The organism is Subtercola boreus (genome assembly GCF_003399645.1).
GTDB lineage: Bacteria > Actinomycetota > Actinomycetes > Actinomycetales > Microbacteriaceae > Subtercola > Subtercola boreus_A.
This window is the reverse complement of sequence record NZ_NBXD01000021.1, coordinates 1-56,668: the sequence shown is the minus strand read 5'-3', so window position 1 is coordinate 56,668 and position 56,668 is coordinate 1. Positions and strand designations below refer to the sequence as shown.

Below are 56,668 nucleotides of genomic sequence, written 5' to 3'. Positions count from 1 at the left end.
GCATCCGTGTCGGCGTCGAACCGCAGCTCGAAGCTCATCATCGGTGCATCCCCGAGCTAGCCCCGCGCGCGGTACCGCGGAGCGCGGGTGGGGTGCCTCCGCTCAGGCCCCCACGCGGAGCGCGCAGTGCCACGTCCGCCGGCGCGACCGGCGCGACCGGCGCGACCGGCGCGACCGGCGCGACCGGCGCGACCGGCGCGACCGGTGCTCGGCAGGCCGTGCTCACCCGTCGAGCTCGATCAGCGCGTGCACGGGATATCCGGCCACCGCCTCGCGACCACCGAGGCCGCGCAGCTCGATCGCGACGCCGAGGCCCACCACGACGTAACCCGCCCGCTCCAGCAAGCGGATCGCCGCAGCCATGGTGCCGCCGGTGGCGAGCACATCGTCGAGCACGTAGACCCGGGAACCCTGCGCGAGAGATTCCGGTTGCAGCTGGATGGTCGCTGTGCCGTACTCCAGCGAGTAGGTCTCGCTCAGCAGCGGCCCCGGCAGCTTGCCCTCCTTACGGATGGGGTACACCCCGATGCCGCGCGAGACAGCTGCCGCGGCGGCGAACAGAAACCCTCGGGCCTCGACCCCCACCAGGGCATCGACATCGGTGGGAATCTGCGCCAGCAGAGCATCCGTGACCTGCCGGAGCGCATCCCCGTCGGCCATCAGCGCCGTGAGGTCGCGGAACAGGATGCCCGGCTTCGGAAAATCTGGAGTGGTGGTCATTTTGGCCGCGATCAGCGCAGCCACGCTCGAGGTTGTCACCCCCCGAGGCTAGCCGAGCATCCGGACACGCCCGGCGCAGCCGAGGCCGGGCCCGGCCCCAGCCTCGGCCTCAGACGACGTCGTCGCGGCGCTCGCTGCGGGTGATGCGCTCGCCGCTGACCGGGTCGACGGCGCTGCGGGTCTCGGCCGTCGTCGAACGCTTGCGGGCGATCAGCGCGATGCCGATGATGACGATCACGAATCCCGCCGCCATCAGGATGTAGCCGACCGTCTTGAGGTCGATCCAGCTGACCGTGACGTCGAGAGCGAAGGCGAGAATGGCGCCGACGGCGATGAGGAAGATTCCGAATCCGAGACTCATGATGGCCTTCTTTCTGTAGGTCGACTCAAACGCTACCCTGCGGGGCAGAAGCACACCACAGGGCACAGCCGGAAGCACGCACACCGTGGCACACCTGATTCTGTGGTGAACTTGAGGTAATGGCACATCTACTGGGGGCCGAGTCCCTCCATCTCGAATTTCCGACGCGCGTCATCTTCGACGACGTCACCATCGGCATCAATGAGGGCGACCGCATCGGCATCGTCGGGCGCAACGGCGACGGCAAGTCGACCCTGCTCCGGATGCTCGCCGGGCGCCTCGAGCCCGACTCCGGTAGGGTCACCCGCCGCAACGGGGTGACGCTCGCCGTACTCGACCAGAGTGACACACTCGACGACGCGCTGACGGTCGGGCAGACCATCGTCGGCGACATCGAGGAGCACGTCTGGGCCGGCGACCCCATCGTGCGTGACGTGATCGCGGGCCTGGCCAGCGACATCCCGTGGGACGCCGACGTGAAAGACCTCTCGGGCGGCCAGCGCCGGCGCATCGCGCTCGCAGCGCTGCTCATCGGCGACCACGACATCATCTTCCTCGACGAACCGACCAACCACCTCGACGTGGAGGGCATCGCCTGGCTCGCCGGTCATCTCAAGCGCCGCTGGTCGCCGAACGCCGGCGGGCTCGTGGTCGTCACACACGACCGGTGGTTCCTCGACGAGATCTGCACCGCGACGTGGGAGGTGCACGACCGCCTCATCGAGCCGTTCGAGGGCGGCTATGCCGCGTACATCCTGCAGCGCGTCGAGCGCGACACGATGGCGGCGACGATGGAGTCCAAGCGCCAGAACCTCATGAAGAAGGAGCTCGCGTGGCTTCGGCGCGGCGCCCCGGCCCGCACGGCGAAGCCGAAGTTCCGCATCGACGCCGCCAACGCGCTGATCGCCGACGAGCCGCCCGCCCGCAACTCGGTGTCGCTCGCGTCGATGGCGATGCAGCGCCTCGGCAAAGACGTGGTCGACCTCGAGAACGTCGGCGTCGTGTACGACGGCGCGACCGGTGAGAAGAGGGTGCTGCACGATGTGACGTGGCGAATCGCTCCGGGGGAGCGCACCGGTGTGCTCGGCATCAACGGGGCCGGCAAGTCCACCCTGCTGAGCCTGGTCTCCGGATCGCTCCAACCCACGACAGGGAAGGTGAAGCGCGGCAAGACCATCCGCGTCGCGACGCTGACCCAGCAGCTCTTCGAGCTCGACGACATCCTGAACGACCGCGTCAGCGACGTGATCGGCCGCCAGCGCAGTTCGTACGTCAGCGGCGGCAAGGAGATGACGCCCACCCAACTGCTGGAGCGTGTCGGCTTCACGAGCGCGCAGCTCTCGACCCCGGTGAAAGACCTCTCGGGCGGGCAGAAACGCCGCCTGCAGCTGCTGCTGATCCTGCTCAGCGAGCCGAACGTGCTGATTCTGGATGAGCCGACCAACGACCTCGACACCGACATGCTGGCGGCGATCGAAGACCTGCTCGACACCTACCCGGGCACGCTGCTGGTCGTCTCGCACGACCGGTACCTGCTGGAGCGCGTCACCGACAACCAGTACGCCGTGATCGAGGGTGGATTCATCCACCTGCCCCGGGGCGTCGACCAGTACCTCGAGGTGCGCGCGCTGCAGCAGAAGAACGGCACGAAGGGTTCGACCTCCAGCCCTTCGGAGTCGCCCTCGGCGGGTAAGGCCGCACCGTCGAAGCCCGCCCTCGGCGGCGCCGAGCTCCGCAACGCGCAGAAGGAGCTCGCCTCCGTGAACCGCCGCATGGAGAAGTACGGCACCCAGGTCGCCGGCATCCACGAGAAGATGGCGACCCACGACGCGAGCGACTACACCGGCCTCGGGGCGCTCTCGGCCGAGCTCGACACCGCCCAGGCCACCCTCGCAGACCTCGAGCTGAGGTGGCTCGAGCTCTCGGAGCTGCTCGCCTGAGAAGAGGGGCTCAGCCGAAGTCGCGGGAGAGCTTTCGGAGGAGTCCGGCCAAGCGCTCCTGGTCGGGCTTCGAAAGGCCCGAGAGCAACTGCGTCTCGCTGATCACGAGCTCGTCGATGGCCCGGTCGACCCGGGCGACCCCGTCGGCTGTCATCGTGACCAGGATGCCGCGACCATCGTGCGGGTCGGTGCGCCGTTCGACGAGCCCCCGTGCGACGAGGCGGTCGATGCGGTTCGTCATCGTGCCCGATGACACCAGGGTCTCCTCCAGCAGCGCTTTCGGGCTCAGCTGGTAGGGCCGGCCGGCGCGGCGGAGCGCCGAGAGAACGTCGAACTCCCAGGAGTCGAGTTCGCTCGTTCCGAAGGAGGTCCGGCGCGCCCGGTCGAGGTGCCGGGAGAGCCGCCAGACCCGCGACAGCACCTGCAGCGGTGAGAAGTCGAGGTCGGGGCGCTCGCGCTTCCACGCGTCGACGATGGAGTCGACGGAGTCTGTGGATTCCGGTTCGGGCATCCTGTCATTATCGCCGAAGTGCCGTGCGCATCTGCCGAGACGGCGACACGGTGAGCCGCTCGATCTGGCAGACTTGACCCTTGCACGCGGCGTGAGCCTCGGGCATTCCGCCTTGGTGTAACGGCAGCACGACAGCCTTTGGAGCTGTTAGGACTAGGTTCGAATCCTGGAGGCGGAGCGCTGATCACCAGAATGTGAGAGAAACATGACCGACTCCAGACTCGCGATCATCATCCTCGCCGCCGGGCAGGGTACGCGAATGAAATCCGAGACCCCGAAGCTCCTGCACCACCTGGCGGGTATCCCCATCGTCAGCCACGTTCTCGCCACCGCCCGCGAGCTCGATGCGGCCTACACGATCGCCGTCGTGCGCCACGAGCGCGACCGTCTCGTCGACGTGATCACCGACCAGTTGCCCGACGGTCTCGTGGTCGACCAGGACGACGTACCCGGAACCGGTCGCGCTGTAGAGCAGGCGATGGATGCCCTGCCGCTGGGCTTCGACGGCGACGTTCTGGTGATGAACGGCGACACACCCATGCTCGACGTGCAGACGCTGTCGGGTCTCGTCGCAGAGCACCGGCGCTCGAAGGCGTCTGCCACCCTCCTCTCGGCCTACCTCGACGACCCCTCGGGCTACGGCCGGATCATCCGTCACAGTGTCGATGAGCCGAGCGTCGACCGCATCGTCGAACACCGCGACGCGACGGAGAGCGAACGGGCGATCGCCGAGATCAACGCCGGCGTCTACATGTTCGGCGTCGCCGAGCTGCGCGACCTGCTGCCGCAGCTCACCCTTCACAATGCCCAGGGCGAGAAGTACCTCACCGATGTGGTGGAACTTCTGCGAAGGGCCGGCTCCGAGGTCAGCGTTCTGCCCGTCGCCGAATCGTGGCTCGTCGCCGGCATCAACGACCGCGCCCAGCTGAGCGAAGCCGCCGCCAAGATGAATGCCCTGATCATCCGGGGCTGGCAGCTGGCCGGCGTGACCGTGCACGACCCGGCGACGACCTGGATCGACCTCAAGGCGAGCATCGAGCCCGACGTGACGCTGCTGCCCGGTACGCAGATCCGCGGCGCGACCGTCATCGCCCGCGGCGCCGTGGTCGGCCCCGACACCACGCTCGTCGACTGCGAGGTGGGTGCGGGTGCGACGGTGAAGAGAACGGATGCCGAGCTCTCCGTCATCGGAGCAGGGGCGTCTGTCGGGCCCTTCGCCTACCTGCGGCCCAACACCGTGCTGGGCGCGAACGGCAAGATCGGCACCTTCGTCGAGACGAAGAACGCCCAGATCGGCGAGGGCAGCAAGGTTCCCCATCTGTCGTACGTCGGTGACGCGCACATCGGAGCTGGGTCGAACATCGGCGCGGCCACGATCTTCGCGAACTACAACGGGGTGGTGAAGAACCACACCGAGGTGGGCTCTGAGGTGCGCACCGGGTCGCACAACGTCTTCGTCGCCCCCGTTACTATTGGAGACGGAGCGTACAGCGCTGCCGGCACGGTCGTTCGCAAGAACGTTCCGCCGGGGTCGCTGGCCGTGAACATCGCGCCGCAGCGCAACCTCGAAGGATGGGTGGCTGCGCACCGCGAGGGATCGGCTGCCGACCGGGCGGCGAAGGCGGCGCTCACGAAGGCTGCGCTTGACGAGCAGGGCCCCGACAATTCCACACCAGCGGCATCCGGCGCTGAGAATCCAGGAGAATAAGTGTCTGAGATCACGGCCAACGGTGAAAAGCACCTCGTTCTCGCGACGGGCCGCGCGCATCCGGCCCTCGCAGAGGCCATAGCGGCCGAGCTCGACACGGGGCTGATCAGCAGCACCTCCCACACTTTCGCGAACGGCGAGCTGTATGTGCGTTTCAACGGCAGCGTTCGCGGCAGCGACGTGTTCGTCATCCAGTCGCACTCCACGCCCATCAACGAGTGGCTCATGGAGCAGCTCATCATGGTCGATGCGCTGAAGCGGGCCTCGGCGAAGCGCATCACCGTGGTGGCGCCGTTCTACCCGTACGCCCGGCAGGACAAGAAGCACCGCGGCCGCGAGCCCATCTCCGCGCGGCTCGTCGCCGACCTCTTCAAGGCAGCGGGCGCCGACCGCATCATGTCGGTCGACCTGCACGCCCCGCAGATCCAGGGCTTCTTCGACGGGCCCGTCGACCACCTGTTCGCGATGCCGGTGCTGATGGAGCACGTGCGCAAGACCTTCGACCTCGACCAGCTCACCGTCGTCTCGCCCGACATGGGCCGCGTGCGGGTCGCCGATGTGTGGAGCGACAAGCTCGGTACACCCCTGGCGATCATCCACAAGCGTCGGGACCCGCTCGTGCCGAACCAGGTGTCGGTGCACGAGATCGTCGGTGATGTGAAAGACCGCTGGTGCCTGCTGGTGGACGACCTGATCGACACCGGGCGAACGATCGTCGCAGCATCCGAAGCCCTGAAGAACGCGGGCGCCAAGGGCGTCATCGTGGCGGCGACGCACGCGGTGTTCTCCGACCCGGCCTACGAGATCCTGCAGTCGGACTTCATCGACTCGGTCGTGGTGACCGACACGCTGCCCATCCCCGAGGAGAAGCGCTTTCCGTCGCTCACCGTGCTGCCGATCGCTCCGCTGCTGGCGCGGGCGATCCACGAGGTGTTCGACGACGGGTCGGTCACGTCGATGTTCGACGGCGACGCCTGATACCGCGCTGCGGTCGGGAAATAAACCTGCCAGGCGCGAGGTTGATGCGACTATGACGACGACAACCGACTTCCTCCCCGCCGACTCCACCATCACCATGTTCTCGACGACCTGGTGCGGGTACTGTGCACGGCTGAAGAAGCAGCTCGACAAAGACGGCATCGGCTACACCGAGGTCAACATCGAGGAGGTCGAGGGCACCGCTGACCTCGTGGCGGCTCTGAACGGTGGCAACCAGACCGTGCCCACCGTGCTCTTCCCCGACGGATCGAGCGCCACGAACCCCTCGGCAATGGAAGTGAAGTCGCGCCTGGGCCTCTGAGCCGCGGCCCGTTCTCCCTTGCGTTTTGCGCACAAGTACCCAAGCCGAAGGCCATGGGTGCTTTTGTGCAAAACCCCGGCGGCGCTCGGCTGCCGCCTAGGGGTTGAGCGGGCCTAGGGGTTGAGCGGGCCTAGGGGTTGAGCGGGTCGCCGGGGGTGAGCTGCTGCAGTTCCGCGGGTGTGGGGTAGGTCGGGATGAGCCCGAGCGGCGCCACCGGTCTGCGGTCACCGCCGTAGGCCCCCACCGAGTAGCACACCCAGCCCACGCCGCTCGGCCCGAACAGCTCGAAGCGCGCTGACGACGACTTCGCGCTGGGCACCCGGTAGGCGACGTTCGCCGCACAGGCAGCGCCGGCCGTCGACTTGGCGAGGCTGTAGGTCGTCAGGATGCCCGGCAGCACCAGCGCGACAATGCCGAGAATCACGACGGCACGCATCATGCGCACCTTTCGCGCACTCCGCAGCGGACGGCCGGAGAGCGGCTCGTACCCCGCCAGCTCGGGTTCGTCGTCGTACTCGTTCATGCGATCCACGCGGTCGTCGCCCCCGTCACGACGCTGCCGTCGAGGTCGCCCAGCTTCATCCCGACGAACGCCGTTGCGCTCTGTGAACTCTGCACCCTGAACGGCGGCTGCGCATCCTGCAGCACCCCCACGATGACCTCGGCGACTCCCTGGGGCAGCTGGGCGTTCTCGAAGGCGCCGCTGCTTCTGGCGAGGTAGCTCTCGAGCGCCGGACGGTAGACCCCGGCATCGCCGGCGAACAAGCGGATGCTGTCGCCGACGTTGGCGACGAACGAGGTAGCGACGGCGCCGGGTTCGACGACCGTCACCCGCACACCGACCGCGGCGGCGACCGGGTGCAGGCTCTCCATCATGCCCTCGACGGCGAACTTCGCAGCGCAGTAGCTCTCGCTGAACGGCTGGCCGACGACGCCCCCCACGCTGGTGACCGTGACGAGGCGACCCGCGGACGCCCGGAGGTGGGGCATCGCCGCCTTGGTGACGTTGACGACACCGAAGTAGTTCGTCTCCATGACCTGCCGGATGGCGCCGAGGTCGTCCTGCTCGACGGTTCCGATGTGACCCTGGCCGGCGTTGTTCACGACGGCGTCGAGGTGCCCGTGCGCGGCGACGACGTCAGCGACGAGGGCGGTCACGGCTGCCGGATCGGTGATGTCGAGCATCCGTACCTCGACGTGTTCGCCCACCCCTGCATCGTTCACCGCAGCGCGGAGATCGACGTCGCTGCCCTCCCGGCGCACCGTGGCGACGACCTGCCAGCCCGCAAGCGCGGCGGCGACGGCGGTGTGCAGGCCGATGCCCGTGGAGGTGCCGGTGACGAGAACGACGGAAAGCGGAGAATCAGCCATGCGACAATTCTCCGCCCAATACTCGCCCCATTCGAAACGTCAGCCAACGGTCCTACAACGATTCGCTGCTCAGTGCGAGCTGCCCTCGGTCTCGATCTCGGTGCGGTCGCCCGACCAGAGCGTGTGGAACGTGCCCTCTTTGTCGACGCGCTTGTAGGTGTGCGCTCCGAAGAAGTCGCGCTGGGCCTGCACGAGCGACGCCGGAAGGCGCTTCGACGCGAGCGAGTCGTAGTAGCTGAGTGCCGACGAGAAGCCGGGAACAGGGATACCCGACAGCGCTGCGGTCGACACGATACGGCGCCAGGCGGCTTCGCCGTTGGCGACCGCCGAGGCGAAGTAGGGGTCGGCCAGCAGGGTCTTCAGCCCGGGGTTCTTCTCGTAGGCCTCGACGATGCGATTGAGGAACTGCGCACGGATGATGCAGCCACCCCGCCAGATCTTCGCGATGTTGCCCTTGTCGATCTCCCAGCCGTACTTCTCGGCACCGGCGATGATGGCGTCGAAGCCCTGCGCGTACGCCACGACCTTCGAGGCGTAGAGCGCGGCGTTCACGTCGTCTGAGAACGACTCGCCCACCGACACGGGCTCGGGGCGCGAGGAGATGACGGCCTGCGCCGCTTCGCGCTGCTCCGGATGCGACGACACGGCCCGCGCGAAAACGGCCTCGGCAATGCCCCCCACGGGTACGCCCAGGTCGAGCGCGTTCTGCACGGTCCAGACGCCTGTGCCCTTGGATCCGGCCTGGTCGAGCACCACGTCGACGAAGGCCTTGCCCGTTTCGGCGTCGACCTGCTTCAGAACCTCGGCCGTGATCTCGATGAGGTACGACTCGAGGTCGCCCGAGTTCCACTCGGTGAACACGTCGGCGGCGGCGCGGGGTGTGAGAGCGCCGACCTTCGTGAGCAGATCGTACGACTCGGCGATGAGCTGCATGTCGGCGTATTCGATGCCGTTGTGGATCATCTTGACGAAGTGGCCGGCCCCGCCGGTGCCCACATGCGTCACGCAGGGCTCGCCCTCGGCGATCGCGGCGATGGACTCGAGGATCGGGCCGAGCGTCTGCCACGACTCATCCGAACCACCGGGCATGATCGAGGGGCCCTTGAGGGCGCCCTCCTCGCCGCCCGAGATGCCGGTGCCGACGAAGTGGATGCCGGTCGGAGTGATGTCCTCCTCGCGGCGGATGGTGTCGGTGAAGAGGGAGTTTCCGCCGTCGACGATGATGTCGCCCGGTTCGAACAGCTCGGCGAGCTGGGAGATGACGGCGTCGGTGCCCTTGCCGGCCTGCACCATGATGATCGCCGTGCGCGGCTTGGTGAGGGAGGCGACGAAGTCCTCGATCTTCGTTGCGGCGACGAAGCCGGCTTCAGGATGTTCCTCGAGCAGCAGCGTCGTACGCTCGGTCGAGCGGTTGTACACCGCTACAGTGTTGCCCTCGCGGCTGGCGAGGTTGCGTGCCAGGTTCGAGCCCATCACGGCGAGCCCGACGACGCCGATGTTCGCGGTCGCTTCGCGTGTGTCAGCCATAGTTCATCCTCCAGATAAGTACTGGTTCTCCAGCGTACCGGTGTCTGCTTGAGAGGGCCTTTCACCCCCATTGGGGTGCATCAGGGTCGAGGTTCTCCTTTCGTGAAATGGAACGGTAGTAGTCTCGCGCTGAGAATCCAACGAGAGGCGACACAGCGTGAGTATCAGCGGGATCAGGGGCACCTTCTTCGACTTCATCGATGACCCGTGGAAGCACGTCGGTGACGAGGAGGCCTCCGCGCGATTCGTCGCTGATGGGCTGCTCGTCGTGGAAGACGGCATCATCATCGCCTTCGGTCCGTTCGAGGAGATCGTGAACGACTTCGCCGACATCGACATCACCCACGTCGAGCACCGCATCATCACGCCGGGGTTCATCGACGGGCACATCCATTTTCCGCAGACGCGTGTTCTCGGCGCGTTCGGTGAGCAGCTGCTGCCCTGGCTCCAGAAGTGGGTCTTTCCTGAAGAGGCACGGTACTCCGAACGCAGCTACGCCAAAGACGGGGCGGTACGTTTCTTCGACAACCTGCTGATGTCGGGAACGACGACTGTGCAGGCCTTCACCAGCAGCTCTCCGGTCTGCACCGAAGAGCTCTTCGAAGAGGCCACCCGCCGCAACATGCGCGTCATCACCGGCCTCACCGGAATCGACCAGAACGCCCCCGACTACTTCGTCGACACCGCAGACAACTTCTATGCCGACAGTAAGACTCTGATCGAGAAGTACCACAACGTCGGCCGCAACCTCTATGCCATCACGCCGCGTTTCGCGTTCGGCGCCAGCCCCGAGCTGCTGCAGAAGTGCGCGCAGCTGAAGCGCGAGCATCCGGATGCCTGGGTGCACACCCACATCTCAGAGAACCCCGCCGAGATCCGCGGAGTCGGCGCGGTGCATCCGGGCGCTGAGGACTACCTCTCTGTCTACGAGAAGTACGACCTCGTCGGTCCGAAGTTCACCGGGGGGCACGCAGTGTGGCTGTCGAACTCGGAGTACAAGCGCCTGCACGAGGCCGAGGCGTCAGTCACGTTCTGCCCCAACTCGAACCTCTTTCTCGGCAGTGGCATGTTCCGACTCGGCAAGGCGACCGACCCCGACCAGCGTGTGCGCATGACCTTCGGCACCGACATGGGCGGCGGCAACCGGTTCAGCATGCTCGCCGTGCTCGACGGGGCGTACAAGGTCGGCATGATCAACAACACGCTTCTCGACGGCAGCGTCGATCCCTCACTGAAGGATACGGCGGAGGCCGAACGCAACAAGCTCTCTGCGTACCGGGCATTCTGGTCGATCACCCTGGGTGGTGCCGAGGGCCTCTACATCGACGACAGGGTCGGCAGCTTCGAGGTGGGCAAGGAGGCGGACTTCGTCGTCCTCGACTGGACGCAGGGCCCGCCCGGAGCGGACTGGCACTCCTCCCTCATCGCCGACGGCGGCGACCCGGTGACCGTCGACGACGCTGCGAACATGCTCTTCGGCATCATGATCGTCGGCGACGAGCGTGCGGTCGACGAGACCTGGGTGATGGGCGAACGCGCCTACCGGAAGGCCTGACCGACATGACCAGGGTGGATCCGACGCCCGGGGCCGGGGGCGCGGGCTCGGCCGGGGCCACCGGGCCCGCCGTCTCGCTGGTCATCCAGCGCCGGGTACTGCCCGGCAGCGACGAGACCTACCGTACCTGGCAGCGCAAGCTCGGAACGGTGCTCTCGACGTGGCCGGGATTTCTCGGCCGGGATGTCATCGAGCCGTCTCCGCCGACCCAGACCGACTGGGTCCTGGTTCAACGGTTCGTCGACGTCGACGCGGCGCGCGGCTGGTTGCAGAGTTCCGAGCGTGCGGCCCTGTTCGAGGAGATCGCCGATCACTTCGTCGGGCAGGAGGAGATCCACCTGGTCACCGAGAACGAACGGGCGATTCCGGATGCGGCATCGATCATCGTGACCAGCCGCGTCGACCCGAAGAGCGAGACTGCATTCCTCGCCTGGCAGCGCAAGATCTCAGCCGCCGAGGCGGCCTTCCCCGGGTTTCAGGGCCACAAGATCGAACGCCCGACCCCGGGGGTGCAAGAGGACTGGACGGTCATCCTGAGCTTCGACACCGACGAGCATCTGGCGGCCTGGACCGAGTCGCCGCAGCGGCAGAGGCTGCTGGCGGAGGGGGAGGCCTACAACTCCGAGATGCGCGTGTCGAAGTCGCGGTACGGCTTCGGGTTCTGGGGGCAGGATCGCCCCAGCAGGCTGATGATCTTCAAAGACAACCTGCTCGTGCTGCTCGTGCTGTACCCCATCGTCTTTCTGTTCGGGTACCTCGTGGGTACACCCTTCCTCAGCGGGGTTCCGTTCTGGCTCAGCCTGTTCATCGGCAACGTGGTCAGCACCCAGCTGCTCGGCTGGCTGGTGGCGCCCTGGATCTTCCGGGTCTTCGCGTGGTGGCACACGCCCGGCATCGGCGCGCGGCGCGAGGTGCTCGGGTACGTCGTGCTGGTGGTGCTCTACGGGGCGTCGATGGCGCTCGACGCCTGGCTCATCGCGAGGGGGCCACTCGGCGGCAGCTAGGCTCGTCTGGTGCCGTCTTGCTCGCCGCTCCCGCCCGTTGTCGTGATGGGCGTCTCGGGGTCGGGCAAGTCGACGATCGGTATCGCGCTGGCCGCCGCCCTCGACGTGACGTTCATCGATGCCGACGATCTGCACTCGAAGGCGAACACGCAGAAGATGGCCCACGGCATCCCGCTCACCGACGACGACCGGCAGCCGTGGCTCGCCAGCGTCGGCCAGGCCCTCCACTCGCTGCCGGCCCACGGCCCGATCGTGGCGTGCTCGGCCCTGAGGAAGGTCTACCGGGATGCTCTGCGGAGTTCGGCACCCGATGCCGTGTTCGTGCACCTGGCCGGGGGTGCCGACCTCATCCGGGCCCGTATGGTGCATCGAACCGACCACTTCATGCCGCCCGAGCTGCTCGCCTCCCAGCTCGACACGCTCGAGCCGCTGACGCCCGATGAGAGAGGGGTCGTGCTCGACACAGGAGACGGCGTCGCTTCGATCGTCGACCGGGCGGTCGCGTGGCTCCGGGCGGGCGTGTAGACTCACACACTGAACTTCGGCGAGGGATGCCTGTGCATCCGTGATCGACGCGGTGGAAGAGGCTTACGGTCTTTCCTCACGCTGAGGCGTTCGAGTTGAACACACACCCCCTCTCATTAGAGACACCACTCATTCGAGATACTGACGGCGGGCCCCACAGGGTTCGCAAGGAGAACACCATGGCTGACGACAACAAGATTGCGGCCGAGACCCGCACCTCATTCGGCAAGGGTGCGGCGCGCAAGCTCCGCGCGGCCGGCAGAATCCCCGCTGTGATCTACGGCCACGGCGGTGCGCCGCAGCACGTGAGCCTGCCGGGCCACGAGGTCTTCCTGCTCATCCGTAAGTCGAACGCTCTGATCGAGCTCGACATCGACGGTGCGACCCAGCTCGCACTGGTCAAAGACGTGCAGAAAGACCCGGTGCGCCAGATCATCGAGCACCTCGACCTGATCACCGTGCGCCAGGGCGAGCGCGTCGAGGTCGAGGTCTCCGTGCTGGTCGAGGGCGAGCCGGCCTCCGGCACCGTCGCCGAGCTCGACACCTTCACGCTGCTGCTCGAGGTTCTCGCAACGAACATCCCGTCGCGCGTGACCGTCAACGTCGAGGGCGCCGAAGACGGCACCCAGATCCTCGCGAAGGACATTGAGCTGCCCGAGGGCGCCGTTCTCGTGGGTGACGAAGACCAGCTCATCGTCGCCGTGTCGATTCCCGAGGAGCAGGACCTGGGCGACAGCCTGTCGGCCGGTGACGCTTCGACGACGGACGCCCCTGCGGCCGAGTAGGTCACCTTCTTCACCTGACGTGCCGCGGCGGCCTTGTTCGCCGCGGCACGTTCTGTTTTCTCCTCCTCTTTTTCGAAAGGTGCGTGGCCCATGGCGGCTGACGACCAGTGGCTCGTGGTCGGGCTCGGCAACCCGGGGCCCGAGTATGCGGGCAACCGCCACAACGTCGGGCAGATGGTGCTCGATGAGCTGGCCTCGCAGTTCTCGGGTTCGTTCAAGGCGCACAAAACGAACGCGCGGGTGGCCGAGGGGCGCGTGACGCCCGGCGGAACCCGTTTCGTGCTCGCCAAACCGAACAGCTACATGAACAACTCGGGCGGGCCCACCGCCGGTCTGCTCTCCTACTACTCGATCGAGCCGTCGCACCTCATCGTGGTGCACGACGAACTCGACATTCCGTTCGATACCCTGCGCCTGAAGTTCGGCGGCGGGCACGGCGGACACAACGGCATCCGCGACATCATTGCCGCCTCGGGCACCCCCGAGTTCACCCGCGTGCGGGTCGGTATCGGCCGGCCACCGGGCCGACAGAGTGCCGCCGACTTCGTGCTGCGCGACTTCACGTCGACCGAGCGCAGCGCCCTGCCCAATCTGCTGGCGGATGCCGCCGATGCCGTCACGAAGACCGCCGCCGACGGCCTGACCGCAGCTCAGCAGCAGTTCCACGCCCCGCCCCCCGCCTAGCCCGTTGCCGGGCTCTGCTGTCAACCACCGGGGGGAGTGTCGGAGGGGGCCGGTAACATTGGGCGGGTGATACTTCAGGGCTTGATCTCGGCGCTTTCGCGCGCCTCGACGTTCGATGGCGCCCTGGCGGAGGCCGGTCGAGACGCTGACTTCTCGCTCACCGATGGGCTCCGCGCACCGCTGCTGGCGGGGCTGCTCGCGCAGCGGGCCGAGCGGGGACTGCCGCAGATGCTGTTCGTCGTGACCGCCACCGGGCGCGACTCCGAGAGCCTCCGTGCGAGCCTGGAGTGCCTGGCTCCGGGCGCCGACATCCTCGAGTTCCCCGCATGGGAGACGCTGCCGCACGAGAGGCTGAGTCCGAGCGCCGAGATCGTCGGCAAGCGCATCGCGGCGCTGCGGCGCCTCGCCGCGTGGAGTGCCGAGACGGCCGCCGCCGACGCGGCAGGGGTTCCCGCTCTGGCTGCCGACGTGACCGGCGGTGCAGGCACCGCCGCATCCGGAGCTGCGGGCAGGGGCTCGAAGGCGGCTGCGAAGAAGGCCGCCGCCATCGCCGAAGCAGAGGGGCCGAAGCGTCCGCGCCCGCTGGTCGTCGTCGCCTCGGTGCGGGCCGCACTGCAGCCGCTCGCCGACAACCTCGCCGACCGCGAGCCGGTTCGGCTCGTCAAGGGCGGCCGGGGGTACGACCTCGCAGCTCTCACGACCGACCTCGTCGAGCTGGCGTACTCGCGGGTGGACATGGTCACGAGGCGGGGCGAGTTCGCGGTGCGCGGCGGCATCCTCGACGTGTTTCCGGCGGTGTCGGAGCACCCGGTGCGGGTCGACTTCTTCGGCGACGAGATCGAGGAGATCCGCGGGTTCTCGGTCGCCGACCAGCGTTCGCTCGAGAACCAGTTCGACGACGTCGAGCTTCCGCCGAGCCGCGAGCTTCTGCTCAGTGAGTCGGTGAAGCAGCGGGCGCGGGAGATGCAGCACGAGTTCCCGAGCCTGTCGGGGCTGCTCGAGAAGATCGGGCAGGGCATTCCCGTCGAGGGGATGGAGTCGCTCGCTCCTGCGCTGCTCGACCGACTGGTCACCGTGACCCACTACCTGCCGAAGGGTTCGGCGATCGCGGTCATCTCGCCCGAACGTGTGGCGAGTCGTGCCGTCAGCCTGACAGAGACGAACCGCGAATTCCTGTCGGCCGCGTGGAACGCCGCGACAGCGGGAGCCGAGGCTCCGATAGACCTGGCATCGGGCGAGTTCATCACGCTGAACGACCTGCGCGACGCCGCCGGCATCCACCGTCCGTGGTGGACCCTGAGTACGTTCGACAGCGGTACGGCATCCGTCGACGAGCATCTTGAAGCCATCGTGAGCACTGACGTGCATTACGTGCGCATCCAGGCCGATGCGGTGCCGAGCTTCCAGGGAAACGTCGAGGGCGCCCTCGAGCACGTCGCGGCCCGCCTCCGCGAGGGCTGGAGCGTGGCCGTCGTGGCGGCGGGCAACGGGCTCGTCGAGCGGGCGGGCGACGTTCTCGCCGAGCGGGAGCTTGCGGCGCGGGTCGTCGAGCGGTACCCCGAGCATCCGGAACCCGGCATCGCCTATCTCGTGAAGGCGACCGTCGAGAGCGGCTTCGAGCTGCCCGAGATCAAACTGGCACTGATTAGCGAGAGCGAGTTCTACGGCCGGAGCGCCGGATACGACGGTCGACAGGTCAAGAAGCTGGCGACCCGCCGCAAGAACGTCGTCGACCCCTTGCAGTTGAAGGCCGGCGATATCGTGGTGCACCAGACGCACGGCATCGGCAAGTTTCTCGAACTCACGCAGCGCGAGGTGTCGAGCGGTGGTCGCAACCCAGTCAAGACGACGCGGGAGTACCTGCTCATCGAATACGCTCCGTCGAAGCGCGGGTACCCGGGCGACAAGCTGTACGTTCCGACCGATCAGCTCGACCTGCTGACGCGCTACGTCGGGGGAGAGGCGCCGGCCCTGTCGAAGATGGGCGGCAGCGACTGGTCTGCGGCCAAGACGAAGGCCCGCAAGGCCGTGCGTGACATCGCCGTCGAGCTCGTGAAGCTCTACTCGGCCCGCATGGCGTCGCGCGGCTACGCGTTCGGGCCCGACACTCCGTGGCAGCGCGAGCTCGAGGAGGCGTTCCCGTTCGCGGAGACGCCCGACCAGCTCACCACGATCGACGAGGTCAAGGCCGACATGGAGCGGCCCATCCCGATGGACCGCCTGCTCGCCGGCGACGTCGGCTTCGGCAAGACCGAGGTCGCCGTGCGCGCCGCGTTCAAGGCCATCCAGGAGGGCAAGCAGGTCGCAATGCTCGTGCCCACGACCCTGCTCGTTCGCCAGCATCTCGAGACCTTCAGCGAACGTTTCGCAGGTTTTCCAGTGCACACGCGTGCGCTGTCGCGGTTCCAGACCGACAAGGAGGCCCGCGAGACGGTGGCGGGCCTGGCCGACGGAACCATCGACATGGTCATCGGAACCCATCGCATCCTGACCGAGTCGATGGTCTTCAAAGACCTCGGCCTGGTGATCATCGACGAAGAGCAGCGTTTCGGCGTCGAACACAAAGACAAGCTGAAGAAGCTCAAGACGAACGTCGACATCCTCTCGATGAGTGCCACGCCCATCCCGCGCACGCTCGAGATGGCGGTGACGGGTATCCGCGAGATGTCGACGCTCGCGACCCCGCCCGAAGACCGGCACCCGATCCTCACCTACGTCGGCCCGAACTCCGATCGCCAGATCGCGGCCGCCATCCACCGCGAAATGCTCCGCGAGGGGCAGGTGTTCTTCGTACACAACCGCGTCTCGTCGATCAACCGGGTCGCGTCGCACATCGCCGAGCTGGTTCCGGATGCTCGGATAGCCGTCGCTCATGGGCAGCTGCCCGAGCACCTGCTCGAACAGGTCATCGTGGACTTCTGGGAGCGCAAGTTCGACGTTCTCGTGTCGACCACGATCATCGAGACCGGGCTCGACATCCCCAACGCCAACACGCTGATCATCGACCGTGCCGACAAGTACGGGCTGTCGCAGCTCCATCAGCTGCGTGGGCGGGTCGGCCGGGGACGAGAGCGGGCGTACGCGTACTTCCTCTACGACGAGCTGAAGCCACTGTCGGAGACCGCCCACGACCGCCTCTCGACGATCGCGGCCAACAACGAACTCGGCTCGGGGATGCAGGTCGCGCTCAAAGACCTCGAGATCCGCGGTGCCGGAAACCTGCTCGGTGGCGAACAGTCCGGCCACATCGCCGGAGTCGGTTTCGACCTCTATCTGCGGATGATCGGCGAGGCGGTCTCGACCTTCCGGGGTGATGTCGCCGAGGGCCAGACCGAGCTGCGGCTCGAGCTGCCCGTTGACGCACACATTCCCGAGGGGTACGTCGACAGCGAGCGGCTGCGCCTCGAGGCGTACCAGAAACTGTCGACGGCATCGTCGCCGACAGCGGCCGAAGGCCAGATCGACCAGGTGCTCGAGGAACTGACCGACCGGTACGGCGAGCCCCCGGAGCAGGTGACGAACCTCATCACGGTCTCGAAGCTGCGCCGGTTGGCCCAGCGCACCGGGCTCTCCGAGGTCGTCGCGATGGGGTCGAACCTGCGCGTGGCTCCGGCCGCGCTCGCGGACTCGGTGCAGGCACGCCTGCGGCGCATGTACCCGACGGCCAGGTACATGGGTGCGGCAGCGGCGCTGTCGGTTCCCATGCCGGTGGTGAACGGGCATCCGCTGCCCGACGCCGAGCTCATCGCTTGGGTGGAGGGGCTGCTCGCAGCGATCTTCCCGGCGCCGGCTGCGGTCGCTTCGGCGGCCGCCCCCGCGGAGTAGCGAGGCCGGGCGCAGCGCCCCATCGCCCCGATCGCCCCCCCATCGCCCCGCGGAGTAGCGCCTCTGCCCCGCCCCACCGACCCCCGGCCGCGGAGTGGGGTCCCCGGCCCTCTGCCAGCCGAGACGCGATGCCGTGTCGCGTCGAACCGGTGCCTGAAAGAGGATCAGAGCCGCAGCGGCGTCGGGCTCAGACGCTGCGCCGCGCACACCCTCTTTTACGCATCACGCGGTGCAGGTCAGGCCAGTGGCTCAGCGGGGGCCGGTGGGGCGGCGGGAGCAGCGCTGGGGGCCGGCGGCGCGGCGCGGCGCGCGCGGAGGGATGCGGCGCGTACGGCGCCGATGCTCGCCGCGATGACGAGGGCGATCGCCAGCGCCTCCACCCCGGTGAGTGCCTGGCCGAGGATGACGAGGCCGGCCAGGGCCGCGATGGCGGGCGCGAGGCTCATCAGAACAGAGAAGGTCGCCTCGGGGATGCGCCGGAGCGCCAGCAGTTCGAACGCGTACGGGATGGTCGAGGAGAGGAGGGCGACCGCGAGCCCGAGCAGCAGAACGTTCGGCTGCACGAGGATGACCCCCGAGGTGAGCAGCCCGAACGGCAGCGACATCACGCCGCCCACGACCATTGCGATCGCGATGCCGTCGAGTTTCGGGAAGCGCTGCCCGGTGCGGGCCGAGAGCAGGATGTAGGCCGCCCAGAACACTCCGGTTCCGGCGGCGAAAGCGACTCCGATGGGGTCGAGAGCGGATGCTCCACCCTGGCTGAGCAGAATCACCCCCGCGAATGCGAGCACCGCCCACAACCACGCGGATGCGCGTCGAGTGACGACGACCGACAGGATGAGCGGCCCCAGAACCTCGATGGTCACCGTGGTTCCGAGCGGAAGCCTGTCGAGTGCCGTGTAGAACAGCATGTTCATGCCGCCGACGACGAGGCCGAAGGCGATCACGATCATCCAGTCGCTGCGGCTGTACCCGGTGAGCCGCGGGCGGCAGACGAGCATCAGCACGATCGCTGAGAACACCAGCCGCAGGGTGACCATGCCGAGCGCACCGACGGTCGGGAAGAGCGCGACGGCGAACGACGCCCCGATCTCCTGGCAGGCCAGCCCCGCGACGACCAGCCCGACGGGCCACAGGGCCACCCCGGAGCGGCCGCCAGTGCCCCGGGCCGCACCAGTGCCCCGGCCCGCATCAGTGCCCCGGGCCGCACCAGTGCCCCGGCCCGCATCAGTGCCCCGGGCCGCACCAGTGCCCCGGCCCGCATCAGTGCCCCGGGCCGCACCAGGACCCCGGCCGGCCACGCCAGAGAGAGTGCCACCACCCTCGTCGCTGGCACCCGCAGACCTCACCGCCCCCACGTCAATTCCGCGCCTCTTCCAGCTTCTTGTACAGGTGGTTGCGCGGCCGCAACACCGCGATGGCGAGCAGCGCAGCCAGCACCGAGGCCACCAGGATGGCGACCTTGGCGTCATCGTCGTGCACACTGCCGAGCCCGAAACTGAGTTCGGCGACGAGGAGCGAGACGGTGAACCCGATCCCGCCGAGGAAGGCCACCCCGGTGAGATCGATCCACTTGATCGAGGGGTCGAGCTCCGCCCGCGTGGCCCGCGTTGTCAGCCACGTCGCCAGGAGGATGCCGACCGGCTTACCCAGCACGAGCGCGACGATGATGCCGATCGTCACCGGGCTCGCCAGTGCGGTCGTGAACCCTTCGGCGCCCCCGACGGCGACACCCGCCGCAAAGAACGCGAATACGGGAACCGCGAAGCCGGTGGAGATCGGGCGGAAGCGGTGCTCGAAGACCTCGGAGAGACCGGGCCCCGCATCCGGCCCGCCGCTCGCCTGGCTGCGGATGACAGGAATGGCGAAGCCGAGCAGCACACCGGCGACCGTGGCGTGGATACCCGAGGCGTGGATCAGCGCCCAGACCGTGACCGCGATCGGCAACAGGATCAGCCAGGGGGCCCACGTGTGGATGCCGAAGAACCGACGGAACCGCTGGGCGAGGATCGTGTAGGCCGCGAGCGGTACCAGCGCCAGCAGAAGCGGAAGGAGCTGGATCTCGGTGGTGTAGACAAAGGCGATGATCGCGATGGCGATGAGGTCGTCGACCACGGCGAGCGTGAGCAGGAAGATGCGGAGCGCACTCGGCAGCCGGGAGCCGACGATCGCGAGCACCGCCACGGCGAACGCGATGTCGGTCGCGGTCGGGATGGCCCAGCCGCGCACCGTCTCCGGGCTGGCGAGGTTGATGGCCGTGTAGACGAGCGCCGGAACGATGACTCCGCCGACGGCCGCAGAGACAGGCACGATCGCCTTGCTGACCTTGCGCAGTTCGCCCGCGACGAACTCCCGTTTCAGCTCGAGCCCGACCAGGAAGAAGAAGATCGCGAGCAACCCGTCGGACGCCCACTGGCCGAGGGTCAGATCGAGGTGCAGCGCCTCGGGCCCGATGCGAAAGTCGCGCAGGGCGAAGTAGCTGTCGGCGATCGGTGAATTGGCCCACACGACGGCGATCAGCGCAGCGATCACCAGGATGACGCCACCCACGGTCTCCTTGCGGAGAATCTCGCCGAGGCGGGAGGATTCCGCCGAACGGTCGTCGCTGAACAGCTGGGCAGTGAGCGGTTGCTCGGTCATGGTGCCTCCCGGAAGCGTCGTCGAAAACTCTGCCGACCAGACTTCCCGGCTCACCACTTACAGTGTATCGAAGCGCCCTCGCCGTGCGGGCGCACGTAGCGTGAGGCACCCGTGACCGAGAAGACACCCCCCTCGAAGCTCGACGAACTCATCGCCGTGACCGCGCGGCTGCGGGCGCCGGGTGGATGCCCGTGGGACGCCGAGCAGACGCACGAGTCCCTGGTGCAGTACCTCGTCGAGGAGTCGCACGAACTCATCGAGGCGATCGAGGTCGGCACCCGTGACGACCTGCTCGAGGAGCTCGGAGACGTTCTCTACCAGGTCGTCTTCCACGCCGACCTCGCGGCCCACACTCCGGGGGAGGCGTTCGACATCCAGGATGTCGCGGCTCACATGACGGCGAAGATGGTGGGGCGGCATCCGCACGTCTTCGGTGACGTCGAAGCGCACACGGCCGACGACGTCGTGGGCATGTGGGACGATCTGAAGCGCACGGAGAAGCCCGGACGAACGAGCGTCCTCGACGGGGTTCCCCAGGGCATGCCCTCGCTGGCGCTCGCCGACAAGCTGCTCGGCAAAGCGCAGAAGGTGGGGTTGCTCGAAGCCGATGCGCCGGCGAGCATCCCGGTCGGCGACGAAGACGAGCTCGGCTCGCTGCTGCTGGCGATCGTCGCCTCAGCGAAGGCCCAGGGCTTCGATGCCGAGCGGGCGCTGCGGGCGACCCTCCGAGGGTTGCAGTCCGAGATCCGTGAGGCGGAGCAGGCGCCGGTTCAGGATGCCCGGGGCGCCGTCCCGGCAGACGACACGTTCGACGGGGTCGACGGGTTCGACGGGCTTGACGGGTTCGACGCGGGAATCGTGGGCCTTCCCGCCGCCGACTGACGCGCGGCCCCACCGGGCCACCGGCCGAGAAGCAGAACCGCCGTGCCGTAGAACACCGCGCCGAGTACCGCGAACGGCAGGTCGAGGAAGAACTGCATCACGCAGAACGCCGGCACGAAGGTCAGCACGGCCGCCAGGGCCACGATGCGGCCCGGGGGAGTCGCTCCCACCTCTCGCGGCTTCTCCCAGCGCCCCACCAGGAACGACAGCCCGAACAGCGCCGCCATCACGAGCACGAAGACGATCGTGCGGCTCCACCACCACACGGGGCCCGCGGGCGTCGGTGACGCGCCGGGGATGAGCAGCGCCGCTCCCGACAGCAGGATGATCACCGGAAGGTGCCAGAGGTAGATCGTCATCAGCCGCGACCCGACCACGAACACGAAGGCGCGGGTGGCGTGCGTGTTCATGAGCGCCGCCAGAGCTGGCCGCAGCAGCCTCAGAATGCACGCCTGCCCGAGCGCGAGCGCGACCAGCGGCAGCGTGGGAGGGTTCAGGTTCGTCAGCATGTCGTCGCTGTACGGCCCGATCCCGGTGAGCGGGAACAGGGACGCGTACGCCACTGCCGCGATCGCCACGAGCTGCCACCACCGCCGCCGGTCGAACCAGCCGTCGGCGTACCAGAACCCGAGCTGCTGCACCAGCAGCCACACGAAAAAGAGGTTGGCGAGGCCCACGGCGTCGATTCCGCTGGAGTACCGCAGGGCATCCGCCACCACCGCTCCGACGAGCAGAACGGCCAGAGTGCCCCGGGGTGACCGGGCGTGCAAGCCGGCCATCGTCGGCACGAGGGCCTGGCAGAGACCGTAGGCGGCGAGGAACCAGAGCGGCGAACCCGCGCCGACCACGACGGTGTCGAGCAGCGCGGGATCGATGCCGATGAGCCGGGCGCCGCCGATGACGATCACGTAGAAGACGAACAGCGGCAGCACCGGCTGGGCGAGGCGCAGCACGCGGGTGCGCACGAAGTCTGCGGCCGTGCCGCCTCGGCGCCGGGTGCTCCGCCAGGCCGTGAGACTCGCGAACCCGCCCACCACGAAGAAGAGCGGCATGATCTGGCCGATCCACGTCACAGCGGCGAACCACGGCTGGTCGCCGAGAGGACGGGAGACGAGGAGCTGGCCGTCGGAGCCGAACCCGACGCCGACCATCAGCAGGTGGATGACGACGACGAGCAACACGCAGAACACCCGGGCGATGTCGAGCGTCAGGTCACGCTTGGAGAGGTCGATCGACGACGTCGTCAGACTGGCAGAACCCATGCAAACACCCTAGAGGGCAGCACGCCCCGACGACGTCGTCAGACTGGCAGAACCCATGCAAACACCCTAGAGGGCAGCACGCCCGGGCGGCCATGTCCCCACGCCACTGGCAGAATTGGGGCATGGCCCAAGCAATAACCCCGCCCCGCGGCATGCGCGACTTTCTGCCCGCCGAGAAGGCGACGCGCGAACGTGCGCTCGGCATCATCCGTCGTTCGTACACCGCCCACGGGTTCGACGAGATCGAGACACCCGTGATGGAGGACATCGAGCTCCTGCACTCCGGGCTCGGCGGCGACAACGAGAAGCTCAGCTTCAGTGTGCTCAAGCGCGCGCTGCCGCAGGCCGAGATCGAGGCGGCTGCCGCGGCGGACGACGCACAGCAGCTCGCCGACCTGGGCCTGCGCTTCGACCTCACCGTTCCGCTCGCCAGGTTCTACGCCAGCCACCGCGGTGAGCTGCCGAGCGTCTTCCGGGCCATCCAGATCGCGCCGGTCTGGCGCGCCGAGCGCCCGCAGAAGGGTCGTTACCGCCAGTTCGTGCAGTGCGACATCGACATCATCGGGGAGCCCAGCCAGCTCGCCGAGGCCGAGATCATCACCGCCACCCTCGCCACGCTCGACGAGCTGGGGCTCGAGGGGTGCACGATCCGCATCAACGACCGTCGACTGCTCACGGCGATGCTCGAGGTGTTCGGATTCACCTCAGCCGAGCATCCGCAGGTCTTGATCACCATCGACAAGCTCGACAAGGTGGGTGAGCAGGGCGTCGTCGCCGAGCTCCGCGAGCGTGATGCCACGCCGGACGCGGTCGATACGCTCGAGAAGTTCTTCCACCGCATCACGACGAAGGAGTTCAACCCGTTCGGCGTGCGCGCCATCACCAAGGCACTGCCCGCGGGCATCGACCCGGCCCTCATCGCGGACTTGGCCGCACTCGCCGAAGTCGTCGACCCGGCGCGCCTGCACTTCGACCCGTTCCTCGTGCGCGGTATGGGCTACTACACGGGCACGATCTTCGAGATCGCCCACCCCGACTTCACCTTCTCACTCGGGGGAGGCGGCCGCTACGACGGCATGATCGGCCGTTTTCTCGGCACCGACGTCGCCGCGTGCGGTTTCTCGATCGGCTTCGAGCGCATCGTCGACCTTCTGCAGGCGGATGTCACGGGGGCGACGGATGCCCTGCTCCTCCTGCACGAAGCATCCGCCACCCCGGCGCAGCTGGTCGCGCTGAAGACCGAGCTCATCGCCGCCGGCACCCGCGTGCGACTCGAGAAGCGCACGAAGAACACGAAGGCGCAGCTCGACCGTGCCGCGGCATCCGGATTCACCTCCTTCGCCTTCGTCGCCCCCGACACCGCCGCTGCCGCCGACCTCGACGTCAAGGCCATCTGACCCGCCCGTCTTGCGCAGAAGCACCCAACCCTGCGGGTTTGGGTGCTTCTGCGCAAAATCGACGCCAGGGCGGGCAGGGGCGGGGTTTGGTGGATAGATAGTTTGGCTATACAATTAGGCAAGTGAACAGCGAACTCTCCGAACTTCTCGGTGACCTTGTATCGGTCACCCACCGTCTCACCCGTCTCGCGGCCCAGGCCACGGGAGACTCCACCTCGCCGGCGGCCTGGCGCACGCTCAGCGTGCTGACCTCGTCGGGCCCGCTGCGCCTCGGCGAACTCGCCACGGCGAACCGTGTCAGCCAGCCCACGATGACCAAGATCGTCGCGAACCTGAACGAGCTGGAGTGGATCAAGCGCATCGCCGACACCTCCGACGCCCGCGCCTGGCAGATAGCGATCGCCCCGAAGGGCCAGAACGCACTGAACGACTGGCGCTACCGCCTCGGCATGGCGCTCGAACCCCTCTTCGCCGACCTCACCACACGCGAGCTCAGCGTTCTGAGCGAAGCCACCGACCTGATCGGCGACCGCATCGACGTTCAGGAGCTGGCGGCGTAATGACGGCGACACGGGAGACCAGTCACACGAACACGGGCCACGGCGCGGGTCCGCACGGCGGTGGGGCATCCATCCTCCATCAGCCGAAGGCCGTCTGGGCGGTCGCGTTCGCGAGCGTCATCGCCTTCATGGGCATCGGCCTGGTCGACCCCATCCTGCCGGCGATCGCCGAGGCGCTGCAGGCCTCCCCGACGCAGACCTCACTGCTCTTTACGAGCTACCTCATCATCACCGGTCTCGCGATGCTCATCACGAGCTTCGTCTCGAGCCGCATCGGCGCGAAGAAGACGCTCCTGATCGGGCTCGCCCTGATCGTGGTGTTCGCCGCCTTCGCGGGCGCGGCCGGTAGCGTCGAGGCCGTCATCGGCTTCCGCGGCGGCTGGGGCCTCGGCAACGCGTTCTTCATCTCGACGGCTCTCGCCACGATCGTGGGCGCCGCCAGCGGGGGAGCGTCCAGCGCGATCGTGCTCTACGAAGCCGCCCTCGGTCTCGGCATCGCCATCGGTCCACTGCTCGGCGGCCTGCTGGGTTCGATCAGCTGGCGTGGCCCGTTCTTCGGCACCGCGGTGCTCATGGCCATCGGGTTCATCGCGATCGCGGTGCTGCTTGCGAAAGACGAGAAGGCCGACCGCACACCGACCCGCCTCAGCGCTCCCCTTCGCGCACTGGCGAACCCGAGCATCCGGCTGCTCGCCTTCACCGCCCTGTTCTACAACATGGGTTTCTTCACCCTGCTCGCCTACACCCCGTTCCCGCTCGGCCTGAACGCGATCGGCCTCGGCTTCACGTTCTTCGGCTGGGGTATGGGTGTCGCGATCACGAGCGTCTTCGTCGCTCCCCTCCTGACGCGCCGCATGAGGCGCACCACCGCCCTGATCGGCGCACTGGTGCTGCTTGCGCTCGATCTGGTCGCGGGCGGGCTGCTCATCGAGTCGACCGTCGGGCTGATCGCCTGCATCGTGGTCGGCGGGCTCATGCTCGGAGTCGTGAACACCGTGCTCACCGAGTCGGTCATGATGGCGACGGATCTGCCGCGCACGGTCGCCTCCTCCGCCTACTCGGCCGTGCGCTTCCTCGGTGGGGCCATTGCGCCGCCCGCCGCCGCCGCGCTGGCCGTGGCCGTGTCGCCGGGCTTCCCGATGTACGCCGCGGCGGGCTCGGTCATCGTCGCAGCCCTGTTCGTGGTGATCGGTCGGAAGACCCTCCGCCGTGTCGACAACGGCGGCGAGGAGTCCGAACTCGATGAAGCACAGGCGCTGAGCGTCGGCGAAGAGTAGGTCTTCGTTAGACTCGGGGCTTGGATGATCGTTCCGAACGGCATCCGTCAATCCAACCTGAGGAGACAATCCAGTGGCACTGATCGAAGCCGTAGGCGCTCGCGAAATCCTTGACTCGCGAGGCAACCCGACCATCGAGGTCGAGGTACTGCTCGACGACGGCGTGGTCTCCCGCGCTGCCGTTCCGTCCGGAGCATCCACCGGCGCGTTCGAGGCGTACGAACTGCGCGACGGCGACAAGAGTCGCTACCTCGGCAAGGGCGTGCTGAAGGCCGTCGACGCGGTACTCGACGAGCTCGGCCCGGCACTCGAGGGTTTCGACGCGAGTGACCAGCGCCTCGTCGACGGTGCGATGATCGCCCTCGACGGCACCGAGAACAAGAGCCGCCTCGGCGCGAACTCGATCCTCGGCGTGTCGCTCGCCGTGGCCCGCGCCGCCGCCGACTCCGCCGACCTGCCGCTGTTCCGCTACGTCGGCGGCCCGAACGCCCATGTGCTGCCCGTTCCGATGATGAACATCATCAACGGCGGCTCCCACGCCGACTCGAACGTCGACATCCAGGAGTTCATGATCGCTCCGATCGGCGCCGACAGCTTCGCCGAGGCGCTCCGCTGGGGCGTCGAGACGTACCACGCCCTCAAGTCGCTGATGTCGAAGCAGGGCCTCTCGACCGGCCTCGGCGACGAGGGTGGGTTCGCGCCGAACCTGTCGTCGAACGCTGCCGCGCTCGACCTCATCCTCGAGGCCATCACCGCCGCAGGTTTCACGCCCGGTACCGACATCGCCCTGGCGATGGATGTCGCGGCCAGCGAGTTCTACCGCGACGGCGCCTACCAGTTCGAGGGCAAGGCGACCTCGTCGGTCGAGCTGAGCTCGTACTTCGAGAACCTGCTGGCGAACTACCCGCTGGTCTCGATCGAGGACCCGCTCGAAGAAGACGACTGGGAGGGCTACCAGCACCTCACCGCCGCCATCGGCAGCAAAGTGCAGATCGTCGGAGACGACCTGTTCGTCACCAACCCGGTGCGCCTTGCCAAAGGCATCTCGCTCGGCGCAGGAAACTCGATGCTGGTCAAGGTCAACCAGATCGGCACGCTCACCGAGACGCTCGACGCGGTCTCGCTGGCCCAGCGCTCCGGCTACACCACGATGATGTCGCACCGCTCGGGTGAGACCGAAGACACCACGATCGCCGACCTCGCGGTGGCGACGAACTCGGGTCAGATCAAGACCGGAGCGCCTGCCCGCAGCGAGCGCGTGGCTAAGTACAATCAACTCCTGAGGATCGAAGAGGAGCTCGCCGAGGCCGCCGTCTACGCAGGTCGCACGGCGTTCCCCCGTTTCTCCGCCCAGGCGTAGTCCCGGGCAGTCAGTTGAGAGGAACTCCATGAGGTCGACGGTCGGCAGAGCCCCCGGTTCTGGCAACCGTCGACCGCGTGGAGGCCGCCCGGTCGGCGTCACCGGCGCGGCGGGGGCGGTGCCCACGAACTGGCTCCGCAGCATCCGCTTCTCGGGGTTCACCGTGCTGATGCTCGTCGTGCTGCTGCTGTTCGTCGTCATCGTGGCCCCGGGTGCCCGCATCTTCATCGAGCAGCGCCAGCAGATCTCCGACCTGCAGCACAACCTCGCTGCAGCCCAGACGCAGAACTCCGCCCTGACGGCAGAGGTCGCCAGGTGGAGCGATCCTGCCTACGTGCGCGCCGAGGCGCGCGAGCGGCTGTACTACGTGATGCCCGGCGAGACCAGTTTTCTCGTGCTCAACGACGTGAACTCCGCCGACCCGTCGTCGACCACTCCGGTGAGCACCGACATCCAGGCCACCCAGAGCGACTGGATCGCGTCGCTCTTCGCTTCGGGAATGACCGCGGGGCTCAGCACCCAGACCCCAGAACAGCTCGGCATCCAGCCGGCAGACGGAACAGCACCATGACCCGGCCACCGTTCGACCCGCCGACCGAACTCGACATCCAGACGGTCTCCAACCAGCTGGGGCGACGGGCCCGGAACGTACTGGGCATCGCCGCGCGCTGCGTCTGCGGGGCACCCACCGTGGTCGCAACGGCGCCCCGGCTCGACGACGGCACGCCGTTCCCGACGCTGTACTACCTCAGCCACCCGGCTGCCACGGCGGCGATGTCCGACCTCGAAGCCGCGCGGATCATGCCCGAGCTGCAGAGCCTCGTGACCTGTGACGACGGGGTGGGGGATGCCTACCGCGCCGCCCATGAGCAGTACATCGGCGACCGGGAGAGCATCGCCGTGGTCGACGAGATCGCGGGGATCTCGGCTGGCGGGATGCCGGTGCGGGTCAAATGCCTGCATGCCCTGGCCGCCCACTCCCTTGCTGCCGGCCCCGGGGTCAACCCGATCGGCGATGAAGCTCTGGCGCGCGGCGATTGGTCGCCTCTGGTCTGCGAGTGCAAGGAGTATCCTGTACCTGCGGCCAGCGCCGGCCATTGAACAGCTCCGCAGCATCCTGATCGCACGACGTTCACCTGTCGTGCGTGTGGGCCCCGCTGCGGAGGTAGTAGCCTGATGGCTTGCACCTTCACCGAGGAGATCCTTTACTGTGCCCAGAATCCTGATCGTAGGCGGCGGATACGCTGGCTTCTACACCGCCTGGAAGCTCGAGAAGTGGTTGCGCTCCGGCGAGGCTGAGGTCACGGTCGTCGACCCGCTGCCGTACATGACCTACCAGCCGTTCCTGCCCGAGATCGCCGCGGGCTCCATCGAGCCCCGTCACGCGGTTGTGGCGCATCGCCGTCACCTCAAGAAGACCACGATCATCGCCGGCAAGGTCGAGAAGATCACCCACGCCGACAAGACGGTCACCGTCCACCCGAACGTCGGTGAAGACTACGAACTCGAGTACGACATCATCGTGGTGACCGCCGGTTCGGTCTCCCGCACCTTCCCCATCCCCGGTGTCGCCGACGAGGCGATCGGGCTCAAGACCATTGAAGAGGCCGTCGCCATCCGCGACCGCATCCTCACGAACTTCGATAAGGCATCCCAGCTGCCCGAGGGGGCGGAGCGTGACCGCCTGCTCACCTTCGTGGTCGTCGGTGGCGGTTTCGCCGGCATCGAGATCTTCGCCGAGATGCGCTCGTTCGCCAGTGCCCTCCTCGACAGCTATCCCGAACTCAGCTTCGAAGACACCCACTTCCACCTCATCGAGGCGATGGGCCGCATCATGCCCGAGGTCTCGGCGAAGACGGCCGACTGGGTCGTCAAGAACCTCGGCGAACGTGGTGCCCAGGTGCACCTCGAGACCCAGCTCAAGTCGGCCGTCGGCGGTGTCGTCGAGCTGTCGACCGGTGAGAGCTTCGAGTCGGCCACCATCGTGTGGACGGCCGGGGTCATGGCAAGCCCGATGCTGAAGAACACCGACCTCCCCATCGAGGAGCGTGGCCGCCTGAAGGTCCAGCCCGACCTGCGTGTCAAGAACGATGACGGTGTCGTCGTCGACGCGTGGGGTGCCGGTGACGTGACAGCCGTTCCCGACCTGACCGGTGGTGGTGTCGGCGGGTTCTGCGTGCCGAACGCCCAGCACGCGGTTCGCCAGGGCAAGCAGCTCGCCAAGAACATCGTCGCAGAGTTGCGCGGCGAAGACGTCAAGGACTACATCCACAAGAACGCGGGTGCCGTCGCCAGCCTCGGGCTCGGCATCGGTGCGTTCCAGTCGGGGAAGATCGGCATCACCGGCTTCCCGGCCTGGGTCATGCACCGTGGCTACCACGGTCTCGCGATGCCCAGCTGGGAACGAAAGATCCGCGTCATCGGCAACTGGGGGTTCAACCTCGTGCTCGGCCGCGACATCGCCTCGCTCGAGGCCCGCGTGCACCCGCGCGCCGCGTTCGAGGAGTTCGCGTCGCGTCCGCGCCCCGCAGCACCTGCCGGCGTCGGCGCCGGGGCTCCTGCAGCTGGCGGTGCTCCTGCAGCTGGCGGTGCTCCTGCTGCCTCAGCCGGCTCGAATGCGGGTAAGGGTTCAGAGTCGGGCGCTGCCCAGATCCCCGGCCCGGCGGGCCTCCCCGCCGTCGTCGGCGGAGCTGTCTCCAAGGAGTAGCCTCGGCTGGAGCCGGGCCCCCATAGCCCAATCGGCAGAGGCAGTCGACTTAAAATCGACACAGTGAGGGTTCGAGTCCCTCTGGGGGTACTCCCACATCGCCGACCCGGTGCCGGATGCTGGCTCAGAACGCCTCCGGTGCCGCCCCGTTCATCTCGGCCGACCGGATCACCTCAGTCGGGCTCCGTGATGACGCGCCCTCAGGGGCGGAGCATCTCAATAGCGGAGGCGCGCGCACCTCAAGGGCGGAGCGGTGTCGAGCCCATGACAAGGCGACTCACAGGCAAGGCACAGCGCAGACGCTGTCGTTCACCCTATGTCGTTGGGTATCGTTGGGTATCGTTCAAATGTTCGCGTTTCACTATTGGAGGTCATCATGGCTGGTTCATTCTCCCCGGGCGGTTTCGACATGAGCAAGGGTCTCGAGGGCGTGTGGCAGTCGATGGAGCAGCTGCGCTCGAGCTTCGAGAAGCGCACCGCGGGCACCCGCGTGGGCCGTGGTGACGTGCGCGCCGCAGTGCTCGCGCTGCTCGCCGAGCAGCCCATGCACGGCTACCAGATCATCCACGAGATCGAGGAGCGCAGCGGCGGCAGCTGGAAGCCCAGCGCCGGCTCGGTCTACCCGACCCTGCAGCTGCTCGCTGACGAGGGGCTCATCAGCGCCGAGGAGTCGAACGGTCGCAAGACGTTCTCGCTCACCGAGGCCGGTCGCGAGAGCATCGCCGGCGTCGATGCCTCCACCGCCTGGAAGAGCTCCGAGCAGCCGGAGGGTCCCAAGTTCGGCGCCCTGACGAAGGCTGGTGTCGAGCTCGCGCAGGCCGCCGCTCAGGTCGGCCGCACCGGTACTCCCGAGCAGATCCAGCAGGCAGTGACGGCTCTCGAGGAGACCCGCCGCCGTCTGTACTCGATCCTCGCCCAGGATTGAGCGGGGTGCCGCCAGCGGCCCAGAATCACGACCATTGGACGCCCGGGAAGGGCGCCGCGCGCGCCCGGTACCGTCGCATCCTTCGTTTCGCCGGGTGGAACCTTGCCGTCACGTGGTGGTTCGAGTTGCTACTGCCCCGCATCGGGCTCGCTCGGATCGCTGAACGCACCCGTTCGAGGCGGATGCAGCGTTTCGCCGAGAAGTTCCACGTTCTCGCCGTCGATCTCGGCGGGTTGATGATCAAGGTCGGCCAGTTTCTGTCGTCGCGCCTCGACGTTCTGCCGCCTGAGATCACGAAAGAGCTCGAAGGCCTCCAGGACGAGGTGCCACCGGTACCGTTCGACGCGATTCGTGCGCTCGCCGAGAAGGAGTTGGGTGTGCCGCTCGGCGGTGCCTTCTCGTCCGTCGACGAGGTTCCGGTGGCCGCGGCATCCCTCGGCCAGGCGCACCGTGCACGGCTCGCCCCGCTTCTGGCGGGCGACACCGGGCTCACCGCCGCCATTCTGAAGGTGCAGCGCCCGGGTATCGATGAGATCGTCGAGATCGACCTGGCGGCGCTTCGTCGGGTGGGCGGCTGGCTCAGCCACGTGCGGCTCGTCTCCGACCGGGTCGATGCGCCCGCGCTCGTCGAGGAGTTCGCGGCGACGAGCCTCGAGGAGATCGACTACCTGCACGAGGCGGCCAGCTCGGAACGCTTTGCCGCAGACTTCGCCGATGACGACCGGGTCAGCGTGCCAGCCGTGGTGTGGGAGCGTACGACCCGCCGCGTCTTGACGCTCGAAGACGTCACGGCCATCAAGATCTCCGACACGGCCGCGCTTCTCGCCGCCGGTATCGACCCGGTCGAGGTGGCGCCGGTCTTCGCCGCGGTCATGTTCGACCAGCTCTTCGCGAACGGCTTCTTCCACGCCGACCCGCATCCCGGCAACATCTTCGTCACACCGGTGGTGGCAGCCCCGGGCGAACGCGCCTGGAAGCTGACGTTCATCGACTTCGGCATGATGGGCGAGGTGCCCGCCAACACCAGCGCGGGCCTTCGCCGGATGCTGATCGCTGCGGCATCACGCGACGGCAAGGGCCTGGTCGACGCTACGCGTGACCTCGGCGTGCTGCTGCCGACCGCCGACACGACCGAGCTCGAGCGGGCCATGACCGAACTGTTCGCCCGGTTCGGCGGCATGGGTTTCGCCGAGCTGCAGAAGGTCGACCCGCGGGAGTTCCGCGCCTTCGCCACCCAGTTCAGCGAGGTCGTGCGAACGCTTCCGTTCCAGCTCCCCGAGAACTTCCTGCTGATCATCCGGGCCATCTCACTCACCTCGGGGGTGTGCAGCGCGCTCGACCCCGCGTTCAACCTCTGGGATTCTGTCGAGCCGTACGCTGCCCAGCTGATCCGCGACGAGCGTGGCAACCTGGTTCAGGATGTCGCACAGCAGGCACTCTCGGCAGCCGGCCTGCTCGTGCGACTGCCCCGCCGCCTCGACGAGCTGGCCACGCGGGTCGACGACGGTTCGCTTGCAACGCGGAGCCCGAATCTCGAACGCCGGGTGGCCCGGCTGGAGCGCACCGCGAGGCGCCTGGTCTCGATACTGCTGTTCGGCATCCTGCTGATCGCGGGCGCTGTTGTGCGGGCCGACGACACCGTGTTCGGCACGGTGCTCATCGTTGTGTCGGTTCTGCCGCTGCTGCACGCCCTCCTCGGAGGTCGGCGCGACCCGGGTTAGGGTGCGCGTTCTATGCCGTGATGACGACGTAGTGCGTGTTGCGGTCGACCGGCAGCGGCTTCGACGCGTTACCCGTGATCGGGTAGGGCTGCAGGCGTGTCCCTGAAGAAGTCCAGACGGCCACGTCGCTGATGCGCTGGGTGTTGGGGCGACCGTTGAACACCGCGGGGATGTGCAGCGTCAGGCAGCCCATGTTGTTCGGGTGCCCACCGCTGATCTCTGTGGGATCGACCGCGATCGCCACCTGTGCCGAGGGCAGCCAGCTGCCGAAGAACATGTGCGAGGCGTTCCACTCGGTCCAGTCGATGGCGATCTTCGGGAGGTAGTGCTTGATGGTGCCGATGACGTGCTCGTGGTTGATGCCGGTGAAGCGGTAGCCGTTGGCCATCTTCGTGTTCGCGTTGTGCTCGATCCGCACCCGACGGGTGATGGGGCTCGAGGTTGCATTGCTGGCACTCGGAGTGGGCCCGGCGGTGGAGTAGGTGAGCGACGACACCAGCGAGTGGTGCAGGTAGGAGTCCTGGATGACCGGCCGGGTGGAGGCATTGAACCCCATCGGTGACCCGCCGACGCGCGTGCCGTCGGCCGTGCGACCGTCGACCTCGACGTGGGCGATGAGCGTGTCGGTGTCGCGGTAGCCCATGATCTGGAACGTCTCGCCGGGCGGGGAGTTGGAGTCGCCCCACGCTGCCGCGATGAAGGTCGAGTTGAGCACCTGGGCACCGCGGCCCCAGTACACCACCAGGCCGTGGTAGTTGTGTCCCGACTTCGTCGGGTTGGCGGCCGCCTTCGGCTGCACGGTGCCGGTGAGGGTCAGGCCGTCAATCAGGACCGGCACGCCGGACTGGGAGTTGTTCGGGCCCAGGCGCATCAGGGAGAACGGGTTCGTCGAGCCGCCGCCCTGCATGGGTACCTGGGCGGCCTTCGTCGACGTCATCGGGTCGATGATGTACGACACGTTCCGGAGGACGGTGACGGCGGGCAGGTACCAGCAGTAGTTCGACTGGGTGAAGTCACGCCCGTGCACCACGATCGGAACGGTGCCGAGGGCGGCCGCAGCGGGCACGACCCGGGCCTTCGCGGGTGCGGCGAAGGCCGTTCCGGGCGTGGCCAGGGCAACAGCGACGGCCGAGACGGTGGCGGCCGCCGTCGCCAGGACGGTGCGCCGCGAGACGGGCCTGTGCGCTTCGGAGGATGGAGCGGGGAGAGAACTCTTCATGGTGTTACCCCTGTTCAGGTTACGCGTGAGAGAGAATCATCAATCCTCAAAGTGGGCGAGTGGCGGAGTGTCACCCTGATGAAGCAGTAACACTACCCCCAAACAGGGCACATTTAGCCACTAGGATGATTTCACCGGGTAACGGAGCCCTGAAGCGCTCGCAGGCGCACGACAGGGCACAGCCCGGTGAGGGGTCGGTTATGACGACGAAGCTCGTTCCCGGGCATGTTCCGGACACGACAAAGGGCGCCTTCTTCCGAAGCGAGGGCTGGGTGTTCCTGCAGATCGGGGCGTTGCTCGCTGCGACGATCGGCGCTCTCGCATTGGCATCGGCGCTGCTCTCTCGCTGAGCGTGCGAGCACGGGTTACCCTCACGGACCGAGTGGTTCAGTCGGCCTGCTCGATCTCCGGTTCGATGACGAGGAAGAGCCCGCCGTAGGGCGGGAGGCTCACCGAGAAGCTCTGCAGATCATCCACTCGGCCGATCTCCTCACGGGTGGTCGCGTCGACGACGGAGCGGCGGGCGACGAGCGCGGGGGAGCGCACGGTGCCGTCGACGGCCTCGCCCGTGAAGTTGAGCACGGTGATCTGCATGCGGGGGTCTTCGATGGTGGTGTCACCCTCATCGAGGCGATGCACCATGACCAGCATTCCCGGGTGGGCGACATCGGGGATGTCGACCTGGCTGGCGATGTCGAGGCCGAAACTGGAGCGCAGGTCGAGGATCTGCTTCACCGACAGCGCGAAGGAGCTCTCCGCGACCAGCTGCTCGGGCAGCGAGCCGTAGAGCGAGCGGCCCCGAGGCATACCCGAGCTCGACGAGGTGGCGTCGGGGAAGACGTTCATCAGGTCGTGGGCGCCTCGCTCGATCCAGCGGGTGTCTCCCTCGGCGATCAGATCGCGCACGTCGCTTGCCGGCACCGGCAGCATGCCGAGCAGATCCCAGGCGGAGAGAGCGAACACGCCGGGCTGCCAGGCGTTGAAGCGCACCAGGCAGAGATGGGCGAGGCGGATGTTCTCCACGTCGTCGTCGGTGATCGATGCGAGGGTGGTGTGGCCCTGGGTGGCGGCGATGACCGATGCCGTGGTGCAGGCGATGCCGTTCGTGGTGAACACCATGTTGTAGTCGGCCGCCTCGCCCGTCAGCTTCGACACCAGGTCGGCGCGCACGGTCTCGGCGAGCTGCCCGCCGGTGATCTCCTCGTCGCGGAACGGGTACAGGTCGGCGCGGTGCAGTGTCTCCCAGTGCAGCAGCTCGTAGGTGAGCTCGTCGTGGTTCTGCAGTGCGTGCACCAGCGTGACCGGCTCGACACCCGTCTCGAGGGAGGTGCGGAGCGTCAGGCGCAAGAACTCGGTGTCGCCCATCGCCAGCGCGTGCTGGTAGGCAGGCCGGTTGATGAAGTCGTACGAGAGGTCGGCGCCGACACGGCCGGTGTCGCGGATGTCCTCCATCGTGAGGTTGAGCTCCTGGAAGCTGAAGCCACCGACCTTGCGCACCATGCCGGCGATGAGGTGGTTGGCCGCCTCGGAGAGCGGGTGACCCTCCGACCAGGCCGGGCTCCCACCGGCGCTCTTCTCCACGCCGAGGAAGCCGTTGGCGTCGAGTCGCAGCGCACTCGAGCCGAGGTCGCCGAGGGAGTGCAGTGCATCGCCGATCACCAGGCGCATGCCGGCGAACGTCGGGTCGAGCCAGTTGATCGAGGGCTGGCCCTGCTTGAAGTAGTGCAGGTACACCCAGCGGCGGGTGATGCCGTCGACGCCCAGCACGGGGCCGGTGGCGCTCCAGTTGGTCTCCTTGAGGCCCGGGGCGTAGAAGATGACGCGCTGCAGCTCGCCGATGATGAAGCCCTGCTCGGCGAGCTGGTGCTCCGCCTCCTTGTTCAGGTTGACCGAGTCTCGCCCGGCGGGCACCTCGGGCAGCAGGCTCCAGTTCTCTTCGGGGATCTCGACCATGTGGTAGATACCCGGGTAGTCCTTGTAGGCCATTTCGGCGAGGCGGAAGTCGGCGCCCTTGCCCGTGTGCCCGGGCACGATGTCGTCGATGACGCTGCCGCCGTGGTGGTCGGCGACGTCGGAGAGCGCCCGGAACTCGTCTTCGGAACCGAAGGCGGGGTCGATCTGGGTGGAGATGCGGTCGAAGTGGCCGTCGACGCTCGCCGTCTGGCCCCAGCCCGTGATGCCGCCCGCGCGCTTGACCGGCCCGGTGTGCACGGCCGAGATGCCGATGGTCTCGAAGGCCTCCCAGAGCCCCTCGTCACCCAGGGCGGCGAGGTAAGACTTGCCCGGTTCGGTGATCAGCGAGATGGGGTAGGCCGTGAACCAGACGGAGGCGGTGCGGATGGCTCGCCGGGCATCCGGTTTCGCATAGGGATTGCGCCACATGCTCGGCTGACCGGAGAGCCCCCGCGAGAGCACCTGGGCATCGCGGAGCATCGACTGGCGGATCAGCCACTCGACGTAGGAGACGTTGGAAGCATCGGCCGAACGCGGGTCGGAGAACGACCGCTGGATGCGACTGGCCCGCAGATTGGCCCGGGGCCGCAGCCTCGGTGGCCGGGCGGGATAGAGCTCGCCGTCGAAGGTGATCTCGGCGGCAGGTTCGGTCGGTTCTTCTTCGGTCATGCATCTATCTTTGCCCCTCCCGGAGGGCGTTTTGTGCAATCCACGCAAATGCGTGAATACCCGTCGTGATGCCGGCGGAATCAGCCGGAGGTCTCGCGCGTCGCCCGGGCGTGACTGCGTGTCACACGTTCCGACACCGGCCGGAGACGAGATGATGCTGAGATGAACTCGAGCTCACCGATTCAGAGCATCCCGCCGTCGTCGAGCCTACGGGCCGAGGTCGAGCGGGCACTCTCCACGGCGATCATCTCCGGTGAGCTCGTTCCGGGCACCGTCGTCTCGGTTCCGGGCCTCGCGAGCCAGTTCGGGGTCTCTGCCACGCCGGTTCGCGAGGCGATGCTCGACCTCGAGAAGCGCGGGTTCGTCGAGTCCGTGCGCAACAAGGGTTTTCGTATCACCACCGTCGGTGAAGACGACCTGCGCGAGATCGTGCAGGTGCGCCGCTGGCTCGAGATTCCGGCGATCCGCATTGCGGCGGAGGTCTTCCCGGCCGACCGCCTGCCGGAGTTCCGCGGGATGGCCGAGCAGATCATCCGGTCGGCGGCCACCGCCGACTTCGCCGGCTACCTCGCCGCCGATTCGCGTTTTCATCTCGCGCTGATCGCCCTCACCGGCAATCCCCGCCTCGTCGAGCTGGTGGCCGAGCTGCGCAGCCAGACCCGCATGGTCGGGCTCGCCGAACTGAGGGACACCCGCGAGCTCGAGGAGTCGGCGAACGAACACCACATGCTGCTCGACCTGCTCGTCACCGGCAACGCCGACGCGGCCGGGGCGCTGATGCACGCCCACATCGGCCACGTGCTCGGCTGGTGGGCGGGCCGTGCCGAAGACCAGAACCCGACCCCCGACGAGATGAGCACCAGACCGTGAGCACCCTTCAGACATTCCCCGCGACCGCCCTGCTCGGTGCGGGTTCCATGGGCCAGGCCGTGTTGGCGGGCCTGCTGCGCCCCGACGTCGCGGTCGAGGGCGGCATCAGGGCCACCACGCGGTCGTTGTCGCGGGCCGGCACGGTCGCCGAGCATCCGAATCTCAGGGTGGACGCGACCGAGACCTCGCCCGGGGCGAACCTCGTCGCCGTGACGGATGCCCGCCTCGTCATCATCGGAGTGAAGCCGTCCATGGTGACCGAGCTGTTGCGCGAGATCGCACCGGCGCTCTCGGCCGATGCCGTCGTCGTGAGCCTCGCGGCCGGAGTGACGATCGACGCCTACGAGCGAGCCCTGCCGGCCTCGGTCGCCGTCGTGCGCGCCATGCCCAACACGCCGTCGTCGATCGGCAAGGGTGTGACCGGACTCTCGAAGGGAGAGCGCGCCAGCGATGAGCAGTTCGCGCTCGTCACGGCGCTCTTCGAGCTGGTCGGTGAGGTCGTCGCGGTGCCCGAGGCCGACATCGACGCGGTCAGTTCGATCTCCGGATCCGGCCCCGCGTACTTCTTCTACCTCGTCGAGCAGCTCACGGCGGCGGCGATCGACAAGGGCTTCACACCCGCGCAGGCGGCGACCCTCGTGAACGGCACATTCATCGGTGCCGCTGCGCTGCTGGAGCACACCGGCGAAGACCCGGCGGAACTCCGCCGCCTTGTGACCAGCCCGAAAGGGACCACCGAGCAAGCCATCCGCGTGCTCTCGGAGGGCGGCCTCGAGCAGTTGTTCATCGAGGCGACGGATGCCGCGGTGGCCCGCTCCCGGGAGCTGGCCTCCGGTAGCTGACGCCCCGGTCGATGTCGACGGCGGGATGGTCCGACCCGGATGACCGTGCGCGGGCCCGATCCGTCGGTGGTGTGTAATATATTACAGAACCACGGGACGGAGAGGGCGGCATGAAGGTCATCGTGATCGGCGGCGGAATCATCGGTGCCGCAACCGCGCGGAGCCTCGCCCGCCGGGGCATCGCCACGACCGTGCTCGAGCGCGGGCGGAACGTCGGAGGCACCTCCTCGGCCGGTGAGGGCAACCTGCTGCTCTCCGACAAGGGGCCGGGGGACGAACTGCGGCTGACGCAGTACTCCTCCACGCTCTGGCCGCGGGTCGACGCCGAACTGGCCGACGAGCTCGGCCCGGGCTTTCCGTCTGTCGAGTTCGAGCGAAAGGGGGGAGTGGTGGTGGCGACGACCGCAGAGGGTGCCCAGCCGCTGCTCGACTTCGCGGCGGCGCAGCGCTCTGCGGGGGTGATCGCCCATGCGGTGCAGCCGAACGACGCCCGGTGCCTCGAGCCTCATCTCAATCCCGACATCACCGCCGCCGTGCACTACCCTGAGGACGCCCAGGTGCAGCCGGTCATCATGACCGAAGCGCTGATCGCGTCGGCGATGCTCAGCGGGGCGCAGTTCTCCGAGAACGAGGCCGTGCTGGCCGGCATCCGCAATCCGCAGGGAGCGCTGGTCGGGGTCACCACGACGAAACGCGCGCTGTATGCCGATGCCGTCATCGTCGCCTCGGGACCCTGGTCGGGTGAGGTCGCTGCCCTCCTGGGAGTGAACCTGCCCGTCAGACCACGGCGCGGGATGGTGCTGGTCACGTCGCGCATGCCGCACCGCATCCTGCACAAGGTGTATGACGCCGACTACGTCGGGGCCGTCGGCTCGGGGGAGGCCGCCCTGCAGACCTCGAGCGTCGTCGAGACGACGGCCGCCGGAACAGTGCTCATCGGCTCGTCGCGCCAGCAGGTGGGGTTCGACTCCCGGCTCGACGTGGCTGTGCTTCGGGAGCTCGCGCAGAAGGCGCTTCGACTGTTCCCCTTTCTCGCCGGCATCCCGGTGATGCGCAGCTACGGCGGTTTCAGGCCGTTCATGCCCGACCATCTGCCGGTCATCGGCCCCGATCCGCGGCTGCCGGGGCTCTGGCACGCGACCGGTCACGAGGGTGCCGGCATCGGGCTCTCGGTCGCGACCGGCGCGCTACTCGCCGACCTCCTGACCGGAGTCGCCCCGGCGATCGATGTTCTGCCGTTCTCCCCGTCGCGGGCCTCGCTCGCCCCTCACCTCGAACAGCTGGTGGCCTAGAGCGATGACCTCCTTTCGACTTCCGCCGTGCGACGACCCGGTGCGGCCCGCGGAGGTGCCCGGCATCCGCATCGCCCTCGACGGCCGCACCGTCGAGGGCGTCGACGGGCAGAGCATCGCGGGGGTGATCCTCGGCTCGGGCATCCTGGCGTGGCGCACGACGTCGAAGAACGCGCGGCCCCGCGGGGTGTTCTGCGGCATCGGCGTCTGCTTCGACTGCCTCGTCGAGGTCAACGGTGCGCGCGACGTTCGTGCCTGCCAGCGCCGGGCGCGCGACGGCGACGTGGTGACGACGCAGTACGACGAGCTGCCCGTTCGGGTGCGCGCGGCGCCGTTCGAGGAGGTGCCGGATGACCGTGCCTGACGTTCTGGTCATCGGGGCGGGCCCGGCCGGGCTCGCGGCCGCCCGCGCCGCCCGCCGCCGGGGCGCCAGCGTGACCCTGCTCGACAGCTCCGACGAGCTCGGTGGACAGTACTGGCGGCACCTGCCCCCACAGCGCCCGAGCGAGCGCGAAGCGGTGCTGCACCATGGCTGGTCGGCGTTCACCGCGCTTCGCGAGTGGCTCGAACGAAGCGCCGGGGTCACCATCATCCGGCAGGCCTACGTCTGGGCGATCGAGACCCGCGAGGGCCGCCCCGGTGCGGTGTTCGTCGTCGTCGGCGAGGTCGACGGCGAAGACCGCCCGCAACTCGTCTTCGAGCCCGGTGCCCTCATTCTCGCGACCGGTGCCTACGACCGAACCCTGCCCTTTCCGGGGTGGGATCTGCCCGGGGTCTTCACCGCGGGCGCCGCACAGGCTCTGGCGAAAGGTGAGCGGGTGGCGATCGGGCGACGGGTGGTCGTCGCGGGCGCCGGGCCGTTCCTCCTGCCGGTCGCCGCCTCCCTCGCCGCCACGGGATCCACCGTGCTCGGCGTCTACGAGGCGAACCGCACGGCGTCGCTGATCGCGGGCTGGCTGCCCCGGCCGTGGCAGCTGTTGCGGGCCGCCAGGAAGGGTGGCGAGCTCGCCGGGTATGTGCGCGGCCACCTGCGGCACCGCATCCCCTACCGGGTGGGCAAGGCCGTCATCCGGGCCGACGGAACCGACCGCGTCGAGACCGTCACCATCGCCTCGGTCGATGCGGCCTGGTCTCCCCTTGCGGGCACGGAGCAGACGATCGCGGTCGACGCGGTCTGCGTCGGCCACGGTTTCACGCCCCGGCTGGAGCTCGCCATCGCCGCGGGCTGCGCGCTGAGTGATGACGACTTCGTCTGGGTCGACGAGCGACAGCAGACGAGCATCCCGCTCGTCTTCGCGGCCGGTGAGGTCACCGGCATCGGCGGAGTCGATCTGGCGCTCGCGGAGGGTGAGATCGCGGGTCATCTCGCCGCTGGCGGCTCGATTCAGGATGCCGCGCTCGCGCCCGCGCTGGCCCACCGCCGCACGTACCGGTCGTTCGCCTCGCGCATCGAGAACGCCCACGGCGTCGCTGGCGGCTGGTCGGAGTGGCTCACCCCCGACACCGTCGTCTGCCGCTGCGAGGAAGTCACCTACGGGGTGCTCTGCGACGCGGCCTCGGCGACCGGCGGGGCGAGCCTTCGTTCCCTGAAGCTCTCGAGCCGAGCAGGTCTCGGTATCTGCCAGGGGCGGGTATGCGGCCGTACCATCGAAGACCTCATCGCGAAACGCGCACCGGGGCTGGCCGGTGGCCCCGGGCACAGCGACGCGCCGGTTTCGAGTGCCGCCGACCGCGTTCGCACCGACCGGCGGCCGATCGCCGTGCCCATCCGCCTCGGCGAGCTCGCCGCCGAACCGACCCCGCTCTCGTCCCCCTCACTCAGCGATCGCCTTCGAGAAAGACACCCATGACCAATCAGGCCTTCGACCTCGGCGGCGTCATCGTCGCCACCACCCTCGCCTTCACGGAGGATGCCTCGGCCCCGGCGGGCCTCGCGGTCGACTACGACCGCTACGCCGAGCACTGCAACTGGCTCATCGAGAATGGTTGCCGCGGTGTCGGGCCGAACGGCTCCCTCGGCGAGTACTCCTCCCTGACCGACGACGAGCGGCGGAGGGTCGTGCAGACCGCGGTGCAGGCCGTCGACGGCCGCGGACTCGTGATCGCGGGCGTGCACGGCGTCGGCTGGCACCAGGCCAGGCACTGGGCGCAGCTGGCGAAGGACGACGGTGCCGACGGCGTGCTGCTGCTGCCCCCGACCCTCTATCGCGCCAGCGACAGCGAGGTGATCGAGCACTACACGCGCGTCGCCGAGGTGGGGCTGCCGATCATGGCCTACAACAATCCGTTCGACACGAAGGTCGACCTCACCCCGCAGCTGCTGGTCGAACTCGCAAAGATTCCCGAGGTCGTGGCGGTCAAGGAGTTCACGGGCGACATCCGCCGCGTGCTCGAGATCCAGGAGCTCACCGATCTCGATGTCATCGCGGGTGCCGACGACCTGCTGTTCGAGGCTCTGGTGGATGGCGCGGTCGGCTGGTTCGCCGGCTACCCCAACGCGTTTCCGAAAGAGGCGGTCGAGATCTACACGCTCGTCACCGAGGGTAAAATCGCAGAGGCACGAACCCTGTACAAGGAGCTCGTCGCGGTGTTCCGCTGGGACTCCCGCACCGAGTTCGTGCAGGCCATCAAGCTCTCGATCGACATCGCCGGCCAGAGCTTCGGCGGCAGGACCCGCCCGCCGCGCGGGCCCCTGAGCGCCGCGAACGAGGCGCAGGTGCGCACCGACACCGAGAAGGCTCTCAGCTACCTCGCTTCACGCTGAGTCCGAACCGACGGAGAGGGCACGCATGCGCAGCAGCCGAATGTTCACGGCGGTCGATTCGCACACCGAGGGCATGCCGACCCGGGTCGTGACGGGGGGCCTCGGCGTCATTCCGGGAGCCACGATGAACGAGAAGCGGCTGCACTTCATGGAGCATCTCGACGACATCCGTCTGCTGCTCATGAACGAACCGCGCGGCCACGCCGCCATGAGCGGAGCCGTTCTCCAACCTTCGACCCGACCCGACGCGGAATGGGGTGTGGTCTACATCGAAGTGTCGGGATGCCTGCCGATGTGCGGGCACGGAACGATCGGTGTGGCGACCGTTCTGGTCGAGACCGGCATGGTGGAGGTCGTCGAGCCGGTCACGACGATCCGGCTCGACACCCCGGCGGGGCTCGTGATCGCGCGGGTCGCGGTGAGCAATGGGCACGCCGACTCGGTGACGATCGAGAACGTACCGGCGTATGTCGACCGCCTCGATGCGATCATCGAGGTGCCGGGCTACGGAACCATTCCGTACACTCTCGCCTTCGGAGGCAACTTCTATGCGATGGTCGACCTCGACTCCGTGTCGCTGCCGTTCGACCGCACGCGCCAGCACGAGATCGTCGAGGCGGGCCTCGCCATCATGGCCGCCATCAACGAGCAGGATGCGCCGAGACATCCGCAGATCGACGGTGTCGACCACTGCCACCACGTGGAGTTCATCGCTCCGGGGTCGACCGCTCTGCACTCCCGGCATGCCATGGCCATCCACCCCGGCTGGTTCGACCGCTCGCCGTGCGGCACAGGAACCTCCGCACGGATGGCCGAACTGTGGGCCCGGGGCGAGCTGGCGCTCGACACTGACTTCGTCAACGAGTCCTTCATCGGATCGCGCTTCGTCGGGCGGCTTATCGCGACCACGGAGGTCGACGGCCGCCCGGCGGTCATCCCCACGATCACCGGCCGTGCCTGGGTCACCGGCATCGGGCAGTACCTTCTCGACCCGAGCGACCCCTTCCCGACAGGCTTCCAGTTCTGAGTCGCCCGCCGTCTCCACCCCCGCGGGGCGCGGCCCGCGCGCCCCGCGCATCGCTGCGTCATCTCGCACCACCCCCTCCGAGGAGTTCCACATGACTGACGCCACCACCCCGGCTACCGCGCACGCCGACGACGGCACCACCCTGCCGGCTGACGACGTGGAGGCGCTCGCCTCGAGGGCGGCCGCGGCGAGCCGAGCCTTCGCGCAGACCTCACCCCGCGACCGCGCGCGAGCGCTGGTCGCTGTCGGCGACGCTCTCGCTGCGGCCGGTGATGAGCTGGTCGACACCGCGATGCAGGAGACCGGCCTCGCCCGACCGCGCCTGACGGGCGAGCTGAAGCGCACCGTGGTGCAGCTCAAGCTGTTCGCCTCGACCATCGTCGACGGTGCCTACCTCGACGCCCGGATCGACCCCGCCGACCCCGCCTTCGTGCTCGGCGCCCGACCCGACCTCCGCCGCACCCTGGTGCCGCTCGGGCCCGGGCTGAACTTCGCCGGCAGCAACTTCCCTTTCGCGTTCTCGGTGGCGGGCGGCGACACCGCCGCGGCCCTGGCCGCCGGCTGCCCGGTGATCGTGAAGGCCCACCCCGGGCATCCTCAGCTCTCGCTCCGCACCGCGGAGATCGTCGCCGAAGCCCTGGCCGGCGCCGGGATGCCCGACGGTGTGTTCCAGCTCGCGCTGGGGCAGGAGGCGGGCGTTGCCCTGTTGAAAGACGACCGCGTCCGCGCAGGATCGTTCACCGGCTCCCTTCGCGCCGGGCGTCTCCTCGCGGATGTCGCCGCCGCCCGCCCGCGCCCGATCCCGTTCTACGGGGAGCTCGGCAGCGTGAACCCGGTGTTCGTGTTCCCGTCCGCTGCCTCCGACGCGGCAGCGATCGGGGCCGGGTTCGCGGCGAGCATCTCCGGATCGGCTGGCCAGCTCTGCACGAAGCCGGGCTTCATCTTCGTGCCGTCAGCCGCCGCCGTCGACCTCGCCGCCGCCGTGGCGGAAGGCGTCGCCGCAGTGCCCGAGCACCGGATGCTCAACCCGCAGATCGCGTCGGGTTTCACCGCCCGCCAGCACACTGTACTCAGCATGCACGGGGTGAGCACCGTCGTCGACGGGCAGCTCCGACTCGACGACGACGAGCAGGGCTGGGTGACGCCGACCGTCGCCTCCACCACCGTCGCGGCCCTCGCCGCCGCTGGATCGGCTGTGCTCGACGAGGCGTTCGGGCCCCTGTCGGTGGTGGTCTCGTACGACGACGTCTCCGAGTTGGCGACGCTCGCGGCCGAACTCTTTCCGGGCAACCTCACGGCGACGGTCTTCCTCGGGGAGGGCGACACCTCACCGCTGGTGAGCGAGTTCGTCTCCGTGCTCAGCGAGACCAGTGGCCGGGTGCTCTTCGGCGGCTGGCCCACCGGCGTCGCGGTCACCCCGGCGATGCAGCACGGAGGCCCCTACCCCGCCACCACGGGCGACGGCGGAACCTCGGTCGGTTCGGCGGCCATCACCCGCTTCCTCCGCGCGGTCACCTTCCAGGACGCCCCCCAGCAGCTCCTCCCGCCGCAACTCCGTGACGGCAACCCGTGGAACGTGCCCAGGCCGTCTCGCCCGCCGGCTCCTCCGCTACCTGGGGCACCCTGCCGGCCTGACCCGCGCCCGCCCCCCCCGTGGGACCGCACCGCCGAGCCCGCGCTGCGGTCCCGGGAGGGCGGCTGGCGGGAACGGACACGGTTTCGGGCATCCGCGCTCAGATGTGCGGCGGATGCCGGAGATCGTGTCCGTTCACAGGCGTCACCCCGACGGACGGATGTGCGTGTGGCCGAAGGCCTCGCGATGGGTCGGTTGTGGAGGTGCGAGGGGGCTGCAGCCCGAGGGCGCAGAATGGGGGAATGGATGCGACCGATGCCCTCAACGAGATCGCCTTCCGGCTCGAACGCGACCGGGCGCCGCAGTTCAAGGTGCAGGCATTCCGGCGGGCGGCCGACACGGTCGGGGTGTGGAGCCCCGCCGAACTCCGGGTGCGGGCCGGTGACGGCCGGCTGAAGGCGACGAAGGGCATCGGCGCGAGCACACTCGAGGTCATCCGGCAGTCGCTCGACGGCGACGTTCCCGACCGGTTGCAGAAGCTGCGCGACGCCCAAACCAGTCCGCTCAGCGACGCCGGGCGCGCTCTCGCGGAGCTGGTGCGGGGCGACCTGCACTCGCATAGCGACTGGAGCGACGGAACCACCCGCATCCCTCTCATGGTCGACGCCGCCGTCTCGCTCGGCCGCGAGTACCTCGCCCTCACCGACCACTCGCCCCACCTCACCGTCGCCCACGGTCTCACCGCTGAACGCCTGACCGAGCAGCTCGACGTCGTCGCCGGGCTCGACGAGGCAACAGACGGCCTCCGACTGCTGAGCGGCATCGAGGTCGACATCCTCGACGACGGCGCTCTCGACCAGACCCCCGAACTGCTCGATCGCCTCGATGTGGTTGTGGCGAGCATCCACTCTCACCTGCGCGCCGACCGGCGCACCATGACCGAACGGATGCTCGGGGCCATCACCGACCGGCACACGAGCATTCTCGGCCACTGCACGGGCCGGCTCGTGGAGGGCTCACGCGGAACGCGGCCGCCCTCGGAGTTCGATGCGGAGCGGGTGTTCGCGGCCTGCGCGGAGAACGGTGTCGCCGTGGAGATCAACGCCCGGCCCGAGCGCCAGGATCCACCTGACGAGTTGATCGCCGTGGCGCTCGCAGCGGGGTGTTTCTTCAGCATCGACTCCGACGCGCACGCCCCGGGCCAGCTGGGACTGCTCGACTACGGCATCGAGCGTGCAGCGCAGAACCAGGTGCCGGCCGAGCGCATCATCACGACGTGGCCGGTGGAGCAACTGCTGGAGTGGGTGCGCTCGAACCGCTGACCCCGGCGGGAACCAGGGCGAACGCGATGACCCAGAGCAGGGCGATCGTCGCAGCCGCCAATTCGAGCCAGCCCCCCAGATCGACCCGGTAGTGGAAGATCGAGAGCAGCCCGCCGGTGCCGGACAGCAGGATGATCAGTGCTCCGCTCGCGATCGACACCGGGTGGAGGGCCCTGAGGCCCGGGGCGAATGCCGCCTGGATGATCGCCAGCCCCACCCCGCCGAACCCGAGGGTGGCGAAGAGCGTGTGCACCACGTCGGCCGCGGTCGACCCGGCGGTGAACGGCACCGGGCAGCCGGGGGTGCACGTCACACGAGAGGCGACAGCGATCGAGAGGCACGCGAACACCAGCGTGGCCGAGACCGTCCAGGCTCCGAGAACGCCGACGCTGGAGCGCGTACGACGCCGGGCAACCGCCACGAGGATGCCGCCGATGGCCAGCAGGAGCAGGGCGGTGTTGAACAGCGGGGCGGCCGGGGCATCCGGAGCACCCATCTCGCTGAGGTAGACGTCGGCCCGCGAGGTGAGGCGCAACGACCAGATCGCCGTGACCGCGCCAGCGAGCAGCAGGGCGCCGAAGAACCTCAAAAAACGAGAGAACCCCGGCGACCATGACAGTCGCCGGGGGTTCATGCGTGAAAGCCTACGCCTTGACGTCGCCGCGCCAGGCGCCGTCTGCGGAGCCCTTCTTCTCGATGTACTCCTTAAAGTTCTTCAGGTCTTTCTTCACCGCGTGGTTGTCGGCGCCGAGGGCCCCGCCGAGCTTCTCGAGAAAGCCCTGGGCCTCCCAGTCGAGCTGCACGGTGACGCGGGTCTCGTCGTCGCTCAACTTGTGGAACGTGACGACGCCGGCGTGGTCGACCTCGCCGCCGGTGCTGGTCCACGCGACGCGCTCGTCGGGGTGCTGCTCGGTGATGTTGGCTTCGAACGTCTTCTCGACGGGGCCGACCTTGACCTTCCAGACGGTGAGGGTCTCGGTCTCCTGCTTGATCGATTCGACCTCATCGAGGAATTTCGGGAACTCCTCGAACTGGGTCCACTGGTTGTAGGCGACGGTGACGGGAACGTTGACGTCGACGGTTTCGATGACCTGGGGCATTTCGAATGACTCCTTCAGTGATGGCAAATTCCAAACAGCACCGACGTTACGCCGGGGTCGCCGGTGCAGACCACCCCTCGCTTTTGGGCCAGAACCTGCTAGGCCTGCTATCAGCGAACATCCAGCCGGACCGGCTGCGTGAGCCCCGGGGTGCTGGGAGGATGGAGCCATGAACGAGATCACTGTCACCCAGCTGGCCGCCCTTCCCTCGCCCGTCGTCATCGACGTTCGCGAGCCCGACGAGTTCGCGTCCGGGCACGTACCGGGAGCGATCAACGTGCCGCTCGGCTCGCTCCCGGGCGCCGACCTCCCCGAGGGGCCGCTGCACGTCATCTGCGAAATGGGTGGCCGCAGTGCGCGCGCCACGACCGCCCTCGAGCGCCAGGGTCGCACCGCCACGAACATCGAGGGCGGCACGGCCGCCTGGCGCGAGGCCGGCCTGCCGACGACCACCGAGGGGTGACCGCCGGCGGCTCTGCTACTGGCCGATCGACGTCTGGGCGGATGAGCCGCCGGCCTTGAGCGCGGCCAGCCGGGCATCCACCTCGGTGAGCTCACCGAGGTCGTCGAGCTGGTCGAACTGCGAGTCGAGGCTCGAGGCGGCGAGTTCGCTCGCGCCCCGCACCTTCGCCTCTTCGCGACGGATCTTGTCTTCGAAGCGGCTGACCTCGCTGGTCGGGTCGAGGATGTCGATGCTCTTGACCGCATCCATCACCTGGGTCTGGGCGGCTGCGCTCTTCGATCGGGCGACGAGTTCGCTGCGCTTCGACTTCAGCTGCTGGAGCTTCTCCTTCATCGTGTTCAGGCCGGTCTTCAGCTTGTCGACGATCTCGGTCTGCGACGCGATCTGCGGCTCAGCGTCTTTCGCTTCGTTTTCGCTCTGGATCTGGCGCTGCAGCGCGATCTTCGCCAGCGCGTCGAACCTGTCGGCGTCGGCCACGGTGCCCTCGCCGCCCGCCGCGCGGAATTCGTCGGCCTTGCGGCTGGCTGCGAGTGCCTTCGAGCCCCAGGATGCTGCGGCCTCGACATCTTCTTTGTGGTCGTCTTCAGCGAGCCGGAGGTTTCCGATCGTCTCGGCGATGGCGCTCTCGGCGTCAGCGATGCTGTTCGTGTAGTCGCGAACCATCTGGTCGAGCATCTTCTCGGGGTCTTCCGCCGAGTCGATGAGCGAGTTGATGTTGGCCTTCGTGAGCTGCGCGATGCGGCCGAAGATGGACTGTTTTGCCATGGTTCTCTTCTCTCTGTGTCTGGATGTGGTGGGTCTGGATCTGGGGGGTCTGGATGTGGGGGGTCTGGATCGGGTGAATCTGGATCCGGGTGTTCTGGGTCAGTTGTGCGCGCGTCTGCTGGGGGGTCCGGGCTAGAACCGGCCGCCGCCGCGACGCGAGCGGGTACCGCCGCCGCCGAAGCTGCCGGCACTGCCGCCGAAGGATCCGCCGCCGCTGCGGCTGCGTCCGCCGCCGCTGCGGCTGCGTCCGCCGCCGCCCCCGCCGCCGCCGAAGAAACCGCCACCGCCCCCCGAGCCGCCACCGAACATGCCGCCGAGGCCGCCGCCGCCCGAGCCGCCGCCGCCCAACACGGAGTTGATGATGATTCCGCCGAGCACCGCGCCGAGCACACCGTTGCCGCCGCCGCCGCCGCCGCTGCCGCCCGAGCCGCCGCCGAACAGGCCGCCGCCCTGGCCGCCGCCGAACATCCCGCCCCCGCCGTAACCGCTGTTCGCCGAGGTGAATTCGCCCACATCGTTCTGCGCCGATTCGATCGCCTGTGCCGCGAGGCTGTCGGCGCGCTGGGCCTGCGAGAGCGCACCCGTGGCATCCGTCGCGGCCAGCGACTGGGCGCTCTGCACAAGCCTGGTGGCTTCGGCCAGGCGCGTGCGCGCCTCGGCCCCCACTCCGCCCCGCCGGGCCGTGATGTAGTCCGTCGCTGCGGAGATACGGCCCTGGGCCGAGGCGATGGTCTGCCCCAGAGTGGTGGTGGCGCGCTGCTGCTGCTCCTGCTGGCCGCGCACCGCGCCCAGCACGCCGTCGATGTCACGGTTGGCGAGTTCGAGCTTCTGCGAGACCGCCGACGGGTCGAACGCGCCGGCGGCGAGCTGGGCCTGTACGGCCGCGACGACCTCGGAGGTGCGGTTCTCCACCGCGGTGATGGCGCCCTGCGGATCGCCGGCCGCGGCCACGGCGTGGGCGTCGACCACATCCTGCTGGAGGTTGGTGATCATGGCGTCGATGCGGCTGCGTGCCGCGGCGAGATCGGAACCGACCCGATCGACCGCGTCGAGCAGCAGCGTCGCCTGGTCGACGCTCTCTTCGGCGGCGCGGACGCCGACCGCGGCATCGCTGGGGTCGGCTGTCGCCTGCTGTTCGGCGGTGGACAGGGCGGCGCGGGCGAAGGCGAGCCGCTCGGTGGCCTCGGCCGGGTTGTCGTGCACCGTCGACAGCGCGGCCGCGGTATAGGTCCCAGCGAGCGTTGCGAGCGTCGCTTCGGCCGTCTGGATGCGCGGCTCGATCTGGTCGCAGGCCGCCCGGCCCGCCGCGATGCCGGCGGGGATGTTCTTCTCCAGCTCCCGCAGCTCGTCGAAGGCTTCCGCCTGTTCGTCGAGCACGTGGTTCGCTTTCGCGCAGAGGTCGACGATGTCGCTGTTCCACTGGCGTGTCTGCTCGTCGGAGTCGGGTTCGGCGTCGTCGAGCTTCTGTTTGAGCTGGAACGCCTGCGTGAGCATCGAGTTCGCCGAGTCGAGCGCCACCTGGAACGGCTGGGCCGCAGCCTGGCCGTACTGCGCCACGGCGAAACCGAGCTCTTCGGTGCTGGTCTGCACTGCATCATCCGTCTGCACCAGCGCGCTACCGGCCTGGCGGACGAGCTGCTCGATCGGCACGACGGGGGCCGCCGGGGGAGCCGCACCCACGCTGGTGCCCTTTCCGGCGAAGGAACCACCCGCCCCCGCGAGGGCGCGCCGGCGGGCGCGAAGAATCACGATCACGACGATGCCGATCACGATGACGAAGACGATCACCAGCACCACCGCGATGGCGCCGACGGTACCCCCGCTCACCCCCGCAGAACCCGAACCCGAGCCACCCGATCCAGAACCCCCGCCCGCCGCGGCGCCGAGGCCGTCAGCGGCCGCGACGGCGGCGCCCGCCCAGTTCTCGTTCTTCAGCTGGGGTTCGATGCGGCCGGTCTCGATATCCGAGAGCTGGGTGTCGCTCACCGGGCCGGAGGAGTCGCCCGAGAGATAGTAGGCCCGGCCGTCGACCGCGACCGCGAGCAGGTAGTCGGTGGGGCCGAGGTTGTTGTTCTGGGCGGTCGTATTGGCCCAGTCCGCCGCACTCGACGGCGAGCTGAAGTCGCTGACGAATGCGACGTAGAGATCGACGCCGTGTTCGGAGTACAGCGTGTCGGCGGCATTCTCGATGGAGGTCTTGTCACCGCTCGTGAGAACCCCCGCGCTGTCGACCACGTGCGACGAGCCGAGGTTCACCGGCTGGTCGGCCTGGGCGGAGGTGGCGCCGGCCACAGCCAGCCCGAGAGCCAGAAGGGTGACGGTGACGAACTTCTTCAATCGCATCGGTACGTGTTTCTGTCGGGGGGTGAGCCAGGCGCGCCTTTCATCCTATTGACCGTGGGCCGGGCCCGCGGGGATAAAATGGCAGCACGCGCGCCGGAGCGCATCCGTTCTGTCTGTCCGGTTCGCGGGCCCAAGACCTTTTCGAGAGTCGAGCATGACTGCGCCCGCACCCCTCCACGCCCAACAGCGTTTCGAAGACTCGCCGTCCGTGTTGACGGCGCTCCGCTCGCCCCGCCTGCTGACCCGGGAGGTTCTGGCCGGGGTCGTCACGACGCTGGCGCTCATTCCCGAGGTGATCTCGTTCTCGGTGATCGCCGGGGTCGACCCCAAGGTCAGCCTGGTGGCATCCGTGGTGCTCGCCCTCACGATGTCGATTCTCGGTGGCAGGCCCGCGATGATCACCGCGGCGGCCGGATCCGTCGCTCTGGTGATCGCGCCCCTGGTCAAGGATCACGGGGTGCAGTACGTGCTGCCCACCGTCATCCTGGCCGGCATCGTACAGATCGTGTTCGGGGCGACCGGCCTGGCCCGTCTCATGCGGTTCATTCCGCGGTCGGTGATGCTGGGGTTCGTCAATGCCCTCGGCGTGCTCATCTTCCTGGCGCAGGTGCCCCACCTGCTGGGTGTGCCGTGGCTGGTCTATCCGCTGTTCGTGCTGACCGTCGTCATCATCCTGGTGCTGCCGCGGTTCACCAGGGCCGTGCCCGCCCCCCTCGTCGCCATCGTCGTGGTGACGGCGATCGTGGTGTTCGCGCACCTCAGTGTGCCGAACGTGGGCGACGAGGGGCCGATGGGTGGCGGGCTGCCGGGCTTCACGCCGTTCCTCGTTCCGCTGACCGTCGAGACCCTGCAGATCATCTGGCCCACTGCGCTGAGCGTGGCGTTCGTGGGGCTGATGGAGACGCTGCTCACCGCGAAGCTCGTCGACGACCTCACCGAGACGCGGTCGCACAAGGGTCGCGAGTCGTGGGCGCTCGGGGTCGCGAACATCGCGGCCGGGTTCTACGGCGGCATCGCCGGCTGCGCCATGATCGGCCAGACGATCGTGAACGTCAAGATCGGCCGTGCCCGCACGCGCATCTCCACCGTGGTCGCGTCACTCGTGCTGCTGTTGCTCGTGACGGCGCTCAGCGGTGTGATGGCGCAGATTCCGATGGTCGCGCTGGCCGCTGTGATGATGATCGTCGCCATCACAACGGTCAACTGGCACAGTGTGAAGCCGTCGACCCTCAGACGGATGCCCGTGCCCGAGACGATCGTGATGGGGGTCACCATCGTGGTCGTCACAGCCAGCGGAAACCTCGCGCTCGGCGTGATCGTGGGAGTCGTACTCGCCATGGTGCTGTTCGCACGGCGGGTGGCGCACGTCATCCGCGCCGACCGCACCCTCGACGATGACGAACGCACAGCGCGCTACCGCATCACCGGCCCGCTCTTCTTCGGCAGCAGCAACGACCTCGTCGATCGGTTCTCGTACGCCGACGACCCCGATCTCGTGGTGGTCGACTTCACCCACGCCCAGATCTGGGACGCCTCGAGTGTGGCCGCTCTCGACGCGATCGAGACGAAGTACGCCGCCCACGGAACCGCCGTCGAGTTCGTCGGCCTCGACGAGCGAAGCGCACGGTTCCACCGGCGCCTCACCGGTCGTCTCTAGGCCGAGTGGATGAGTTCTGTGCTGACTGCCCAGAGCTGCTCGGCCAGGGCCAGATCGAGGGCCCATTCCTTGACGCCGTGGGGGTGGTCGCCCAGACTGGCGTTGTTGGGGACGGTGTAGGCCTCTTGCCCATCGTCGAGGTAGTGGCCTCCGGTGTGAGCGAACTCGGGTCGCACGGCAGCGACCAGTGTCGACGCGGCTCCTTGCTCTGTGGTCTTGTAGGCGAACACACCGGCCGACTCCGCGGCGTCCAGCGACGCTTTCTGCTCGGGAGTGAAGCTGCGTTGAAGTCCGGTGGCGACACCGCCCGGGTTGACGGTGTTGGCGACGATGCCGTCCGACGCCCAGAGGCGCGTGGCCTCGACGGCGAACAGGGAGTTCGCGGTCTTCGACTGCGCGTACGCGATCTGTGGGTCATAAGCGCGGCGAAGGAAGTGAAGGTCGTCGAAGTCCACGCCGCTGCGCATGTGAGCGGTGGAACTCAGCACCACGATCCGGGCACCGTCCCGCTCGACGGCACCGTTACCCAAAGCCGAATGAAGACCTTGAGCGAGCGCAAAGTGACCCAGATGGTTCGTCGCGAATTGCAACTCCCATCCGTCCACGGTTCGTTCGAGGCCGCCCGTCACAACTCCCGCGTTATTGATCAGCAGATGCAGCGGTTGGTCCCACGCGGCGACGAACCGTGTGACCGAAGCACGGTCGGCGAGATCAAGCTGTCGCACCCGCGGCGCAGGACGACCCGTCGACGACGCTATGTCCGCTGCGACTGCGGCTCCGGCCGCCGTATTGCGAACGGCCATGAACACCTCAGCCCCCGCCGCCGTCAAGGCGCGAGTGGTTTCGATGCCGAGCCCGGAAGAGGCTCCCGTGACCACGGCGCGAACCCCAGTCAGATCGACGCTGTGGAGGACGTCGTTGGTAGTGGATGACGCTGTGAACGGCGTCGTGATCAGGGTGGAAGAAGTCATGACCGAACTATACACATTTAACCATTTGTGTTTAGTTGGTATAGTTCCCTCATGGCTGATGCTATTCCCGGCGATGGCGAGCGACGATCCGACGTGCTCGACGCGGCTCTGCGCACCTTCTGTCGTTTCGGGTACCGGAAGACGTCGATGGACGACGTCGCGCAGGAGGCCCAGATCTCGCGTCCGGGCCTGTACTTCCTTTTCGCATCCAAGAGCGGCCTCTTCCGCGAGGCCGCCGAACGCGGCGTCGAGCTCGACCTGTCCGCCGCGGAGAAAGCGTTCACGGATCCCGGTCGGCCCGTGCAGGAGTGCATCGCCACCGCATTCGACGCCTGGGCCGGGCGTTACGTCGGTCCCCTCAACGACACGGCGGCACTCATGACCGACAACCCGGACCTTCTCGGGCCCGTCGCTCTCGGCGGCCCGGCACGATTCGAAGCCCTTCTCGCCGCGGCTCTGGAGAGAACCACACTGTCGCGGTCTGCATCCACAGCGGCACGGACGCTGATCAGCCTCTCGATCGGCATCAAACACCAGGCCGTGACGCGAGATGAATACCGCTCGCGCTTGGAAGACGCCCTCAGCGTTGTCCTCCCGGCCCAGGCCGTTCGCTGAACGCGCGGTCGGCGGCTACTCGGCGGAATTCGGACTGCTCGAGTCCAACGTTCAGTAGGACCGAGCCCGGGGATGGCTTCGTCGCAGGTAGCGGTGCTCGGTGCAAGAACAGTGGAGACCCATAGCCCGCCGTCTGAGCGACCGGGGTTCACCTTCTCCGCCTGCGATTCAGCCCCCGATCGGCTCGACGCCACGGCTGGTGGGACAAGTCGGAGCGGCTCGAGCGTCGACCAGGCAGGTTACCCGCGCGAGACAGTGAAGGGTGGCCGCAGGGGCACGTTGCCGCGTACCCGAATTCCCGCGTCGAGGCCGGATTCTCAGATCGGCCACAGTGGCCGATGAAGTCCAGTCGATGTATTCTCAGCCATGGCTATCAACGAGCTGGGCAACTATCTGCGTGCCCGTCGACAGGCTGTGAGTCCGACCGATGTCGGGCTGGCGAGCGAGTCCGGAAGGCGTGTCGTCGGGCTTCGCCGCGAAGAGGTTGCTGATCTCGCAGGTATAAGCAGCGACTACTACCTGCGTCTCGAGCAGGGGCGTGACACGAACCCCTCAAATCAGGTACTGAAGGCGCTCGCCAAGGCACTCTTGCTGGATGAGGAGGCGTCATCCCATCTGCAGCGGATCGCGGACCCGCAGCCGCACCGGTCGTTCGCGCCTCTGCCGGGAGACCTTGACGACAGTGTGTTCGACTTTCTCGCGGGCTTCGAACACATGGCCGCCTACGTGATCAACGGCTGCCAAGACGTTCTCGCGTGCAACGACCGCGCGAACCGGCTTCTGCCCTACGGCTTCTATGTGGGAGCGAATCTGTTCGACGCACTTTTTCACGACATCACGAAGGAAGTTCTGCCCAATTGGGACCACCACGTGCTCATCGGCATCTCCTCGTTGCGGGCGCGCGCTGACCCGGATGATCCGCGGCTGCACGAACTCGTGGGCCGTCTATTGGTGACGCAGCCGGAGTTCGCTGAACTCTGGGGGCGTCACGATGTGGGCTTGCCGCCGAACGGTGTGGGTACGGCGCATGTGGAGGGGTTCGGCCTGGTCGAGATGCAGTGGCAGAACCTGGCGGTTCCTGCCGACCCGCGGCTCCTCCTCGTCGCCCACTTCGCCGAACCGGGCACGGTGGCGGCCTACGCTCTGGCGTCGCTCGGCGACTGATTGCCTGAAACCGATCGATCGACTGGTGGGGCGGGTGTGCGTCGCCCCACCAGCATCGAGTCAATTCTTGTGAGGCACGGCTTTCGCCGCTGTGATGATGACCTTCGTCACGACCAGAGGCTTGGAGATCATCGCGAGGTGTGACGCGTTGACCTTGGTCACGATTGATCCTGCACGGGCCGCCATCTGCGCTTGGGTCGCTGGGGGAAGCACTTGGTCGGCGGTCCCCAGGACGTACCAGCTGGGGAGCGTCTTCCATGCCGCGCTTGTGGCCGGTGCGCCGAGGGCACTCAACGCGATCGGTTTCTGACCGGCGCCCAGAGCATCCGCAATCGGCTTCGAAACGTCGCCCGCGAACAGGCTGCGGAACGCCGCCGGCTTAAGGTACGCATCGAAGTCGCCCGCCGGGGCCCCCGGGTACGCGACCAACGAGAACAACGTCGTCGGATCGGCCACGTTGAGCGCCGAAGTCGATCCGCCGACAATCTGCCCGACGCTCTCACCGACATCCGGGACGAAGGCGTCGACGTACACGAGTCCGACGACGTCCGGGTCGGACAGCGCGGCGTTCGTGATGACAGCTCCGCCGTAGGAGTGACCGACGAGCAGCACCGGCCCTGTGGTCGCTTGCTGCAAAAAGGCGGTCCAATACTCCGAATCGAACGTCAGTCCGCGGAGGGGATTGGGCGGAACGAGAACGGTGAAGCCCGCGGTCTGTAGTGCCAGAGTCACGGGCGCCCAGCTCGAGCTGTCCGCCCACGCGCCGTGCACCAGAACAATGGTGGGCTTTGCCTGAGGGACCGCCCCCTCGGCCGCGGCGCTCGCGACGTTGTGGGGGAGCAGCATAGTCAGCGCGAGGGCGCTGGTTGCCAGAAGTGCGGCGGCCCGGAGTGCCACCCCGCGTGTGCCCGTGCCGATCACGACCGCACCAGCTTGCGCGAGGCGAGCGAGAAGACGACCTCGGCGATCGTGTCGGCAACCCGCGCCGGGTTGCTGACAGCGACTGCGTGGGATGCCTGAATCTCGACCCTGGTCGCGCCGATACGGGTGGCGACGGCGCGTTGAGAGTCAGGGTCGATAGCGCGGTCCTCCGTTGCCACGATGAACCAACTCGGCACTTCTTTCCAAGCGGGGATGCCTGTCAGCGGCTCGGCGAACGCGCCGGCGGCGATCGGGCGCTGGCTGACCGCCATCGACGAGACCTGGGTATCCGTGAGGTCCGCGGCGAAAACCGCGTGGAACGAACTCTCGTCTATGAACACCTCGGGCGAACTGCCGCCGGCCGCCGGGAAGGTGCGGGTGATGAGCGAGCTGCCAAGCAGAGTCGGTGGATAAGCGGCGATCAGTGCGCCGATGACCTCGTCGGTATCGGGCACGAAAGCCGTTGAGTATTGGCGCTCGTGGGGGCCATCGTTATTGACTTTGGGGGCCATCGGCCGATCTGGCCAGTGGCGTGTTCGGGGGCCACCGAATATTGCTGTTGGGGGCCATCTGCTTAGCTCCTCCTGCCGC

General features: G+C 68.1%; 52 protein-coding genes, 2 tRNA genes and 1 pseudogene (1 of these 55 cut by a window edge). 36 read left to right on the top strand and 19 right to left on the bottom strand.

What is annotated here, in order from left to right:
* The 3 genes from B7R24_RS11200 to B7R24_RS11190 all read right to left on the bottom strand — a co-directional run.
* Positions 1-41, bottom strand: partial view of a 2'-5' RNA ligase family protein gene (locus B7R24_RS11200; RefSeq protein WP_116419060.1) — the 5' end (the start) only. Its footprint begins 757 nt before the window's first position; only the first 41 of its 798 coding nucleotides appear in the window; it begins with the start codon at positions 39-41; the stop codon falls past the left edge of the window.
* Between the two features lie 181 nt (positions 42-222).
* Positions 223-759, bottom strand: a complete 537-nt coding sequence (locus tag B7R24_RS11195; protein WP_253259422.1) for an adenine phosphoribosyltransferase — start codon at positions 757-759, stop codon at positions 223-225.
* 70 nt (positions 760-829) lie between these two features.
* Entirely contained in the window at positions 830-1,081 is a 252-nt protein-coding gene (locus tag B7R24_RS11190) for a DUF6458 family protein (RefSeq protein ID WP_116419059.1), read from the bottom strand.
* A gap of 119 nt (positions 1,082-1,200) precedes the next feature.
* On the opposite strand from B7R24_RS11190, the gene B7R24_RS11185 reads away from it, so the two are divergent.
* On the top strand, positions 1,201-3,021 hold the full coding sequence (locus tag B7R24_RS11185) for an ABC-F family ATP-binding cassette domain-containing protein (RefSeq protein WP_116419058.1): 1,821 nt from the start codon (positions 1,201-1,203) through the stop codon (positions 3,019-3,021).
* 10 nt (positions 3,022-3,031) lie between these two features.
* On the opposite strand, the gene B7R24_RS11180 is transcribed toward B7R24_RS11185, so the two are convergent.
* Positions 3,032-3,532 carry a MarR family winged helix-turn-helix transcriptional regulator gene (locus B7R24_RS11180; RefSeq protein ID WP_116419057.1) on the bottom strand — a complete coding sequence of 167 codons (501 nt, stop codon included), beginning with the start codon at positions 3,530-3,532 and terminating at the stop codon, positions 3,032-3,034.
* A 106-nt stretch (positions 3,533-3,638) separates the two neighbouring features.
* Between B7R24_RS11180 and B7R24_RS11175 the strand changes: the two genes are divergently transcribed.
* From B7R24_RS11175 to B7R24_RS11160, 4 genes are all read left to right on the top strand, one after another.
* Positions 3,639-3,710, top strand: a tRNA-Gln gene (locus B7R24_RS11175).
* 27 nt (positions 3,711-3,737) lie between these two features.
* Complete coding sequence (gene glmU, locus B7R24_RS11170; protein ID WP_116419056.1) at positions 3,738-5,240, top strand: bifunctional UDP-N-acetylglucosamine diphosphorylase/glucosamine-1-phosphate N-acetyltransferase GlmU; 1,503 nt, start codon at positions 3,738-3,740, stop codon at positions 5,238-5,240.
* Entirely contained in the window at positions 5,241-6,218 is a 978-nt protein-coding gene (locus tag B7R24_RS11165; protein ID WP_116419055.1) for a ribose-phosphate diphosphokinase, read from the top strand.
* 52 nt (positions 6,219-6,270) lie between these two features.
* Positions 6,271-6,540: a mycoredoxin gene (locus tag B7R24_RS11160; RefSeq protein WP_116419054.1), complete on the top strand. Its 270-nt coding sequence runs from the start codon at positions 6,271-6,273 to the stop codon at positions 6,538-6,540.
* A gap of 130 nt (positions 6,541-6,670) precedes the next feature.
* Here the strand turns inward: B7R24_RS11160 and B7R24_RS11155 are convergent, their stop codons facing one another.
* The 3 genes from B7R24_RS11155 to gndA form a co-directional block, all read right to left on the bottom strand.
* Positions 6,671-7,063: a hypothetical protein gene (locus B7R24_RS11155; protein ID WP_116419053.1), complete on the bottom strand. Its 393-nt coding sequence runs from the start codon at positions 7,061-7,063 to the stop codon at positions 6,671-6,673.
* The gene (locus B7R24_RS11150; protein WP_116419052.1) at positions 7,060-7,911 is read right to left on the bottom strand and encodes an SDR family NAD(P)-dependent oxidoreductase; all 852 of its coding nucleotides are present in this window, start codon (positions 7,909-7,911) and stop codon (positions 7,060-7,062) included. Before B7R24_RS11150 ends, B7R24_RS11155 begins: the two co-directional genes overlap by 4 nt.
* A gap of 69 nt (positions 7,912-7,980) precedes the next feature.
* The gene (gene gndA / locus B7R24_RS11145; protein ID WP_116419051.1) at positions 7,981-9,438 is read right to left on the bottom strand and encodes an NADP-dependent phosphogluconate dehydrogenase; all 1,458 of its coding nucleotides are present in this window, start codon (positions 9,436-9,438) and stop codon (positions 7,981-7,983) included.
* A gap of 157 nt (positions 9,439-9,595) precedes the next feature.
* Here gndA and guaD point away from each other — a divergent pair, with 157 nt between their 5' ends.
* The 6 genes from guaD (at position 9,596) to mfd (ending at position 17,816) form a co-directional block, all read left to right on the top strand.
* Positions 9,596-10,993 (top strand): guanine deaminase, encoded by a 1,398-nt coding sequence (gene guaD, locus B7R24_RS11140; protein WP_116419050.1) that lies wholly within the window; start codon positions 9,596-9,598, stop codon positions 10,991-10,993.
* A gap of 5 nt (positions 10,994-10,998) precedes the next feature.
* Positions 10,999-11,997: an antibiotic biosynthesis monooxygenase gene (locus B7R24_RS11135; protein WP_116419049.1), complete on the top strand. Its 999-nt coding sequence runs from the start codon at positions 10,999-11,001 to the stop codon at positions 11,995-11,997.
* Positions 11,998-12,006: 9 nt separating this feature from the next.
* The gene (locus B7R24_RS11130) at positions 12,007-12,522 is read left to right on the top strand and encodes a gluconokinase (protein ID WP_253259421.1); all 516 of its coding nucleotides are present in this window, start codon (positions 12,007-12,009) and stop codon (positions 12,520-12,522) included.
* 179 nt (positions 12,523-12,701) lie between these two features.
* Positions 12,702-13,307: a 50S ribosomal protein L25/general stress protein Ctc gene (locus tag B7R24_RS11125; RefSeq protein ID WP_116419047.1), complete on the top strand. Its 606-nt coding sequence runs from the start codon at positions 12,702-12,704 to the stop codon at positions 13,305-13,307.
* Positions 13,308-13,397: 90 nt separating this feature from the next.
* Entirely contained in the window at positions 13,398-13,991 is a 594-nt protein-coding gene (gene pth, locus B7R24_RS11120; RefSeq protein ID WP_116419046.1) for an aminoacyl-tRNA hydrolase, read from the top strand.
* A 66-nt stretch (positions 13,992-14,057) separates the two neighbouring features.
* Positions 14,058-17,816, top strand: coding sequence for a transcription-repair coupling factor (gene mfd, locus B7R24_RS11115; protein ID WP_253259420.1), 3,759 nt, complete (start codon positions 14,058-14,060; stop codon positions 17,814-17,816).
* Positions 17,817-18,052: 236 nt separating this feature from the next.
* Here mfd and B7R24_RS11110 read toward each other — a convergent pair whose 3' ends face one another.
* On the bottom strand, positions 18,053-18,958 hold the full coding sequence (locus B7R24_RS11110) for an EamA family transporter (protein WP_253259419.1): 906 nt from the start codon (positions 18,956-18,958) through the stop codon (positions 18,053-18,055).
* Positions 18,959-19,175: 217 nt separating this feature from the next.
* Positions 19,176-20,456 carry a Na+/H+ antiporter NhaA gene (gene nhaA / locus B7R24_RS11105; protein ID WP_116419078.1) on the bottom strand — a complete coding sequence of 427 codons (1,281 nt, stop codon included), beginning with the start codon at positions 20,454-20,456 and terminating at the stop codon, positions 19,176-19,178.
* Between the two features lie 111 nt (positions 20,457-20,567).
* On the opposite strand from nhaA, the gene B7R24_RS11100 reads away from it, so the two are divergent.
* Positions 20,568-21,338 carry a MazG family protein gene (locus B7R24_RS11100; protein WP_116419044.1) on the top strand — a complete coding sequence of 257 codons (771 nt, stop codon included), beginning with the start codon at positions 20,568-20,570 and terminating at the stop codon, positions 21,336-21,338.
* Here the strand turns inward: B7R24_RS11100 and B7R24_RS11095 are convergent.
* Positions 21,227-22,600 carry an acyltransferase family protein gene (locus B7R24_RS11095; RefSeq protein WP_116419043.1) on the bottom strand — a complete coding sequence of 458 codons (1,374 nt, stop codon included), beginning with the start codon at positions 22,598-22,600 and terminating at the stop codon, positions 21,227-21,229. The two genes, B7R24_RS11100 and B7R24_RS11095, sit on opposite strands and share 112 nt — an antisense overlap.
* Positions 22,601-22,722: 122 nt before the next feature.
* Here B7R24_RS11095 and hisS point away from each other — a divergent pair, with 122 nt between their 5' ends.
* The 10 genes from hisS to B7R24_RS11045 all read left to right on the top strand — a co-directional run bounded on the left by hisS (position 22,723) and on the right by B7R24_RS11045 (position 32,547).
* The gene (gene hisS / locus B7R24_RS11090; protein ID WP_116419042.1) at positions 22,723-23,997 is read left to right on the top strand and encodes a histidine--tRNA ligase; all 1,275 of its coding nucleotides are present in this window, start codon (positions 22,723-22,725) and stop codon (positions 23,995-23,997) included.
* Positions 23,998-24,119: 122 nt separating this feature from the next.
* Positions 24,120-24,557, top strand: a complete 438-nt coding sequence (locus tag B7R24_RS11085; RefSeq protein WP_116419041.1) for a MarR family winged helix-turn-helix transcriptional regulator — start codon at positions 24,120-24,122, stop codon at positions 24,555-24,557.
* On the top strand, positions 24,557-25,834 hold the full coding sequence (locus B7R24_RS11080) for an MFS transporter (protein ID WP_116419040.1): 1,278 nt from the start codon (positions 24,557-24,559) through the stop codon (positions 25,832-25,834). Before B7R24_RS11085 ends, B7R24_RS11080 begins: the two co-directional genes overlap by 1 nt.
* 73 nt (positions 25,835-25,907) lie before the next feature.
* Positions 25,908-27,194, top strand: coding sequence for a phosphopyruvate hydratase (eno, locus tag B7R24_RS11075; protein WP_116419039.1), 1,287 nt, complete (start codon positions 25,908-25,910; stop codon positions 27,192-27,194).
* 28 nt (positions 27,195-27,222) lie between these two features.
* Complete coding sequence (locus B7R24_RS11070; RefSeq protein ID WP_116419038.1) at positions 27,223-27,765, top strand: FtsB family cell division protein; 543 nt, start codon at positions 27,223-27,225, stop codon at positions 27,763-27,765.
* Positions 27,762-28,295 (top strand): DUF501 domain-containing protein, encoded by a 534-nt coding sequence (locus B7R24_RS11065; RefSeq protein WP_116419037.1) that lies wholly within the window; start codon positions 27,762-27,764, stop codon positions 28,293-28,295. The genes B7R24_RS11070 and B7R24_RS11065 overlap by 4 nt, the downstream gene beginning before the upstream one ends.
* Before the next feature lie 109 nt (positions 28,296-28,404).
* Positions 28,405-29,901 carry an NAD(P)/FAD-dependent oxidoreductase gene (locus B7R24_RS11060; protein ID WP_116419036.1) on the top strand — a complete coding sequence of 499 codons (1,497 nt, stop codon included), beginning with the start codon at positions 28,405-28,407 and terminating at the stop codon, positions 29,899-29,901.
* A 16-nt stretch (positions 29,902-29,917) separates the two neighbouring features.
* Positions 29,918-29,991, top strand: a tRNA-Leu gene (locus B7R24_RS11055).
* Between the two features lie 286 nt (positions 29,992-30,277).
* Positions 30,278-30,826 carry a PadR family transcriptional regulator gene (locus B7R24_RS11050; RefSeq protein WP_253259418.1) on the top strand — a complete coding sequence of 183 codons (549 nt, stop codon included), beginning with the start codon at positions 30,278-30,280 and terminating at the stop codon, positions 30,824-30,826.
* Between the two features lie 5 nt (positions 30,827-30,831).
* Positions 30,832-32,547 carry an ABC1 kinase family protein gene (locus tag B7R24_RS11045; protein WP_116419035.1) on the top strand — a complete coding sequence of 572 codons (1,716 nt, stop codon included), beginning with the start codon at positions 30,832-30,834 and terminating at the stop codon, positions 32,545-32,547.
* A gap of 10 nt (positions 32,548-32,557) precedes the next feature.
* Here the strand turns inward: B7R24_RS11045 and B7R24_RS11040 are convergent, their stop codons facing one another.
* On the bottom strand, positions 32,558-33,766 hold the full coding sequence (locus B7R24_RS11040) for a hypothetical protein (RefSeq protein ID WP_116419034.1): 1,209 nt from the start codon (positions 33,764-33,766) through the stop codon (positions 32,558-32,560).
* 200 nt (positions 33,767-33,966) lie between these two features.
* On the opposite strand from B7R24_RS11040, the gene B7R24_RS17600 reads away from it, so the two are divergent.
* Entirely contained in the window at positions 33,967-34,116 is a 150-nt protein-coding gene (locus B7R24_RS17600; protein ID WP_172582798.1) for a hypothetical protein, read from the top strand.
* A 37-nt stretch (positions 34,117-34,153) separates the two neighbouring features.
* Here B7R24_RS17600 and treS read toward each other — a convergent pair whose 3' ends face one another.
* Positions 34,154-36,388, bottom strand: a complete 2,235-nt coding sequence (gene treS / locus B7R24_RS11035) for a maltose alpha-D-glucosyltransferase (protein WP_116419033.1) — start codon at positions 36,386-36,388, stop codon at positions 34,154-34,156.
* 162 nt (positions 36,389-36,550) lie between these two features.
* Between treS and B7R24_RS11030 the strand changes: the two genes are divergently transcribed.
* The 9 genes and pseudogenes from B7R24_RS11030 to B7R24_RS10990 all read left to right on the top strand — a co-directional run bounded on the left by B7R24_RS11030 (position 36,551) and on the right by B7R24_RS10990 (position 46,078).
* Positions 36,551-37,258, top strand: a complete 708-nt coding sequence (locus tag B7R24_RS11030) for a GntR family transcriptional regulator (RefSeq protein ID WP_116419032.1) — start codon at positions 36,551-36,553, stop codon at positions 37,256-37,258.
* Positions 37,255-38,100 carry a pyrroline-5-carboxylate reductase gene (proC, locus tag B7R24_RS11025; protein WP_301182486.1) on the top strand — a complete coding sequence of 282 codons (846 nt, stop codon included), beginning with the start codon at positions 37,255-37,257 and terminating at the stop codon, positions 38,098-38,100. Before B7R24_RS11030 ends, proC begins: the two co-directional genes overlap by 4 nt.
* A 110-nt stretch (positions 38,101-38,210) precedes the next feature.
* Positions 38,211-39,392 (top strand): NAD(P)/FAD-dependent oxidoreductase, encoded by a 1,182-nt coding sequence (locus tag B7R24_RS11020; RefSeq protein WP_116419031.1) that lies wholly within the window; start codon positions 38,211-38,213, stop codon positions 39,390-39,392.
* Between the two features lie 4 nt (positions 39,393-39,396).
* On the top strand, positions 39,397-39,756 hold the full coding sequence (locus tag B7R24_RS11015; RefSeq protein ID WP_116419030.1) for a (2Fe-2S)-binding protein: 360 nt from the start codon (positions 39,397-39,399) through the stop codon (positions 39,754-39,756).
* The gene (locus B7R24_RS11010; RefSeq protein WP_116419029.1) at positions 39,743-41,242 is read left to right on the top strand and encodes an FAD-dependent oxidoreductase; all 1,500 of its coding nucleotides are present in this window, start codon (positions 39,743-39,745) and stop codon (positions 41,240-41,242) included. Before B7R24_RS11015 ends, B7R24_RS11010 begins: the two co-directional genes overlap by 14 nt.
* Entirely contained in the window at positions 41,239-42,156 is a 918-nt protein-coding gene (locus B7R24_RS11005; protein WP_116419028.1) for a dihydrodipicolinate synthase family protein, read from the top strand. The genes B7R24_RS11010 and B7R24_RS11005 overlap by 4 nt, the downstream gene beginning before the upstream one ends.
* Before the next feature lie 25 nt (positions 42,157-42,181).
* Entirely contained in the window at positions 42,182-43,183 is a 1,002-nt protein-coding gene (locus tag B7R24_RS11000) for a proline racemase family protein (RefSeq protein ID WP_116419027.1), read from the top strand.
* A gap of 91 nt (positions 43,184-43,274) precedes the next feature.
* Positions 43,275-44,396 (top strand): annotated as a pseudogene (locus B7R24_RS10995) (aldehyde dehydrogenase family protein); the annotation flags it as partial.
* 662 nt (positions 44,397-45,058) lie between these two features.
* On the top strand, positions 45,059-46,078 hold the full coding sequence (locus B7R24_RS10990; protein ID WP_116419026.1) for a PHP domain-containing protein: 1,020 nt from the start codon (positions 45,059-45,061) through the stop codon (positions 46,076-46,078).
* Here the strand turns inward: B7R24_RS10990 and B7R24_RS10985 are convergent.
* Both B7R24_RS10985 and B7R24_RS10980 read right to left on the bottom strand, forming a co-directional pair.
* Positions 46,026-46,712, bottom strand: a complete 687-nt coding sequence (locus B7R24_RS10985) for a DUF998 domain-containing protein (RefSeq protein WP_116419025.1) — start codon at positions 46,710-46,712, stop codon at positions 46,026-46,028. The two genes, B7R24_RS10990 and B7R24_RS10985, sit on opposite strands and share 53 nt — an antisense overlap.
* 10 nt (positions 46,713-46,722) lie before the next feature.
* Positions 46,723-47,178, bottom strand: coding sequence for an SRPBCC family protein (locus B7R24_RS10980; RefSeq protein WP_116419024.1), 456 nt, complete (start codon positions 47,176-47,178; stop codon positions 46,723-46,725).
* A 169-nt stretch (positions 47,179-47,347) separates the two neighbouring features.
* Here B7R24_RS10980 and B7R24_RS10975 point away from each other — a divergent pair, with 169 nt between their 5' ends.
* Entirely contained in the window at positions 47,348-47,641 is a 294-nt protein-coding gene (locus B7R24_RS10975; RefSeq protein ID WP_116419023.1) for a rhodanese-like domain-containing protein, read from the top strand.
* A 15-nt stretch (positions 47,642-47,656) separates the two neighbouring features.
* On the opposite strand, the gene B7R24_RS10970 is transcribed toward B7R24_RS10975, so the two are convergent.
* Complete coding sequence (locus tag B7R24_RS10970; RefSeq protein ID WP_116419022.1) at positions 47,657-48,406, bottom strand: PspA/IM30 family protein; 750 nt, start codon at positions 48,404-48,406, stop codon at positions 47,657-47,659.
* Between the two features lie 132 nt (positions 48,407-48,538).
* Positions 48,539-50,749, bottom strand: a complete 2,211-nt coding sequence (locus B7R24_RS10965; protein WP_116419021.1) for a TPM domain-containing protein — start codon at positions 50,747-50,749, stop codon at positions 48,539-48,541.
* A gap of 154 nt (positions 50,750-50,903) precedes the next feature.
* On the opposite strand from B7R24_RS10965, the gene B7R24_RS10960 reads away from it, so the two are divergent.
* On the top strand, positions 50,904-52,406 hold the full coding sequence (locus tag B7R24_RS10960) for a SulP family inorganic anion transporter (protein ID WP_116419020.1): 1,503 nt from the start codon (positions 50,904-50,906) through the stop codon (positions 52,404-52,406).
* Here the strand turns inward: B7R24_RS10960 and B7R24_RS10955 are convergent.
* The gene (locus B7R24_RS10955; RefSeq protein WP_116419019.1) at positions 52,403-53,377 is read right to left on the bottom strand and encodes an SDR family NAD(P)-dependent oxidoreductase; all 975 of its coding nucleotides are present in this window, start codon (positions 53,375-53,377) and stop codon (positions 52,403-52,405) included. The genes B7R24_RS10960 and B7R24_RS10955 overlap by 4 nt on opposite strands.
* Positions 53,378-53,428: 51 nt before the next feature.
* Here B7R24_RS10955 and B7R24_RS10950 point away from each other — a divergent pair, with 51 nt between their 5' ends.
* Together B7R24_RS10950 and B7R24_RS10945 are read left to right on the top strand one after the other, a co-directional pair.
* Entirely contained in the window at positions 53,429-53,992 is a 564-nt protein-coding gene (locus B7R24_RS10950) for a TetR/AcrR family transcriptional regulator (RefSeq protein ID WP_116419018.1), read from the top strand.
* 366 nt (positions 53,993-54,358) lie between these two features.
* A complete protein-coding gene (locus tag B7R24_RS10945; protein WP_116419017.1) occupies positions 54,359-55,156 on the top strand; it encodes a helix-turn-helix transcriptional regulator in 798 nt (265 codons plus the stop codon).
* Between the two features lie 60 nt (positions 55,157-55,216).
* Here B7R24_RS10945 and B7R24_RS10940 read toward each other — a convergent pair whose 3' ends face one another.
* Both B7R24_RS10940 and B7R24_RS10935 read right to left on the bottom strand, forming a co-directional pair.
* Positions 55,217-56,077: an alpha/beta fold hydrolase gene (locus tag B7R24_RS10940; RefSeq protein ID WP_253259417.1), complete on the bottom strand. Its 861-nt coding sequence runs from the start codon at positions 56,075-56,077 to the stop codon at positions 55,217-55,219.
* The gene (locus B7R24_RS10935; protein WP_147304018.1) at positions 56,074-56,589 is read right to left on the bottom strand and encodes an alpha/beta fold hydrolase; all 516 of its coding nucleotides are present in this window, start codon (positions 56,587-56,589) and stop codon (positions 56,074-56,076) included. Before B7R24_RS10935 ends, B7R24_RS10940 begins: the two co-directional genes overlap by 4 nt.
* Positions 56,590-56,668: the final 79 nt, after the last annotated feature.

Excerpts from the sequence above, each read along its gene's own strand:
- B7R24_RS11190 (WP_116419059.1), bottom strand. The coding sequence starts at position 1,081 with ATGAGTCTCGGATTCGGAATCTTCCTCATCGCCGTCGGCGCCATTCTC.
- B7R24_RS11185 (WP_116419058.1), top strand. The coding sequence starts at position 1,201 with ATGGCACATCTACTGGGGGCCGAGTCCCTCCATCTCGAATTTCCGACG.
- B7R24_RS11180 (WP_116419057.1), bottom strand. The coding sequence starts at position 3,532 with ATGCCCGAACCGGAATCCACAGACTCCGTCGACTCCATCGTCGACGCG.
- glmU (WP_116419056.1), top strand. The coding sequence starts at position 3,738 with ATGACCGACTCCAGACTCGCGATCATCATCCTCGCCGCCGGGCAGGGT.
- B7R24_RS11160 (WP_116419054.1), top strand. The coding sequence starts at position 6,271 with ATGACGACGACAACCGACTTCCTCCCCGCCGACTCCACCATCACCATG.
- B7R24_RS11155 (WP_116419053.1), bottom strand. The coding sequence starts at position 7,063 with ATGAACGAGTACGACGACGAACCCGAGCTGGCGGGGTACGAGCCGCTC.
- B7R24_RS11150 (WP_116419052.1), bottom strand. The coding sequence starts at position 7,911 with ATGGCTGATTCTCCGCTTTCCGTCGTTCTCGTCACCGGCACCTCCACG.
- gndA (WP_116419051.1), bottom strand. The coding sequence starts at position 9,438 with ATGGCTGACACACGCGAAGCGACCGCGAACATCGGCGTCGTCGGGCTC.
- B7R24_RS11135 (WP_116419049.1), top strand. The coding sequence starts at position 10,999 with ATGACCAGGGTGGATCCGACGCCCGGGGCCGGGGGCGCGGGCTCGGCC.
- B7R24_RS11125 (WP_116419047.1), top strand. The coding sequence starts at position 12,702 with ATGGCTGACGACAACAAGATTGCGGCCGAGACCCGCACCTCATTCGGC.
- pth (WP_116419046.1), top strand. The coding sequence starts at position 13,398 with ATGGCGGCTGACGACCAGTGGCTCGTGGTCGGGCTCGGCAACCCGGGG.
- nhaA (WP_116419078.1), bottom strand. The coding sequence starts at position 20,456 with ATGACCGAGCAACCGCTCACTGCCCAGCTGTTCAGCGACGACCGTTCG.
- B7R24_RS11095 (WP_116419043.1), bottom strand. The coding sequence starts at position 22,600 with ATGGGTTCTGCCAGTCTGACGACGTCGTCGATCGACCTCTCCAAGCGT.
- hisS (WP_116419042.1), top strand. The coding sequence starts at position 22,723 with ATGGCCCAAGCAATAACCCCGCCCCGCGGCATGCGCGACTTTCTGCCC.
- B7R24_RS11080 (WP_116419040.1), top strand. The coding sequence starts at position 24,557 with ATGACGGCGACACGGGAGACCAGTCACACGAACACGGGCCACGGCGCG.
- B7R24_RS11070 (WP_116419038.1), top strand. The coding sequence starts at position 27,223 with ATGAGGTCGACGGTCGGCAGAGCCCCCGGTTCTGGCAACCGTCGACCG.
- B7R24_RS11065 (WP_116419037.1), top strand. The coding sequence starts at position 27,762 with ATGACCCGGCCACCGTTCGACCCGCCGACCGAACTCGACATCCAGACG.
- B7R24_RS11050 (WP_253259418.1), top strand. The coding sequence starts at position 30,278 with ATGGCTGGTTCATTCTCCCCGGGCGGTTTCGACATGAGCAAGGGTCTC.
- B7R24_RS11040 (WP_116419034.1), bottom strand. The coding sequence starts at position 33,766 with ATGAAGAGTTCTCTCCCCGCTCCATCCTCCGAAGCGCACAGGCCCGTC.
- B7R24_RS17600 (WP_172582798.1), top strand. The coding sequence starts at position 33,967 with ATGACGACGAAGCTCGTTCCCGGGCATGTTCCGGACACGACAAAGGGC.
- treS (WP_116419033.1), bottom strand. The coding sequence starts at position 36,388 with ATGACCGAAGAAGAACCGACCGAACCTGCCGCCGAGATCACCTTCGAC.
- B7R24_RS11030 (WP_116419032.1), top strand. The coding sequence starts at position 36,551 with ATGAACTCGAGCTCACCGATTCAGAGCATCCCGCCGTCGTCGAGCCTA.
- B7R24_RS11020 (WP_116419031.1), top strand. The coding sequence starts at position 38,211 with ATGAAGGTCATCGTGATCGGCGGCGGAATCATCGGTGCCGCAACCGCG.
- B7R24_RS11015 (WP_116419030.1), top strand. The coding sequence starts at position 39,397 with ATGACCTCCTTTCGACTTCCGCCGTGCGACGACCCGGTGCGGCCCGCG.
- B7R24_RS11010 (WP_116419029.1), top strand. The coding sequence starts at position 39,743 with ATGACCGTGCCTGACGTTCTGGTCATCGGGGCGGGCCCGGCCGGGCTC.
- B7R24_RS11005 (WP_116419028.1), top strand. The coding sequence starts at position 41,239 with ATGACCAATCAGGCCTTCGACCTCGGCGGCGTCATCGTCGCCACCACC.
- B7R24_RS11000 (WP_116419027.1), top strand. The coding sequence starts at position 42,182 with ATGCGCAGCAGCCGAATGTTCACGGCGGTCGATTCGCACACCGAGGGC.
- B7R24_RS10990 (WP_116419026.1), top strand. The coding sequence starts at position 45,059 with ATGGATGCGACCGATGCCCTCAACGAGATCGCCTTCCGGCTCGAACGC.
- B7R24_RS10985 (WP_116419025.1), bottom strand. The coding sequence starts at position 46,712 with ATGAACCCCCGGCGACTGTCATGGTCGCCGGGGTTCTCTCGTTTTTTG.
- B7R24_RS10980 (WP_116419024.1), bottom strand. The coding sequence starts at position 47,178 with ATGCCCCAGGTCATCGAAACCGTCGACGTCAACGTTCCCGTCACCGTC.
- B7R24_RS10975 (WP_116419023.1), top strand. The coding sequence starts at position 47,348 with ATGAACGAGATCACTGTCACCCAGCTGGCCGCCCTTCCCTCGCCCGTC.
- B7R24_RS10970 (WP_116419022.1), bottom strand. The coding sequence starts at position 48,406 with ATGGCAAAACAGTCCATCTTCGGCCGCATCGCGCAGCTCACGAAGGCC.
- B7R24_RS10965 (WP_116419021.1), bottom strand. The coding sequence starts at position 50,749 with ATGCGATTGAAGAAGTTCGTCACCGTCACCCTTCTGGCTCTCGGGCTG.
- B7R24_RS10960 (WP_116419020.1), top strand. The coding sequence starts at position 50,904 with ATGACTGCGCCCGCACCCCTCCACGCCCAACAGCGTTTCGAAGACTCG.
- B7R24_RS10955 (WP_116419019.1), bottom strand. The coding sequence starts at position 53,377 with ATGACTTCTTCCACCCTGATCACGACGCCGTTCACAGCGTCATCCACT.
- B7R24_RS10950 (WP_116419018.1), top strand. The coding sequence starts at position 53,429 with ATGGCTGATGCTATTCCCGGCGATGGCGAGCGACGATCCGACGTGCTC.
- B7R24_RS10945 (WP_116419017.1), top strand. The coding sequence starts at position 54,359 with ATGGCTATCAACGAGCTGGGCAACTATCTGCGTGCCCGTCGACAGGCT.
- B7R24_RS10935 (WP_147304018.1), bottom strand. The coding sequence starts at position 56,589 with ATGGCCCCCAAAGTCAATAACGATGGCCCCCACGAGCGCCAATACTCA.